Source organism: Streptomyces sp. NPDC047315 (assembly GCF_040643215.1).
Classification (GTDB): domain Bacteria; phylum Actinomycetota; class Actinomycetes; order Streptomycetales; family Streptomycetaceae; genus Streptomyces.
Map to the genome: position 1 here is coordinate 172231 of NZ_JBEYTZ010000004.1, position 57671 is coordinate 229901.

At 67.4% G+C, this 57671-nt stretch carries 53 protein-coding genes and 2 tRNA genes (1 of these 55 running past the window's edge); 7 read left to right on the forward strand and 48 right to left on the reverse strand.

The window, feature by feature from the left end:
- Nucleotides 1-18: 18 nt before the first annotated feature.
- From ndk to ABZ842_RS05840, 5 genes are all read right to left on the reverse strand, one after another.
- Nucleotides 19-432 carry a nucleoside-diphosphate kinase gene (gene ndk, locus ABZ842_RS05820; protein WP_361532237.1) on the reverse strand — a complete coding sequence of 138 codons (414 nt, stop codon included), beginning with the start codon at nt 430-432 and terminating at the stop codon, nt 19-21.
- Nucleotides 433-534: 102 nt separating this feature from the next.
- Nucleotides 535-888: a DUF4233 domain-containing protein gene (locus ABZ842_RS05825; protein WP_361532240.1), complete on the reverse strand. Its 354-nt coding sequence runs from the start codon at nt 886-888 to the stop codon at nt 535-537.
- A complete protein-coding gene (locus ABZ842_RS05830; RefSeq protein ID WP_361532243.1) occupies nt 888-2432 on the reverse strand; it encodes a folylpolyglutamate synthase/dihydrofolate synthase family protein in 1545 nt (514 codons plus the stop codon). The genes ABZ842_RS05825 and ABZ842_RS05830 overlap by 1 nt, the downstream gene beginning before the upstream one ends.
- 42 nt (nt 2433-2474) lie before the next feature.
- Nucleotides 2475-3641 (reverse strand): ATP-binding protein, encoded by a 1167-nt coding sequence (locus ABZ842_RS05835; protein ID WP_361532246.1) that lies wholly within the window; start codon nt 3639-3641, stop codon nt 2475-2477.
- Between the two features lie 547 nt (nt 3642-4188).
- On the reverse strand, nt 4189-6810 hold the full coding sequence (locus tag ABZ842_RS05840) for a valine--tRNA ligase (protein WP_361532249.1): 2622 nt from the start codon (nt 6808-6810) through the stop codon (nt 4189-4191).
- A gap of 138 nt (nt 6811-6948) precedes the next feature.
- On the opposite strand from ABZ842_RS05840, the gene ABZ842_RS05845 reads away from it, so the two are divergent.
- The gene (locus ABZ842_RS05845; protein ID WP_361532252.1) at nt 6949-8058 is read left to right on the forward strand and encodes a hypothetical protein; all 1110 of its coding nucleotides are present in this window, start codon (nt 6949-6951) and stop codon (nt 8056-8058) included.
- Between the two features lie 89 nt (nt 8059-8147).
- On the opposite strand, the gene clpX is transcribed toward ABZ842_RS05845, so the two are convergent.
- From clpX to ABZ842_RS05870, 5 genes are all read right to left on the reverse strand, one after another.
- Nucleotides 8148-9431 (reverse strand): ATP-dependent Clp protease ATP-binding subunit ClpX, encoded by a 1284-nt coding sequence (gene clpX / locus ABZ842_RS05850; RefSeq protein WP_361532255.1) that lies wholly within the window; start codon nt 9429-9431, stop codon nt 8148-8150.
- A 146-nt stretch (nt 9432-9577) separates the two neighbouring features.
- Entirely contained in the window at nt 9578-10252 is a 675-nt protein-coding gene (locus ABZ842_RS05855; protein WP_361532258.1) for an ATP-dependent Clp protease proteolytic subunit, read from the reverse strand.
- Between the two features lie 79 nt (nt 10253-10331).
- Complete coding sequence (locus ABZ842_RS05860) at nt 10332-10946, reverse strand: ATP-dependent Clp protease proteolytic subunit (protein ID WP_361532261.1); 615 nt, start codon at nt 10944-10946, stop codon at nt 10332-10334.
- A gap of 248 nt (nt 10947-11194) precedes the next feature.
- The gene (gene tig, locus ABZ842_RS05865; RefSeq protein WP_361532264.1) at nt 11195-12604 is read right to left on the reverse strand and encodes a trigger factor; all 1410 of its coding nucleotides are present in this window, start codon (nt 12602-12604) and stop codon (nt 11195-11197) included.
- 210 nt (nt 12605-12814) lie between these two features.
- Nucleotides 12815-12891: transfer RNA gene (locus ABZ842_RS05870), tRNA-Pro, on the reverse strand.
- A 182-nt stretch (nt 12892-13073) separates the two neighbouring features.
- Here ABZ842_RS05870 and ABZ842_RS05875 point away from each other — a divergent pair.
- Nucleotides 13074-13147 (forward strand) — tRNA-Gly (locus tag ABZ842_RS05875).
- A 92-nt stretch (nt 13148-13239) separates the two neighbouring features.
- On the opposite strand, the gene ABZ842_RS05880 is transcribed toward ABZ842_RS05875, so the two are convergent.
- Both ABZ842_RS05880 and ABZ842_RS05885 read right to left on the reverse strand, forming a co-directional pair.
- Entirely contained in the window at nt 13240-13434 is a 195-nt protein-coding gene (locus tag ABZ842_RS05880; protein WP_361532267.1) for a hypothetical protein, read from the reverse strand.
- A 151-nt stretch (nt 13435-13585) separates the two neighbouring features.
- A complete protein-coding gene (locus tag ABZ842_RS05885) occupies nt 13586-14293 on the reverse strand; it encodes a TetR family transcriptional regulator (protein WP_361532270.1) in 708 nt (235 codons plus the stop codon).
- A gap of 88 nt (nt 14294-14381) precedes the next feature.
- Between ABZ842_RS05885 and ABZ842_RS05890 the strand changes: the two genes are divergently transcribed.
- The gene (locus ABZ842_RS05890) at nt 14382-14819 is read left to right on the forward strand and encodes a nuclear transport factor 2 family protein (RefSeq protein WP_361532273.1); all 438 of its coding nucleotides are present in this window, start codon (nt 14382-14384) and stop codon (nt 14817-14819) included.
- Here ABZ842_RS05890 and ABZ842_RS05895 read toward each other — a convergent pair.
- Both ABZ842_RS05895 and ABZ842_RS05900 read right to left on the reverse strand, forming a co-directional pair.
- The gene (locus ABZ842_RS05895) at nt 14761-17292 is read right to left on the reverse strand and encodes an FtsX-like permease family protein (protein WP_361532275.1); all 2532 of its coding nucleotides are present in this window, start codon (nt 17290-17292) and stop codon (nt 14761-14763) included. The genes ABZ842_RS05890 and ABZ842_RS05895 overlap by 59 nt on opposite strands.
- Entirely contained in the window at nt 17292-18074 is a 783-nt protein-coding gene (locus ABZ842_RS05900) for an ABC transporter ATP-binding protein (protein WP_361532278.1), read from the reverse strand. The genes ABZ842_RS05895 and ABZ842_RS05900 overlap by 1 nt, the downstream gene beginning before the upstream one ends.
- Nucleotides 18075-18390: 316 nt before the next feature.
- Between ABZ842_RS05900 and ABZ842_RS05905 the strand changes: the two genes are divergently transcribed.
- The 3 genes from ABZ842_RS05905 to ABZ842_RS05915 all read left to right on the forward strand — a co-directional run bounded on the left by ABZ842_RS05905 (nt 18391) and on the right by ABZ842_RS05915 (nt 20744).
- Entirely contained in the window at nt 18391-19545 is a 1155-nt protein-coding gene (locus ABZ842_RS05905) for a cation:proton antiporter (RefSeq protein WP_361532281.1), read from the forward strand.
- A gap of 205 nt (nt 19546-19750) precedes the next feature.
- A complete protein-coding gene (locus ABZ842_RS05910; protein WP_361532284.1) occupies nt 19751-20158 on the forward strand; it encodes a peptidase inhibitor family I36 protein in 408 nt (135 codons plus the stop codon).
- Between the two features lie 91 nt (nt 20159-20249).
- A complete protein-coding gene (locus ABZ842_RS05915) occupies nt 20250-20744 on the forward strand; it encodes a GNAT family N-acetyltransferase (protein ID WP_361532287.1) in 495 nt (164 codons plus the stop codon).
- Nucleotides 20745-20748: 4 nt separating this feature from the next.
- Here ABZ842_RS05915 and ABZ842_RS05920 read toward each other — a convergent pair whose 3' ends face one another.
- The 4 genes from ABZ842_RS05920 to ABZ842_RS05935 all read right to left on the reverse strand — a co-directional run bounded on the left by ABZ842_RS05920 (nt 20749) and on the right by ABZ842_RS05935 (nt 24589).
- Complete coding sequence (locus tag ABZ842_RS05920; RefSeq protein WP_361532290.1) at nt 20749-22788, reverse strand: sigma-70 family RNA polymerase sigma factor; 2040 nt, start codon at nt 22786-22788, stop codon at nt 20749-20751.
- A gap of 385 nt (nt 22789-23173) precedes the next feature.
- Entirely contained in the window at nt 23174-23611 is a 438-nt protein-coding gene (locus tag ABZ842_RS05925) for a DUF732 domain-containing protein (RefSeq protein ID WP_361532293.1), read from the reverse strand.
- A 126-nt stretch (nt 23612-23737) separates the two neighbouring features.
- The gene (locus ABZ842_RS05930; protein WP_361532296.1) at nt 23738-23983 is read right to left on the reverse strand and encodes a hypothetical protein; all 246 of its coding nucleotides are present in this window, start codon (nt 23981-23983) and stop codon (nt 23738-23740) included.
- A gap of 294 nt (nt 23984-24277) precedes the next feature.
- On the reverse strand, nt 24278-24589 hold the full coding sequence (locus tag ABZ842_RS05935) for a hypothetical protein (protein ID WP_361532299.1): 312 nt from the start codon (nt 24587-24589) through the stop codon (nt 24278-24280).
- Between the two features lie 172 nt (nt 24590-24761).
- Here ABZ842_RS05935 and ABZ842_RS05940 point away from each other — a divergent pair, with 172 nt between their 5' ends.
- Complete coding sequence (locus ABZ842_RS05940) at nt 24762-25007, forward strand: winged helix-turn-helix domain-containing protein (protein ID WP_361532302.1); 246 nt, start codon at nt 24762-24764, stop codon at nt 25005-25007.
- A gap of 250 nt (nt 25008-25257) precedes the next feature.
- On the opposite strand, the gene ABZ842_RS05945 is transcribed toward ABZ842_RS05940, so the two are convergent.
- The 30 genes from ABZ842_RS05945 to ABZ842_RS06090 all read right to left on the reverse strand — a co-directional run.
- Nucleotides 25258-26400 (reverse strand): methyltransferase domain-containing protein, encoded by a 1143-nt coding sequence (locus ABZ842_RS05945; protein WP_361532304.1) that lies wholly within the window; start codon nt 26398-26400, stop codon nt 25258-25260.
- Between the two features lie 10 nt (nt 26401-26410).
- Nucleotides 26411-27277: a radical SAM protein gene (locus ABZ842_RS05950; RefSeq protein WP_361532307.1), complete on the reverse strand. Its 867-nt coding sequence runs from the start codon at nt 27275-27277 to the stop codon at nt 26411-26413.
- A 36-nt stretch (nt 27278-27313) separates the two neighbouring features.
- A complete protein-coding gene (locus tag ABZ842_RS05955; protein WP_361532310.1) occupies nt 27314-27478 on the reverse strand; it encodes a hypothetical protein in 165 nt (54 codons plus the stop codon).
- 1601 nt (nt 27479-29079) lie between these two features.
- Nucleotides 29080-29514 (reverse strand): hypothetical protein, encoded by a 435-nt coding sequence (locus ABZ842_RS05960; protein ID WP_361532313.1) that lies wholly within the window; start codon nt 29512-29514, stop codon nt 29080-29082.
- Entirely contained in the window at nt 29511-29819 is a 309-nt protein-coding gene (locus ABZ842_RS05965) for a hypothetical protein (RefSeq protein ID WP_361532316.1), read from the reverse strand. The genes ABZ842_RS05960 and ABZ842_RS05965 overlap by 4 nt, the downstream gene beginning before the upstream one ends.
- A gap of 124 nt (nt 29820-29943) precedes the next feature.
- Entirely contained in the window at nt 29944-31197 is a 1254-nt protein-coding gene (locus tag ABZ842_RS05970) for a helix-turn-helix transcriptional regulator (protein WP_361532318.1), read from the reverse strand.
- 102 nt (nt 31198-31299) lie between these two features.
- Nucleotides 31300-31548, reverse strand: a complete 249-nt coding sequence (locus ABZ842_RS05975) for a hypothetical protein (protein WP_361532321.1) — start codon at nt 31546-31548, stop codon at nt 31300-31302.
- Between the two features lie 740 nt (nt 31549-32288).
- Nucleotides 32289-33101 (reverse strand): sigma factor, encoded by an 813-nt coding sequence (locus ABZ842_RS05980; RefSeq protein ID WP_361532324.1) that lies wholly within the window; start codon nt 33099-33101, stop codon nt 32289-32291.
- Nucleotides 33102-33536: 435 nt separating this feature from the next.
- A complete protein-coding gene (locus ABZ842_RS05985) occupies nt 33537-35381 on the reverse strand; it encodes a DNA polymerase (RefSeq protein WP_361532327.1) in 1845 nt (614 codons plus the stop codon).
- Between the two features lie 69 nt (nt 35382-35450).
- Entirely contained in the window at nt 35451-37886 is a 2436-nt protein-coding gene (locus ABZ842_RS05990) for a phage/plasmid primase, P4 family (protein ID WP_361532330.1), read from the reverse strand.
- A 582-nt stretch (nt 37887-38468) separates the two neighbouring features.
- Nucleotides 38469-38756, reverse strand: a complete 288-nt coding sequence (locus ABZ842_RS05995) for a hypothetical protein (protein WP_361532333.1) — start codon at nt 38754-38756, stop codon at nt 38469-38471.
- 11 nt (nt 38757-38767) lie between these two features.
- The gene (locus tag ABZ842_RS06000; RefSeq protein WP_361532336.1) at nt 38768-39442 is read right to left on the reverse strand and encodes a hypothetical protein; all 675 of its coding nucleotides are present in this window, start codon (nt 39440-39442) and stop codon (nt 38768-38770) included.
- 83 nt (nt 39443-39525) lie between these two features.
- Entirely contained in the window at nt 39526-40278 is a 753-nt protein-coding gene (locus ABZ842_RS06005; protein WP_361532339.1) for a hypothetical protein, read from the reverse strand.
- A 146-nt stretch (nt 40279-40424) separates the two neighbouring features.
- Nucleotides 40425-41009: a hypothetical protein gene (locus ABZ842_RS06010; RefSeq protein WP_361532342.1), complete on the reverse strand. Its 585-nt coding sequence runs from the start codon at nt 41007-41009 to the stop codon at nt 40425-40427.
- The gene (locus ABZ842_RS06015) at nt 41006-41215 is read right to left on the reverse strand and encodes a hypothetical protein (RefSeq protein WP_361532345.1); all 210 of its coding nucleotides are present in this window, start codon (nt 41213-41215) and stop codon (nt 41006-41008) included. Before ABZ842_RS06015 ends, ABZ842_RS06010 begins: the two co-directional genes overlap by 4 nt.
- A gap of 95 nt (nt 41216-41310) precedes the next feature.
- On the reverse strand, nt 41311-42081 hold the full coding sequence (locus ABZ842_RS06020; protein ID WP_361532348.1) for a peptidoglycan-binding protein: 771 nt from the start codon (nt 42079-42081) through the stop codon (nt 41311-41313).
- A 359-nt stretch (nt 42082-42440) separates the two neighbouring features.
- Complete coding sequence (locus ABZ842_RS06025; RefSeq protein ID WP_361532351.1) at nt 42441-43841, reverse strand: hypothetical protein; 1401 nt, start codon at nt 43839-43841, stop codon at nt 42441-42443.
- 844 nt (nt 43842-44685) lie between these two features.
- Nucleotides 44686-45522, reverse strand: a complete 837-nt coding sequence (locus tag ABZ842_RS06030) for a hypothetical protein (protein WP_361532354.1) — start codon at nt 45520-45522, stop codon at nt 44686-44688.
- Between the two features lie 4 nt (nt 45523-45526).
- Entirely contained in the window at nt 45527-47923 is a 2397-nt protein-coding gene (locus tag ABZ842_RS06035; protein WP_361532357.1) for a phage tail tape measure protein, read from the reverse strand.
- Between the two features lie 385 nt (nt 47924-48308).
- Nucleotides 48309-48620, reverse strand: coding sequence for a hypothetical protein (locus ABZ842_RS06040; protein ID WP_361532360.1), 312 nt, complete (start codon nt 48618-48620; stop codon nt 48309-48311).
- 39 nt (nt 48621-48659) lie between these two features.
- Entirely contained in the window at nt 48660-49217 is a 558-nt protein-coding gene (locus ABZ842_RS06045) for a hypothetical protein (protein ID WP_361532363.1), read from the reverse strand.
- 976 nt (nt 49218-50193) lie between these two features.
- Nucleotides 50194-50433 carry a hypothetical protein gene (locus ABZ842_RS06050; RefSeq protein ID WP_361532366.1) on the reverse strand — a complete coding sequence of 80 codons (240 nt, stop codon included), beginning with the start codon at nt 50431-50433 and terminating at the stop codon, nt 50194-50196.
- Entirely contained in the window at nt 50433-50771 is a 339-nt protein-coding gene (locus tag ABZ842_RS06055) for a hypothetical protein (RefSeq protein ID WP_361532369.1), read from the reverse strand. Before ABZ842_RS06055 ends, ABZ842_RS06050 begins: the two co-directional genes overlap by 1 nt.
- Complete coding sequence (locus ABZ842_RS06060; RefSeq protein ID WP_361532372.1) at nt 50768-51313, reverse strand: hypothetical protein; 546 nt, start codon at nt 51311-51313, stop codon at nt 50768-50770. The genes ABZ842_RS06055 and ABZ842_RS06060 overlap by 4 nt, the downstream gene beginning before the upstream one ends.
- Before the next feature lie 188 nt (nt 51314-51501).
- On the reverse strand, nt 51502-52458 hold the full coding sequence (locus tag ABZ842_RS06065; protein ID WP_361532375.1) for a major capsid protein: 957 nt from the start codon (nt 52456-52458) through the stop codon (nt 51502-51504).
- A gap of 103 nt (nt 52459-52561) precedes the next feature.
- Complete coding sequence (locus ABZ842_RS06070; RefSeq protein ID WP_361532378.1) at nt 52562-53218, reverse strand: hypothetical protein; 657 nt, start codon at nt 53216-53218, stop codon at nt 52562-52564.
- 8 nt (nt 53219-53226) lie between these two features.
- Nucleotides 53227-54081, reverse strand: a complete 855-nt coding sequence (locus ABZ842_RS06075; protein ID WP_361532381.1) for a hypothetical protein — start codon at nt 54079-54081, stop codon at nt 53227-53229.
- Nucleotides 54082-54203: 122 nt separating this feature from the next.
- A complete protein-coding gene (locus tag ABZ842_RS06080) occupies nt 54204-55628 on the reverse strand; it encodes a phage portal protein (protein ID WP_361532384.1) in 1425 nt (474 codons plus the stop codon).
- Nucleotides 55629-55640: 12 nt separating this feature from the next.
- Entirely contained in the window at nt 55641-57344 is a 1704-nt protein-coding gene (locus ABZ842_RS06085; RefSeq protein ID WP_361532387.1) for a terminase TerL endonuclease subunit, read from the reverse strand.
- A protein-coding gene (locus ABZ842_RS06090; protein WP_361532390.1) for a phage terminase small subunit P27 family crosses the window boundary here: on the reverse strand, nt 57322-57671 show its 3' portion. The gene runs 148 nt beyond the window's last position; only the last 350 of its 498 coding nucleotides appear in the window; the start codon falls outside the window, past its right edge; its stop codon occupies nt 57322-57324. Before ABZ842_RS06090 ends, ABZ842_RS06085 begins: the two co-directional genes overlap by 23 nt.

Sequence of the window (57671 nt, forward strand, 5' to 3'; positions counted from 1 at the left end):
TGATTGGCTGACGACAGGTCAGGAAAGACCGGGGAAGAAAATCTTCAGCTCTCGAATGGCGGACTCCTCGGAGTCCGAGGCGTGAATCAGGTTCTCCCGGACGATGGTGCCGAAGTCCCCCCGGATGGAGCCCGGCTCCGCGGCGATCGGGTCGGTGGGACCCGCCAGTCGGCGTACGCCTTCGATGACCCGCTCGCCGTCGACCACGAGCGCGACGACCGGCCCGGAGAGCATGAACTCCACCAGCGGCTCGTAGAACGGCTTGCCCACGTGCTCGGCGTAGTGCTGCTCCAGGGTCTCCCGGTCGAGCTGCCGCAGCTCCAGCGCCGAGATGGTCCAGCCCGCCTTGGCCTCGATGCGGCCGACGATCTCGCCGACCAGCTTGCGGCGGACCGCGTCCGGCTTCAAGAGAACGAGCGTGCGCTGGGTCATGTGTACGGCTCCTTGCAAGGCATTCGAATGCGGTGGTGTGAGGTTACAGGCCGTCACCCGCACGGCGGCACCCGGACCGGCCGGGTGCCGCGCGTGCCCGCGCTACGAGGGCTCGGGCTCGGCCTCCGCCTGCGCCGCCCAGCGGGCCTTGGCCTCGTCGATCTTGCGCCCGTAGTGGATCGACGCCCACCACAGGCCGGCGAAGCAGGCGCCCAGGAAGAACATCATCGGGACGAAGAAGCCGCTGATGACCAGCCCGATCTGGAGCGCCCAGCCCAGCTGGACGCCGCCGGGCCGGGAGAGCATGCCGCACAGCAGCAGGGACAGCACCATCGCGACCCCGCAGACCGTCCAGACGGTGCCCACCGTCAGGGAGTCGTCCTTCATCGCCACCAGACCGGCGAAGCCGATGACGAAGAACTCACCGATCAGGGTGGAAGCCGCGAGCGTACGCATCAGTTCTGGCCTTTCCTCAACAGCAGGCGGGCGTCGCCGACGGTGAACACCGAGCCCGTCACCAGGACACCGGCGCCCGCGTACTCGGCCTCCTCCTCCGCGAGGGTGACCGCCGCCTCCAGCGCGCCGTCCAGCCGCGGCTCGACCACCACGCGGTCGTCGCCGAAGACCTCCACCGCGAGCGCGGCGAGCGCGTCGACGTCCATCGCGCGGGGCTGCGAGTTCTGGGTGACGACGATCTCCGCAAAGACCGGCTCGAACGCCTCCAGCACCCCGCGCACGTCCTTGTCGGCGCTGGTGCTCACCACCCCGATCAACCGGGTGAAGCCGAACGCCTCCGTGACCGCCTCCGCGGTCGCCCGCGCGCCGGCCGGGTTGTGCGCCGCGTCCAGCACGATCGTCGGGCTGCGGCGGACCACTTCCAGCCGTCCCGGGGTGGTGACCGCGGCGAACGCCGAACGGATCGCGTCCACGTCCAGCACGCGCGCGTGCTCCGCGCCGACGCCGAAGAACGCCTCCACCGCGGCCAGCGCCACGGCCGCGTTGTGCGCCTGGTGGGCGCCGTGCAGCGGGAGGAAGACGTCCGGGTACTCGCCGCCGAGTCCGCGCAGGGTCACCATCTGGCCGCCGACCGCGACCTCGCGGGAGACGACGCCGAACTCCATGCCCTCGCGGGCCACCGTGGCGTCCACCTCCACGGCCTTCTTCAGCATCACCTGCGCGGCGTCCACCGGCTGCTGGGCCAGGATCACCGTCGCGCCCTGCTTGACGATCCCCGCCTTCTCGGTGGCGATCGCGCCGGGAGTGGTGCCGAGGCGGTCGGTGTGGTCCAGGTCTATCGGGGTGACCACGGCGACGGACGCGTCGATGACGTTCGTCGCGTCCCACTCGCCGCCCATGCCGACCTCGACGACGGCGACGTCCACGGGCGCGTCCGCAAAGGCGGCGTACGCCATGCCCGTCAGCACCTCGAAGAAGGACAGCCGGAACTCCTCGGCCGCGTCCACCATCTCGACGTACGGCTTGACGTCCTCGTACGTCGAGACGAAGCGCTCGGCGGAGATCGGCGCGCCGTCCAGGCTGATGCGCTCGGTGATCGACTGCACGTGCGGCGAGGTGTAGCGGCCGGTGCGCAGCTCGAAGGCGGACAGCAGGGCCTCGATCATGCGGGCCGTGGACGTCTTGCCGTTGGTGCCGGTGATGTGGATGGAAGGGTACGCCCGCTGGGGCTCGCCCAACACGTCCATCAGCGCGGCGATGCGCCGCACCGAGGGCTCCAGTTTGGTCTCGCCCCACCTCGTCGCCAGGTCCTCCTCCACCGCGCGCAGCGCCGCGTCGACCTCGGGGTCGGCGGGGCGGGCGGGCAGGGAGTCGGCCTGCGGCGGGCCGCCCTGGGTGCGCAGCGTACGGCTCCCGGCCTCGATCACCGCCAGGTCGGGGTCGCGGTCGGTCTCGGCGTCGACGATCTCGTGGAACTCGTCAACGACGTCACGCTCGTGCGGCTCGGGTTCGGGCCCGTTCGGCTCGGCGGGGTGCTCACTCACGGAGACAGTCTAGAGTCCGGGCCGCGGTGGGCGCCCGGGGGCTCACGGTCGGGTCGGGAGGCGGCCTGCGGGGAGGTGGGCGACGACCTCGTACGCGCCCTCGTGCGCGCCGGCGGTCAGCGTGCCGCCCATGGCGGTGACCCGCTCCCGCATCGAGGAGGTGCCGGTGCCGCTGGAGACCGGTTCCGTCACCGGGGCCGCGGCGGGCAGCGCGTTGCGGACGGCCACCCGCAGCCGGGCGCCGTCGAGGCCGATCGCGACGGTGACGCGCTCGCCCGGGGCGTGCTTGGCGGCGTTCGTCAGGCACTCCTGCACCACCCGGTACACCGCGGTCTGCCGCAGCGGCGAGAGGTGGTGCGCGGCCGGGCAGATCTCCAGCGTCACCGGGCTGCCCATCCGCTCGCTCTCGGCGGCGAGCGCGGTCAGCCCTTCGAGGCCCGGGGTCGCGGTGCGCTCGTCGGCGCGGTGCACGATGGTGTCGTTCAGCATCAGATGGGCCCGGCGGGCGGTGTCCGCGAGCTCCTCGAAGTCCTTGAGGTGGGGGCCGCCGCGGGCCCTCGCGGCGAGCACCTCCGCGCGGACCGCGAGCACGGTCAGCTCCCGCCCGACGAGGTCGTGCACGTCGCGCGCCACCGAGATCCGCTCCTCCTGCACGGCCTGGAACACGGCGGCGCGGGCGCGCTGCGCGGCGAGTTCGCGCACCAGGTCCTGGCGGTAGGCGGCGATGCCGACGGCGGCGGCGAGCACCCCGATGGGGACGATCAGCCCCAGGAAGCTGCTGAGGTTGTCGGCGCGGTGCTCGGGCCAGCCCGGCAGGTGGAACATCGCGTACGACCAGGCGACGTACCCGACGGTCGCGACGACACCGGCCGCGCGTCCGCGGAAGCGGCCCAGGGAGTACAGCGCGAACTGGATCAGGGTCAGCTCGTGCAGCCAGCCGAGGAGGACGAGCGCGACGGCGTACGGCACCCAGGGCGCCCGCCGCCGCGCCACGAGCGTGGCCGCGCCGGCGGCGAGCACGAGGGTGGCGGTCAGCCCGGTGAGCGAGTTGTCGGCGTCGGCGAGCCCGGGCACGTCGAGCACCATGAGTGAGAAGCAGCTCAGCGCGGCGATGGCGTCGAGGGCGCGCGGTGAGCCGGGCCAGGTGCGGGTGCGCTGGCGCGCCGCCGTGACGAGGCGGAGTACGGCGTACCGTGCGGGCGCGAGCATCCCCCCATGATGCGGGGGCCCTCCGGGCGGGCCGAGCCGGGGTCGACGCGGACCACCTACTGCGGTGCCCCGCACCCGAGACGCCCTCGCCGTCCCCCTGCGGGTGCGCTTGCCCCTGCGGGTTGCCCGCGTAGTTCCCCCGCGCCCCTGACACACCCGCCGTTCCCCTGCGGGAGCATCGGTCCCTGCGGGTGCGTCGTGGCTTGTCGCGCAGTTCCCCGCGCCCCTGACAATCTCGCCGTGACCCTGCGGGAGCATCGGTCTCCGCGGCCCGGTGGGTGGCTTGTCGCGCAGTTCCCCGCGCCCCTGTTTCGCTGCCCCCAGCCTTTGTCTGCGGGCCGAGGGCGGAGGTTCTAGGGGCGCTGGGGGTCCCCCCACGCCCTCTGGGCGTAGGGGGCGGAACTGCGCGAACAAGCCCCACCGGACCGCAGAGACCAACGCTCCCGCGCGGGAAACGGCGAGTAGGTCCATCACAGCGCAACCCGCAGGGGCCGACGCTGCCCTGGCGCTACGGCGGGTAGGGACTTCGCGGCGCGGCCCGCAGGGGCTACGCCGGCGGCAGGGTCGTCAGCTGGCCCGAGATGCGGGTGATGTCGGACTCCGCCGCGGACAGGCGCGCGCGGATCTTCGCCACCACCGGCTCCGGCGCCTTCGCCAAGAACGCCTCGTTGCCCAGCTTCGCCTCCGCCTGCGCCTTCTCCTTCTCCGCCGCAGCCAGGTCCTTCGCCAGCCTCTTCCGCTCCGCCGCCACGTCGATCGCGCCGGAGAGGTCGAGCGCCACGCTCGCCCCCGCGACCGGCAGCGTCGCCGTCGCCTGGAAGCCGTCGCCCGCCGGCTGGAGCCGCAGGAGCTGACGGATCGCCGGCTCGTGCGGCGCCAGGGCCGTACCCGTCAGGTCGAGGCGCGCCGGGACCTTCTGGCCCGGCTGGAGCCCCTGGTCGGAGCGGAACCGACGGACCTCGGTGACGACCCGCTGGACCAGCTCGATCTCGCGCTCCGCCGCCTCGTCGCGGAAGCCGCTGTCCGCGGGCCACTCGGTGACGACCACGGACTCGCGCCCGGTGAGCGTCGTCCACAGCTCCTCGGTGACGAACGGCATCACCGGGTGCAGCAGCCGCAGGGTCACGTCCAGCACCTCACCGAGGACGCGCGCGGAGACCTTCGCCTGCTCGCCGCCGGCGAAGTACGTCGTCTTGGACAGCTCGACGTACCAGTCGAAGACCTCGTCCCACGCGAAGTGGTACAGCGCGTCCGAGAGCTTCGCGAACTGGTAGTCGTCGTAGTGCGCGTCGACCTCGGCCACGGTCTTGTTCAGCCGGGACAGGATCCACCGGTCCGCCGCCGTGAGCTGCTCGGGCGCCGGCAGCTCGCCCGCCACCGTCGCGCCGTTCATCAGCGCGAAGCGGGTGGCGTTCCAGATCTTGTTGGCGAAGTTGCGGGACGCCTGGACCCAGTCCTCGCCGATCGGCACGTCCGTGCCCGGGTTGGCGCCGCGCGCCAGGGTGAAGCGGACGGCGTCGGAGCCGTACGCGTCCATCCAGTCGAGCGGGTTGACGGTGTTGCCGGCCGACTTCGACATCTTCTTGCCGAACTCGTCGCGGACCATGCCGTGGAAGGCGACCGTGCGGAACGGCGGCTGGCCGTCCATGGTGTAGAGGCCGAACATCATCATCCGGGCGACCCAGAAGAACATCAGGTCGTAGCCGGTGACGAGGGCGTCCGTGGAGTAGAACTTCGCCAGGTCCGGGGTCTGCTCGGGCCAGCCGAGGGTGGAGAAGGGCCACAGGCCGGAGGAGAACCAGGTGTCGAGGACGTCGGGGTCCTGCGACCAGCCGTCGCCGCTCGGGGGCTCCTCGTCCGGGCCGACGGCGACCATCTCGCCGTTCGGGCCGTGCCAGACCGGGATGCGGTGGCCCCACCACAGCTGCCGCGAGATGCACCAGTCGTGCATGTTGTCGACCCAGTCGTAGTAGCGCTGGGTCATGTCGGCGGGGTGGATGGCGACCCGCCCGTCGCGGACCGCGTCGCCCGCCGCCTTCGCCAGCGGGGCGACCTTCACCCACCACTGGAGCGACACGCGCGGCTCCAGCGTGGTGCGGCAGCGCGAGCAGTGGCCGACGGAGTGGGTGTACGGACGCTTCTCGGCGACGATGCGGCCCTCGGCGCGCAGCGCGGCGACGATCGCGGAGCGCGCCTCGAAGCGGTCCAGGCCCTCGAAGGGGCCGTGCACGGTGATGATGCCGCGCTCGTTCAGGACCTCGATCGACTCCAGGCCGTGGCGCTGGCCGATGGCGAAGTCGTTCGGGTCGTGGGCGGGGGTCACCTTGACCGCGCCGGTGCCGAACTCGGGGTCGACGTGGGTGTCGGCGACGACCGGGATGGAACGGTCCGTCAGCGGGAGCTTGATCCGCTTGCCGATCAGGTGCGCGTACCGCTCGTCGTCGGGGTGGACCGCGACCGCGGTGTCACCGAGCATCGTCTCGGCGCGGGTGGTGGCCACGACCAGGGTCTCGTCGCCGTCGCCGTACTTCAGCGAGACGAGCTCGCCCTCGTCGTCCTGGTAGTCGACCTCGATGTCCGAGATGGCGGTCAGACAGCGCGGGCACCAGTTGATGATGCGCTCGGCGCGGTAGATCAGCCCCTCGTCGTACATCCGCTTGAAGACGGTCTGCACGGCGCGGGACAGGCCCTCGTCCATGGTGAAGCGGTCGCGGTTCCACGCGACGCCCTCGCCCAGGCGCCGCATCTGGCCCTGGATCTGGCCGCCGGACTCCGCCTTCCACTGCCACACGCGCTCGACGAACGCCTCGCGCCCGAGGTCGTGGCGGGACTTGCCCTCCTTGGCGAGTTCGCGCTCGACGACGTTCTGGGTGGCGATGCCGGCGTGGTCCATGCCGGGCTGCCACAGCGTCTCGAAGCCCTGCATGCGCTTGCGGCGGGTGAGGGCGTCGATCAGGGTGTGCTCGAAGGCGTGGCCCATGTGGAGCGAGCCCGTGACGTTCGGCGGCGGGATGACGACGGTGTACGCCGGCTTCTCGCTCTTCGCGTCCGCCTCGAAGTAACCGCGCTCTACCCAGCGCTCGTACAGCTTCCCCTCTACCTCGGCCGGCGCGTACTGGGTCGGCAGTTCGGGGGTGGTGGCTGTCTGCTGCTGAGTGTTCTCGGTCACGCGCCTCAGTTTAGGGGTGTCACGGGCCCGCACTGAAACGGGAAGGTTCGGTAACGGTGTGACCCCCGTCGCCCCGCCGCGCGGGGGCGTGGGTGAGGATGTCAGAGCCAGATAAAGCCTTCAAGGGGGAACTGAGGAATGAGCCACAACCAGCCGGGCCCGTACGACGGGCAGCCCCAGCAGCCCGGACCGTACGGACAGCAGCCGGGTCCTTACGGGCAGCCGCCGCAGCCTGGTCAGCAGCCGCAGCCCGGCTACGGCTTCCCGCAGCAGCCGCCCGGACAGCCCGGACAGCAGGGTGCCCCGGGTTACGGGTACCCGCAGGCGGACCCCCAGGGAGCCCCCGGGTACGGCTTCCCGCAGCAGGGACAGCCGGGCCAGCAGCCCGGTCCGTACGGCCAGCCGCCGCAGCCCGGGCAGCCGCCGCAGCCCGGGCAGCAGCCGGGCTACCCCCCGGCCGGTCAGCCGCAGCAGCCGGGCCAGTGGGGACAGCCCCAGCAGCCGGGCCCGTACGGCCAGCAGCCGTCCTACCCCGGCCAGGTGCCGCCCCCGCCGCCCGGCGGGTCGAAGAAGAAGACGGGCCTGATCATCGGTGCCGCGGTGGTCGCCCTCGCGGTCATAGCCACCGGCGGCTACCTGCTGCTCGGCAGCGACGACGACAGCTCCGGCGTCGCCGACAGCACCAAGGGCTACAAGCTGACGCCGCCCGCCTCCGTGGGCGACTTCAAGCGCATGGGCGGCGAGTCGGACTCCAAGGACATGAAGGAGAGCGACAAGAAGGACGCCGAGGCCATGGGGATCAAGAACCCCAACCAGGCCGGCGCCGCCTACCGCAGCGGGGACGACCCGAGCACCGGCAAGACGCTCGTGATGACCGGCTTCTGGGGCGAGGTCGAGAACCCGGAGAAGGCCGTCGACGGCTTCTTCGACATCGTGCGCAAGGAAGCCAGCAACGGCGGCGAGGACGACGTGCAGCTGCTGGGCAGCGCCAAGTCGTACAAGCCCGCGGGCTTCAAGGGCGCGGTCATGAAGTGTCAGAACGCCAAGGACACCTCGGAGAAGGAGCCCTTCGAGGTCCCGATGTGCGTGTGGGCCGACTACAGCACCCTGGTGGTCGTGATGCACATGGACATGGCCGCGATCTCGCAGTTGGAGGGCGGCGAGAAGCCCGGCGCGCCGCTGGCCCAGGACAAGGTCGCCGACCTGGCCGCGAAGCTCTACAACACCTCGCGCACCAAGGTGTCCTGACCCCGGGTGCACAAGAGAAGGAGGGGGCGCCCCGTGCGGGGCGCCCCCTCCTTCTTGCCGTAACGGCCGTACGGCCGACCGGCGTCGTCCTACGCCGACTTCTCGTGCCGGCCGTCGTTCTTCACGATCCGGGGCACCAGGGTCGGGTTCACGTTGTCGCGGACCACGTCCGCGGTGATGACGACGCGGGCCACGTCCTTGCGGGACGGGACCTCGTACATCACCGACTGGAGGACCTCCTCCATGATGGCGCGCAGCCCGCGCGCGCCGGTCCCGCGCAGGATCGCCTGGTCGGCGATGGCCTCCAGGGCGGGGCGGTCGAAGTCCAGCTCCACGCCGTCGAGTTCGAACAGCCGCTGGTACTGCTTGACCAGGGCGTTGCGCGGCTCGACCAGGATCTTCAGCAGCGCCTCGCGGTCGAGGTTGTGCACGGAGGTGATGACCGGGAGCCGACCGATGAACTCGGGGATCATCCCGAACTTCACCAGGTCCTCCGGCATGACCTCCTGGAACTGGTCGCTCGCCTCGATCTCCCGCTTGGAGCGGATCGTGGCCCCGAAGCCGATGCCCTTGGCGCCGGCGCGGGACTCGATGATCTTCTCCAGGCCGGCGAACGCACCGCCCACGATGAACAGCACGTTCGTCGTGTCGATCTGGATGAACTCCTGGTGCGGGTGCTTGCGTCCGCCCTGCGGCGGCACCGACGCGGTGGTGCCCTCCAGGATCTTCAACAGCGCCTGCTGGACGCCCTCGCCGCTGACGTCACGGGTGATCGACGGGTTTTCGCTCTTACGGGCGACCTTGTCGATCTCGTCGATGTAGATGATCCCGGTCTCGGCCTTCTTGACGTCGTAGTCGGCCGCCTGAATCAGCTTCAGCAGGATGTTCTCGACGTCCTCGCCGACGTACCCGGCCTCGGTCAGCGCCGTGGCGTCGGCGATCGCGAACGGGACGTTCAGCATCCGGGCGAGGGTCTGCGCGAGCAGGGTCTTGCCGGAGCCGGTCGGGCCGAGCAGGAGGATGTTCGACTTCGCCAGCTCGATGGCGTCGTCCCGGCCCTGCGCCCCGCCGTTCTCGCCGGCCTGGACGCGCTTGTAGTGGTTGTAGACCGCGACGGAGAGGGCCTTCTTCGCGGGCTCCTGCCCGACGACGTAGCCCTCCAGGAACTCGTAGATCTCGCGGGGCTTGGGAAGTTCTTCCCAGCGCACCTCGGAGGTCTCCGCGAGCTCCTCCTCGATGATCTCGTTACAGAGCTCGATGCACTCGTCGCAGATGTACACACCGGGGCCTGCGATGAGCTTCTTCACCTGCTTCTGGCTCTTTCCGCAGAACGAGCACTTGAGCAGATCGCCGCCATCACCGATGCGTGCCACGAGGTGCTTCCCCTTCGCCTGGGAGCGGCTTGGTGCAGCTGCTCCTGGTGCCTCATATCCGACGGTACCTTGCCGGAGCCCTCGTTCGGGCCCCTCTTGGCGCGGTTCACATTGTCGTGGACCGCGCCAAGTCGGGCGGCACCGGGTCAGGCGGCAGCTGCCGCCGTGCTCTTGCGGGTGGAAACGATCTGGTCGATCAGACCGTACTGCAGGGCGTCTTCCGCGGTGAGGATCTTGTCGCGCTCGATGTCGTCGCGGACCTTGTCCAGCGGAGTGGTGGAGTGCTTGGCCAGCATCTCCTCAAGCTGCTGGCGCATGCGCAGGATCTCGTTGGCCGCGATCTCCAGGTCCGACAGCTGCTCGCGGCCGGTCTGCGAGGAGGGCTGGTGGATCAGGACGCGGGCGTGCGGCAGGGCCATCCGCTTGCCGGGGGTGCCGGCGGCGAGCAGCACGGCGGCGGCGGAGGCCGCCTGGCCCATGCAGACCGTCTGGATGTCGGGCTTCACGAACTGCATCGTGTCGTAGATCGCGGTCAGCGCCGTGAAGGAGCCGCCGGGGCTGTTGATGTAGATCGAGATGTCCCGGTCGGGGTCCATCGACTCCAGGCACAGCAGCTGCGCCATGACGTCGTTGGCCGAGGCGTCGTCGATCTGCACGCCGAGGAAGATCACGCGCTCCTCGAAGAGCTTGGCGTACGGGTCGTACTCGCGCACGCCCTGGGAGGTGCGCTCGACGAAGCGCGGGACGACGTAGCGGTTGTCCGGCTGCGGGCCCGTGTAGAGGCCGCTGGCGGAGAAGTCGGTCATTGGGGTGTTCACCATCCTGGTGGCGTACTGCACAACGGTTCGCTGTCGGGGTGGGCCGTCTCGGGGCCCTGCGGGCCGGGGAGCTCGGGGGAGCTCAGGCGCCGGTGCCGCCGCCGCCGGGGACGTGCGACGCGGACGACATGATGTCGTCGATGAGGCCGTAGTCCTTGGCCTCCTCCGCGGTGAACCAGCGGTCGCGGTCGCCGTCGCGGAGGATCGCCTCGACGGACTGGCCGGAGTGGCGGGCGGTGATCTCCGCCATGCGCTGCTTGGTGCGGAGCAGGTACTCGGCCTGGATCTTGATGTCGGACGCGGTGCCGCCGAGGCCGGCGGAGCCCTGGTGCATGAGGATGTCGGTGTTCGGCAGGGCGAAGCGCTTGCCGGCGGTGCCGCCGGTGAGCAGGAACTGGCCCATCGAGGCGGCCATGCCCATGCCGATGGTGACGACGTCGTTCGGGATGAACTGCATCGTGTCGTACACCGCCATGCCGGCGGTCACCGAGCCGCCGGGGCTGTTGATGTAGAGGTAGATGTCCTTCTCCGGGTCGGCGGCGAGAAGCAGCATCTGCGCGGTGATCTTGTTGGCGATGTCATCGTCGACCTGCTGGCCGAGGTAGATGATCCGCTCACCGAGCAGCCGGTTGTAGACATGGTCACCAAGGCCACCGAGGGACGGCTCACTGGCGGCTTGAGGCATCAGATTCGTCACGTGTCCACCTGCTCGTCTCTGACGGCTGCCCGCCGTCTCAGCGTCTTCGTAGCCGGGGGTGGGTACTCCCCTGCCCTCGTACTCATGGACCCTAACGCGCAGGTCGGACAACGCCATCCCGGTTCCCGAACTGTTCGCTCGGAGCGCAAGGTCACGACGGGTGTTCGGGTACGGCGAAGGCCCGGACGCGGGTGCGTCCGGGCCTTCGCGGGCGTGGGTCGGGCCGGCCCGGGGCCGGCCTCGGTGCCTTACGCCTCGGGCTTCTCGTCGGCCTTGTCGGCGGCCTTCTCGTCAGCCTTGTCCTCGGCGGCGGCCTCGACGGTCTCGCCCTCGGCGGCCTCGTCGTCGGCGTCGTCGAGGTCGACGACCTCACCGTTGGTGTCGAGGACCTTCGCGGCCTCGACGACCAGGGCCAGCGCCTTGCCGCGGGCGACCTCGCCGACCAGCATCGGGACCTGGTTGCCCTCGACGACGGCCTTCGCGAACTGGTCCGGGCTCATGCCGGAGGAGGCGGCGCGCCGCATGAGGTGCTCGGTGAGCTCCTCCTGGTTGACGTTCAGCTTCTCCTTGTTGACCAGCTCGTCGAGGACGAACTGGGTCTTGATGCCCTTGACCGCCTGCTCGCGGGTCTCGGCGTCGAACTCCTCCTCGGTCTTGCCCTGGATCTCCAGGTACTTCGCGAGGTCGAGGCCCATCTGGCCGAGCTGGTGGTGCTCCAGGTTGTGCTTGCGGGTGTTGACCTCGTCCTCGAGGAGCTTCTCGGGGATCGGGATCTCGACCAGCTTCAGCAGCTCCTCCAGGACGCGCTCCTGCGCCTGGGTCGCCTGGTCGTACGACTTCATGTTCTCCAGGCGCTTGCGGCTGTCGGCGCGCAGCTCCTCGAAGGTGTCGAACTCGCTGGCGAGCTGTGCGAAGTCGTCGTCCAGCTCGGGGAGCTCGCGGGCGGCGACCGCGGTGACCTTCACGGTGACCTCGGCGTCCTTGCCCGCGGCGGAGCCGCCCTTGAGCTGGGAGGTGAAGGTGGCCTCGCCACCGGCCTCCAGGCCCTTCACGGCCTCGTCGATGCCGTCGAGCAGCTCGCCGGAGCCGATGGTGTAGGAGACGCCGTCGGCGACGCCGTCCTCCAGGACCTCGCCCTCGACCTTGGCCTCCAGGTCGACGGTGACGACGTCGCCGTCTTCGGCGGCGCGCTCGACCGGGCTGGTGGTGACGAACCGCTCACGCAGCTGCTCGACCGACTTGTCGACGTCCTCGTCGCTGACCGTGACCGCGTCGACCTCGACCTCGATGCCGGAGTAGTCCGGGATCTCGATCTCGGGGCGGACGTCGACCTCGGCGGTGAAGTTCAGCGTCTCGCCGTCCTTCAGCTCCGTGATGTCGACCTCGGGCTGACCGAGCGGGTTGATCTCCGCCTCGTTGATCGCCTCGGTGTAGAACTTCGGCAGCGCGTCGTTGACGGCCTCCTCCAGCACCGCACCACGGCCGAACCGCTGGTCGATCACGCGGGCCGGGATCTTGCCCTTGCGGAAGCCCTTGACCGTGACCTGCTGGTTGATCTTCTTGTACGCCGCGTCGAGGCTGTCCTTGAGCTCCTCGAAGGGCACCTCGACAGTGAGCCGAACCCGGGTCGGGTTCAGGGTCTCCACGGCGCTCTTCACGGTTCGGTCTCCTTGGTGGCTGAATACTGGGGTCATGCTGCGTTCCCGCACGCAGGCGCGGGCCGGCCGATCGGCCCGCTTCACGTCCTGCCCCGTCGGCTAGGGCGCCTAGGCCGCTCTTCTGTGCGCGGACACGCGGGCACGCAGCTTGCATAGTAGCTGTAAGCAGGATGCGCCCCACAACGCGATCTTGTGGGGCGATGAGGACGGTGGTCGGGGTGGCCGGATTCGAACCGACGACCTTCCGCTCCCAAAGCGGACGCGCTACCAAGCTGCGCCACACCCCGTCGGTGCGACACGTAGGGTACATGTTCGCAGGCAGTACGGCTGCCGGTTAACGGGCACACGGGGCGGGCGCACGGATGGGCGCTCGGGTGTACGGGAATCGGGTGTGCGTCCGCCGGCTGCGACCCGCTACGATGCTCTTCGTGCCGCGGACCTGCGGCACCTCGCACCGTGCGCGGTGCTTGCGGGCGTAGCTCAATGGTAGAGCCCTAGTCTTCCAAACTAGCTACGCGGGTTCGATTCCCGTCGCCCGCTCCATGGAAGAACGGCCCGGGGCCCGGCTCGCAGATCGCGAGCCGGGCCCCGGGCCGTTCTGCGTGCTCTCTCCGCGCCCTCGGCGCCGTCGGTGCTCAGAACTGGATTCCGTTGATGCTGTTCGCCAGGGAGTCCAGGAAGCGCTGTATCGACGGGGCCATGCCGGTGGAGGCGAGGAAGAAGCCGAAGAGGACCGCGGTGACGGCCGGTCCCGCCCGCAGGGCGCCCGACTTCATCAGCACCACCAGCACGATGCCCAACAGGAGCACCACGGACAGCGAAATGGCCACAACTGATCACACCCTCGGTCGGTCCGCCTTGCCGGCTCGGGCCGTACCGGAACGCACGCCTCCGCCTCAGGGACATCGTGCCACCAACGGCGCCGTGTATGCCGCCTGCTGAGATCTGAGCGGAAGCGGAATCAAGCCATCCGATTACCTTTCAGGCAGGGTTGGGCCGCTTGCTCGACGAAGAAGGGGAACGGGGTGGGGAGTTGTGTCCTGCGCCGAGGGCGCGGAGCACCGTGGTGTGCAGGGCGGCGTTCGCCTCGTCCGCCGACATCCCGCCGCCCTCCGCTTCCCCGTGGGCGGCGTGGGCCACGGCGACCACGACGGTGGTGAGCCATTCGGCCGGCAGGTCGGCGGTGAACTCCCCGCCGTCCTGTCCGCGCTTGACGACCCGGGCGATCCGGTCGACGACGGGGACGTGCCGACCGCGGTCCTCCTCGGGGCTCGCCGGCAGGGAGTTGATCACGCGGACCAGCTCCGGGTGGCGTCCGGTGGCGCGGGCTGCGGCGTCCAGCAGCCGCAGCAGCGCGTCGGCGGCCGGCCCCGCGTCGAGGTCGACGGCGTCCATGGCGGCGACGGCCCGGTCGGTGATGTGGTCGACGACGGCGGTGAGCAGGCCGTCGCGCGAGGCGAAGTGGGCGTAGATCGTCTGCCGGGTGACCCCCGCGGCGGCGGCGACGGCCCCGAGGCCGGCCTCGGGGCGCTCGCCGAGCACCCGCACCGCCGCGTCCAGTACGGCCGCCCTGCTGCGCCGGGCGTCCGCGCGCCGGGGCCGAACACCCGCGGGCGCCGCGGCGCGCGCCGTGGTGCGCACGGCGCCCTGCATCGGTGGGCGGTGTGCCGCCCGGGGGGATTCCGTCATCTCTTACAGCCTTGTCAAAGTTCTGGCGGGCTGCCTACCTTACCCCCGCCGCGGGACCACCGGCGTCCCCGTGACGACAGGAGCCGTGATGCCCCCCTTCCGAAACGTCCAAGACCTCCAGGACGACCCGAAGAAGTTCATCGCCGACTTCTACACCTCCTTCACGGAGGAGATCCTGCACAGCGGGGACGACCCGGGCGCCATCGTCGATCGCTTCCACGAGCCCGGCTTCGTCCAGGTCGCCGACGGCAACGTCATCGACAGGGAGAAGCTGACCGCGCATCTGCGGCCGGTGCGCAAGAACGCCCTCGCCAGCCGGATGGAGGTGCACGACGCCCTGGTGGACGGCGACCTGCTCGCCGCGCGCTACACCCTGCACGTGACCGGCCGGAAGGCGGACACCGTGAGCGACGTGCACTTCTTCGGGCGCTTCGCGCCGGACGGACGGATGCGGGAGGCGCACGTCTTCAGTCGTACGCACCGCGTCGACGCAGCGGACGGAGGACAGCCGGCCGACGGGGGCTGACGGCGCCCGGGCCGCGGGGCAGGGCGGCGCGGGCGGGCAGCCCGGTGGCCGCCAGGCCCAGCAGCACCGCGCCGGCCACGAAGGAGCCGTACACCAGGGGCGGGACGTGCGGGGACTCGCCGGTCAATCCCCTGACCATGGGTATCAGCGTGACCAGGGCGATGGCGGTGCCCAGGGCGATGCCGATGCCGGTTACCAGCAGGGCCTCCCAGCGGATCATCCGCAGCACCTGGCTGCGGGTGGAGCCGATCAGCTGGAGCATCCGCAGCTCGCGGCGGCGGTCCAGCACGGTCATCACCAGGGTGTTCGCGGCGGCCACCGCGGCGAACCCGCCGAGGACGGCGGCCATCGTGGTGTTCGCCCAGGCGTTCAGCTCGCGGTCGAGGTCCTGCGCGGTGGCGTAGCCGGCGCGGTCCCGGACGGCGCCGAGGGCCCCGAGGGGGCCGGCCGCGCCCGACTCGGCGCGCACCAACAGCTCCGAAGGGTACGCGGTGGGGGCGTGCGCCCGCAGGGCGGCGGCGGGCAGCGTCACCTGCGAGAGGCCGAGCCCGCGTTCGTAGACGGCGACGATCCGGGCGGTGGCCGGGGTGCCGTCGGGCAGGCGGTACGCCAACTCCTCACCGAGGCCGCGCCGCGCCGAGTCGGCCAGCATGGCGTCCACGGCGACGGTGCCGGGGGCGAGGGCGGCGAGCGAGCCCTCCCGTACCCCGAGGTCCTGCACCCGGCTCAGGTCGGCGGGGCTGCCGTCGACGCCCTGCGCGGTCGCGCTGGACAGGTACGGGCCGTCGGAGTGGAGCGGCACCAGCACGGAGGTGCGCAGCAGGGACACGGCGGCGGAGACACCGGGGACGGCGGCGGCGCGCTCCGTGGCGTCGGCGGGGAGCACTCCCCCGTCGCCGCCGGTGACGACGAAGTCGGCCAGGACGCCGGCGCGTTGTTGGTTCTCCGTGGCCCGGTCGGTGCTGCTGTGCAGGAAGACCAGGACGGAGGAGAAGGCGATCGCGAGCGTGATGGGGGTGATGGCGGAGGCCATGCGCCGGGCGTTGGCGAGGGCGTTGGCGGCGGCCAGGGACGCGGCGGCGCCGCCGGCGCGCAGCGGCAGGCCGACCAGGGCGGCGCAGCCCTTGGCCAGGTGGGGGCCGAGGAAGGCGACCGCGAGCAGGAAGAGCATCACGACGCCGAGTGCGGCGTTCGCCGCGTTCTCGCCGGACTCGCGGGCGGCCACGGAGGAGAGGGCCACACCGCCGGCGAGCACGCCGAGGCCCAGTGGCGTACGGATCCAGCCGAAGCCCAGGCGCTCCACGGAGGCGTCGGCGAGCGCCTGCCCGGGGGCGATCTTCGAGGGGCGGCGGGCGGCGGCGTACCCGGCGATCAGGGCGGTGACGACGGCGGTGCCGGCGGCGATGCCGAGCGGCACGGCGGAGACGGTCAGCTCCAGGCCGCCGGGGACGGCGCCCCGGTCGCGGAGCTGGCCGAACCACCAGGTGGCGAGGGCGACTCCGGGCAGGCAGCCGAGGGCGCCGGCGAGCGGGGCGACGAGCATGGCCTCGGTGGCGATGCTGCGCCGGATCTGCCGCGGGGTGGCGCCGATCGCGCGGAGCAGGGCGAACTCCCGGCGGCGCAGCCCGACGGAGAGGGCGACCGTCGCGGAGGCGGTGAAGACGGCGACGAGGGTGGCGACGCCGCCGAAGGAGGCACCGATGCCTTCGAGCACCTCACGGGCATCGGCGATCGAGGCGTCCTCGGCGGTGCGCCGGGCGTCGCCGGTGAGGACCCGGGGCGCGCCGTCGCCCTTTCCGTACACCGCGGCGAGCTGCTTCTTGAGCTGGGCGGCGGTGGTGCCGGGGGCGGGCTGGACGGCGATCGCGTCGACCTGCTCGGGGTGGCCCGACAGGGCGACGGCGGTGGGGTCGGCGAGCCAGGCGCCGGGGGTGTCGGTGCGTCCGGAGACGGTGAGGGCGCGCGGTCCTGCGGGGGTTTCGAGGGTGATCCGCTCGCCGGGGCGCGGCAGGGCGCCGGGGCCGCCGACGACCACGCCGTCGGCGCCGGGCGCCCGGCCGGCGGTGAGCGTGACCCCGGTGAACCGGGCCGCGCCGTAGCCCTGGGCGGTCAGCGTGGCGCCGTCGAGGCGTACGGGATAGCTGACGTCGCCGACGGCGGACGCGACGCCCGGCACGGCCGCGGTGCGCTCGACGAAGGAGCGGTCCAGGCGCGGGGTGCCGGGGACCTGGCTGCCGCTGTCGTAGCTCTCGTCTCCGCTGCCGACGGTGAGCCGGGCGAGCGGGTCGGGCGCCACGACGACGGGCGCGCCCGCGTACCGCTGCGCGGGCAGGGAGATCCGCAGACCGGTCTCCAGCATGATGCCGCAGGCGGACACGATCGCGGCGGTGAACAGCAGGGCGACGAAGGTGCCGGCGAAGGCGGAGGGGCGGAAGCGGACGGCGGCGCGGGCGAGGCCGTTGGGGGCGAACATCAGGCCGCCGCCGTCGCACGGCCGGGGCGCGGGCCGTCGGTGCGCGCGGTGCCCCGGGTGAGGGACGCCATGCGGGCGGCGATCGTGACGGCGTCGGCGCCGGCGAGGCTGGTGCTGATCGCGCCGTCGGCGAGGAAGAGGACCTGGTCCGCGTGGACGGCGGCGGCGGGGTCGTGGGTGACCATGACGACGGTGGCGCCGAGGTCGTCCACGGCGGAGCGCAGCAGGGCGAGCACTTCGCCCGCCGTGGTGGTGTCCAGGGCGCCCGTCGGCTCGTCGGCGAAGACCACGTCGGGCCGGGTGACCAGGGCGCGGGCGAGGGCGACGCGCTGCTGCTGGCCGCCGGAGAGCTCGGTGGGGCGACGGCGCGCCTTGTCGGCGAGGCCGACGCGGGCCAGGACGTCCGCGGCGCGGGCGCGGTCCGGGCGGCGCCCGGCGAGCCGCAGCGGCAGCAGCACGTTCTGCTCGACGGTGAGGGACGGCAGCAGGTTGAACGCCTGGAAGACGAAGCCGAGCCGGGTGCGGCGCAGCACGGTCAGCTTCTGCTCGTTCAGCCCGGTGATCTCGGTGCCGGCGAGGCGTACGGACCCCTCGGTGGGGCGGTCCAGTCCGGCGGCGCACTGGAGGAAGGTGGACTTGCCGGAGCCGGACGGGCCCATCACGGCGGTGAAGGTGCCGTGCGGCAGGGTCAGGTCGATGCCGCGCAGGGCGTGCACCGCGCTCGCGCCGCGTCCGTACCGGCGTCGTACGCCGCGGAGTTCCACCGCTGCGACGTCCTTCATCTTCTCCGCCACCCCATTCACGTCCGTGCAGGTCAACACTGTTGACGCTACGGATCGCGGGGGCGGGGTGACCATGGCGGCTGCTGGCGGATCGGGGGTGGGGAGAACCCCACCACGGGCCGGCGGCCCCCCGATCACATAGTTGCGGACATCAATCATTTGGTAAACTAATTACTGACGGTTCCTTGACGCCCTTTTGACTCAGCAAGACCCTTTTGACTCGTCCCCAGTCGTCCGCAGTCCTGCACGGGACGCCGCCCGGTCGACCCAACAGCCGAAGGATTGAGCCATCGGACACGCAGACACCCTCATAGCCATGGGCGGCGCCTTCCTGGCAGCCGCCTTTCTCGCCCGGGTCGGCGGACGCATAGGTCTGCCCACGATCCCCCTCTTCATCCTGGCCGGCATCCTGCTGGGGCCGCACACCCCCGGCTTCGTGCTCGTCTCGGACCCGCACGAGTTGGAGATGCTCTCCGCCCTCGGCCTGGTCCTGCTCCTGTTCTACCTGGGTCTCGAATTCCACCTCGACGACCTCAAAGCCGGTGGCCGCCGCATGGCCATCGCCGGCGGCGTCTACCTGCTGCTGAACGTCGGCGCCGGCCTCGGCTTCGGCTTCGCGCTCGGCTGGGGCACCTCCGAGGCGCTGGTGCTCGCCGGTGTGCTCGGCATCTCGTCGTCCGCGATCGTGACGAAGGTCCTCGTCGACCTCAACCGGATCGGCAACGCCGAGACCAAGCCGATCCTCGGCATCATCGTCGTCGAGGACATCTTCCTCGCGCTCTACCTGGCCGCCCTGCAGCCCATCCTCTCCGGCGCGGACAGCCTGGCAGCCGCGGTGATGGACGCCGGCAAGGCGTTCGGCTTCCTGCTGGCGCTGGCGCTGGTCGCCCGGTTCGGCACCAAGGTCATCGGCCGGCTCATCAACACCCGCGACGACGAGCTCCTCGTCATCTCCTTCCTCGGCGCCGCCGTCTTCCTCGCCGGCGTCTCCGAGTGGTTCGGAGTCGCCGACGCCATCGGCGCGTTCATGGTCGGCCTGATGCTCGGCTCCACCGCCTCCGGCGACCGGATCCGCAAGCTGGTCCACCCCCTGCGGGACGCCTTCGGCGCGATCTTCTTCTTCGCCTTCGGGCTCTCCATCGACCCGGGCGACCTGCCGACCGTCCTGTGGCCGGTGCTCGCCGCCGTCGCCGTGACCCTGGCGATGAACGTACTGGCCGGCCTCGCCGCCGCGCGGCTGTACGACTTCGGCTCCGAGCCCGCCGCGAACATCTCCACCACCCTGTTGGCGCGCGGCGAGTTCGCCCTGATCCTCGCGACGATGGCCGCGTCCGCCGGACTGGACGACCGGCTCTCCCCCTTCATCGCGGGATACGTGCTGATCCTGGCGGTCCTCGGTCCGCTGGCGGCCGGGCGCTCCCATCTGCTCGCCCGGGTGCTGCCGCAGAAACAGACGGTCGGCGCCGGCTGAGCCGGCTTCCCCAACAGCGCTTCGGGGCACGGCAGTTCCGACCACGGGACCGCCGCGCCCCGTCGTCGTCGCGCGCTGCCGCCCGCACCACCGTGCGCCCTGGCCATCCGGGTGAGGGGCCGGATTGGGGGCATCCGGGCGTGGACAACCTCCCCACTACACCGGGATAACCCGGTGCATCCACCCCAAACCAGGAGGTTCCACCATGCGTCGGATCGCTCTGCTCGCCGCCGCTGCCGCCCTAACCGCCGGTCTCGCCGCCGCGCCGTCCGCCGCCACGCCCGCGGCGCCCGCGGCGCCCACAGCCACCGAGCGTGCCGCGGCAGCCGTCACCCACTTCTCCGGGTCGAACTGCCCATCCAACAGTCTCTGCCTCTACCGGGACTACAACTTCACCGGTGGGGGCGTCGCCATCAAGGCCGGTGATTACGTCGGCTTCCTCGGCGACTACGGCTTCAACGACCAGATGTCGTCGTGGTCCAACGACACCGGCGTGACCTGTTGGTGGTGGACGCACGCCTACCGGGGCGGCGACTCCCACGTCATGTACAACCGCTACCGGGTCAACGTGCTCGCGAGCGAGAACGACACCGCGTCGTCCGTACAGTGCTGACGGCCCGGCGCTGAAGCAGGAGGGGCCGGCCGCCGTTGGCGCCGGCCCCGGGGCGTGCTCGGCACCGGGCGGGCGCTGCGAGACTGGCCGGATGACGATCCGACTCGCGAACGAGCACGACGTGTCCGGCCTCCTCGACCTCGCGGCCGAGGTCGAGCACTGGTTCGGCCCGATGGTCGAGGAGCCGGGGTTCCACGGGGCGCTCGCGGAGCACGTCCGCCGCGGCACGGCGCTCGTGTTCGAAGACCCCGCCTCCGAAGGGACGTTGCTGGGCGGTCTCCTCTTCGACCACGCCCACGCACCGCTGCACCACGTCGACTGGCTCGTGGTCGCGCAGCGGGCCCGGGGCCGGGGAGTCGGCCGGGCGCTGATGGCCGAAGCCGTCGACCGGTACGTGCGCGGCCCCGGCACCATCGAGGTGGTCACCTTCGGCGCGGACCACCCCGGCGCCGTCACCAGCGGGGCACGGACCTTCTACGAAGGACTCGGCTTCGCCCCCGGCGAGCCCACCGAACCCGGCCCCGAGGGCGGCTCCCGCCAGATATACCGCCGTACGGTCCCGGCGCCGGCGCTCCGCCGCGCCTGATGCGTCACCCTGCCCTGAGCTGCCGCAGCGTCCACCCCGCGCCGTCCGCGTCCAGCGGCTTCGTCGACTGCTTGAAGAGGTGTTCGGCCCGTTCGTAACTCAGCCGGGCGCGGCCCGAGTCGGGGCAGACGTCGGCGGCCGACGCACGGCGGCGGGCCGGGCCCGGGCGGCGGTCGGTGAGGAAGAGGGGCCCGCCCCGGCGGCCCGCGATCAGCTCCGGCAGCAGTCGGGCGGTGCCCGCGCGCCAGGTGATCCAGCGCTCCCCCGCCCGGACCCTGCGGTCCTCCAGGGCCGCCGCGTCCAGGTCCGTCACGTTCAGCGCGAGCACGGCCGTCACCGGTGCGCCCGACTCGTGGAGCAGCCGCCACAGGGCGCGTTCCCGCAGCGGTACGTCGTCCCGGGCGAAGAGGGCGTCGAGGTCCGCCGGGGCGAGCGGGCGGGTGGGCGCCGACGCCCCGGCCCTCCGCTCGGGGCCCGCGGCCACCGACGCGTCGAGCCCGGCCCAGGAGGCGAAGGAGCGGAACGCCGAGCGGTGGCGGTTCCAGGTGGCGGGCGCGGCCCGCGACCACGCCGTGGTGAACACCCGGTCGACGGTCTGCGCGGTGAGCGCCGACAGCGGGAAGGCGTCCCCGAGGGAGCGGCGCAGCCGCCCCAACGTCTGGCCGTACGAGCGGACGCTGGCGGCGTCCAGGTCGTCGCGGGCGAGGAATTCGGCCGCGGCGGCGCCGAGCGCGACCCCGTCCGGGCGCTGCGCCGACGGCTCGGTGTGCGCGGACGCGAGGGCTGCGGCGTCCGCCCTGCGGCGCAGGAACGCCCGCTCGGCCGCGTTCGCCGTCAGCCCGGCGGCCCGTTCGAAGTCCCTACGGGCCTCTTCGTACCGGCCGATCCGGACGAGCAGGTCGCCGCGGACGCCGGGCAGCAGGTGGTAGTCGCGCAGGGCGGGGTCGGCGTCGAGGTCGGCCACGAGGGCGAGGCCGGCCTCCGGGCCGAGCGCGTGGCCGACGGCCACGGCCCGGTTGAGCCGTACGACCGGGGTGGGCACCAGCCGCTCCAGCGCCTCGTACAGCCCCGCGATGCCCGCCCAGTCGGTGTCGGCCGCGGAGGGCGCCTGGGCATGGGTGATCGCGATGGCGGCCTGGAGGACGTACGGTCCCGGCGGCGCGCCGCCCGCGGCCCGGGCGGCGTCGCGGGCGCGCAGCATGGCGGCGACGCCGCGGCGGATCAGCAGGCGGTCCCAACGTCCGCGGTTCTGCTCGTGGAGCGGGACCGGCTCTCCGGCGGGGCCCGTGCGGGCGGCCGAGCGGGACTCCTGGATCTCCATCAGGGCGACCAGGCCGTGGACTTCGGGCTCGGCGGGGGCCAGTCGGGCGAGCAGCCGGCCGAGCCGGAGCGCTTCGAGGGTGAGGCCGGGGCGCATCAGGTCGTCGCCGCTGGTGGCCGAGTACCCCTCGTTGAAGATCAGGTACACGACCTCCAGGACTGCGGACAGCCGGTCGGCGAGGGCTGCGGCGTCGGGCAGTTCGAAGGGGACGCGCTCGCCGGCGAGGGTGCGCTTGGCGTCGGCGATGCGGCGGGCGATCGTCGTCTCGGTGGTGAGGAAGGCGCGGGCGATCTCGGCGGCCGTCAGCCCGCCGAGCAGGCGCAGGGTGAGGGCGGCGCGGGCGTCGGTGGACAGGACGGGGTGGCAGGAGACGAACATCAGCCGCAGGACGTCGTCTTGGCCGTCGCCGTCGCCGTCGCCGTCGGCGTCGGCTTGCTGCCGGGCCTCCTCGCGGGCCTCGTGCGCCAGCACGTCCGCGGCCCGCTCCCGGGTCCGCGCGCGCCGGATCTCGTCGACCGCGCGCCGCTTGGCGACGGCAGTCAGCCAGGCGCCCGGGTTCTCCGGGACGCCCGACTGCGGCCACTGTTCCAGGGCTGACACGAGTGCGTCCTGGGCCAACTCCTCGGCGAGGCCGACGTCGCGGACCAGTCGCGTGAGCCCGGCGACGATCCGGGCGGACTCCTGCTTCCAGACTGCGTCGACGGTGCGGCGGACGTCGAGCACGGTGCGTGTCCTTGTGGGCTCGGGGGTGGTTGGGGTGCGCCCGTGCCCTGCGGCCGGGCGCGCTGACGGCTTCCCGCCACGGGGTGCTGCGCTTGCGTGCCGCCCGCGCCCCGTCCGTGGCTTGTCGCGCAGTTCCTCGCGCCCCTGACATTCCCGCCGTAGCCCTGCGGGCAGGTTTGGTCTCTGCGGGTGCGTCGTGGTTGTTCGCGCAGTTCCCCGCGCCCCTGTTTCGCTGCCCCCGTCACTTGTCTGCAGGCCGAGGGCAGAGGTTTTAGGGGCGCGGGGAACTGCGCAGACCCTACACCCTTACAACTCGAAAAGCACCAGGTCAGACGCAGAAAAGCCCCGTCCGGCGCGTGGCCGAACGGGGCGTTCTGTTGCAGGGTCAGACGCAGAACGACGACTTCACCGCGGACACGATGCGCCCCGCCTGGTCGTCGTTGAGGCTCGGCACCGTTCCACCCTCGAACCGTTGCTTCGCATTGCTTTGAACCGTCGCTGCGTCCTTGCCTTCCTTGACGTCCAGACACACGGAGCGGGCTCTACTGACCGCGCGCTCCTCCTTGGTAGCCAAGCCTGCGTCTACGGCTGCCAGAGCCTGTATGAGGGCTGCACGCTGCTGCGCGTCCGGTGTTGGTACGCCGCTTCCTGCGACGGGCGCTGACGGCTCCGCAGCGGACTTGCCTGGCTCTGATGACGCTACGGCGGACGACTTGGCTGTGGGCTTGTCGTCAGTCTTCTTGTCGTCGTCCTCGAACAGTGACAAGACGGCTCCGAGCGCCAGCACCGCGCCCCCCACGACGAACCATGTCTTCCGCTCCACGTGCGTCCCCTCCCTGATCACTTAACTGCACGTGCTCATTACACACTGATCACGTCGACTGCACCGCAGATACACGAGAGCCCCATCCGGCACGTGGTCGAACGGGGCGTCGTGTCTGCGGGGTGGTCAGTCGTCGTACGCCTCGCCAGAGAGAATGTCGCGTGCCATCTCGGCGACCACATCCCGCCTGCTCTGGTTCCCCGTGGTGGGGCTGGGGTAGTCGTCGGGAAGCTCGTCCTCGACCCGTTGCACGATGTCGTCAATCTTGAACGTGATCCCGGTATCAACGGCCAAGTGGGCAACGGCTTCTACGGCTGCTTCAGTACGGCGGAGGAGGTCAACGGCGAGCGCGCCGTAGTCGATGGTGGTCATGCGCAGCACGGTAGCCAGATGGGCGCCCGGTCGACGTGGGAACGCAGAAAGCCCCGTCCGGCACGTGGCCGAACGGGGCTGGCACTGCCTACCTGGTGCGCTACCTGATCACGTCGTCTGGGCTCGGTCCGGCGCCATACTGCGTTGCGTCCTCGGGGCATGCGTACTGGAGCGCCGGTGCTCCGCTCGCACGCTCTATGAAGCCAACGACGACAGGTGCGGAGGTTTCGCGTTCGCAGTGGACGCACCACGCGGTGAACGGCTCGGCGGTCTCCGTGCGCAGCCAGTCGCGGGTCATGCGACCACCGCCGTGATGCCCTCGGGCACGTAGGCGTAATCGATGCCCGCGAGGGCCAGAGCGACCGCTATACGGCGCTGCGCCTGCTGTTGCCTCTCGATCCACGGGCCCATGTACGGGGGGATGCGGAACGTTCGGGGTGGGGCCGGCATGGTCCGGGCGAGGACGTGCACGGGGATAGGCGTGCGGGGCGCGCAGATGACGACCGGGGCGGGGCGAGTCGTCGTGGAGGGGGCGCGGTGACGACCCCGGGCGGGGACGAGTAGGCGCAGCAGCCACGTAAGGACGTGGACGATAGGGTCTCGCATGTCGCTTCAGCTCCTCAGAAAGCTGATCGGCGGAGCCCCGATAGACCGGTCCTACGCGGTCTGTCGGGGCGCTTTCAGTTGAGAACCTAGGCAACCTGTCCACCCCTGTCCACCCCGATGGGTGGACGTGGATGGAAGTGCGCCACGGTGGCCCCCTCGGTAGCGTCAAGGTGTGGAGTTCGACCCAACGCGCCCGAAGTGGCAGCAGATCGCGGAAGAGATCACGCGACGGATCAAGAGCGGGCAGTACCCGGAGCGCTTCCAGCTCTCAGAGGTGAGGCTTGCGGCTGAGTTCGGCGTGAACCGAGACACAATTCGTAAGGCCACAGCAGCGTTGAGGGATGCTGGGCTGATCTTGACGGTGCCGAACCTTGGGACCTTCGTTCGGTCTACCGAGGACGACCAGGGCGACGCGTAGCCGGCTGCACACTAGGCAGTTGGAGCCCCGCCCATGCGCCACGGGGGCAGCACACGGACGGGGCCTTGGTGGCACTCTCACCGCTCCGTGGAGCGGCACCCCGCGTACGGGGGCGGATCGGGGCGAGAGCCTGAGCCCGTCGGCTCAGATCGGGCACGTCTACCCGTGCTCGGGGCTGGTCCGATCGGGAGTGCCACGGTCCGGCACGGTGAGCTTTCGAACGGTCATGCCGTTCGCCGTGCCGGGGCTTTCATGCCCCCATGGTCGCCTTCCACCGGCCACGGGACAGATGAACGACACCATCCGGTGTGATGCGTGCCTGAGCGCCGTACAGGGGTAACCCGCCCTCGGCATTGAGCCGATTCCGGATGCGCTCCAGTTCGGACCAGAGACGTTGCGGCCCGTTCTGGTGGACTTCCGGCGGGGCGGTCCACTCGGCTGAAGCGCGGGCCCATGAACCGTCCGGGTGGACGAGATAGGCGGTGCGCGTCCGTCCGCTGGTCTCATACCCGGTTTCCACACCGGGCGTGGTGACTTCCAGCATGGAGCGCACTTCCCACGCTGCGGACACGTCCACCACGGGATATCGCCCCGTGCTGATCTCGTCCCCGTCCGCTTCCCGAGCGAGGGCGAACACCTCGGCAAGCTCGGACGGGTAGTCGTCGCCGGACCGGGTGAGCATGAACCCGGCCATGTCCCGCTCAACCACGCCGACCACGTCCCCGTTGGCGCGCTTCCACCCGGTGAGGATCAGGGACGTGCGGCCGAGGGTTGTTGCGAGCCGTCCGCCCTCGCGGAGCGCGCCGAGCACGGGTCGAAGTCCCGGACCGGGTGGCAATCCCACGGTGGCAACGATCCGGTCATACGTCCCCGGAATCTCGACTGTGGCATCCAGCGCAAGGAACCGGGGCCGGAACCCCATCGGGGCCAGACGTTCGGCTGCCGCACTGGTCAGATACGGGTCCACGTCCACGCTGGTCACGTGGTCGCTGCCGAGCCGGCACGCGGCGTACGCAGTGAGCCCGCCTGCCCCGGTCCCGAGGTCAAGCAGACTGAGCCCGGCCCCGAGCCGTCCATGGCGCAGCATCCGAACGACCAAACTTGGCAGCGTTGCCGAGGACGTAGGCAACCCCTCGGCCTGGTCGCCCGGCTCGGCGTGGTCTGCGTGCAGCGCTCCGACTCGGGTAATCAGCGACCGATCCGAGTAGGCCGCATCCATCCACGCGGTGAGGTCCGACGCACCGTCGCGCAGAGTCCATCCGCCCGCGGGTTCCCTTTCCCACCAACGTGGGACCAACTCGTGCCGGGGCACTCTTGCGACCGGCGCGAGCCACCGCGAGTCAGGGTCGGTCACCTTGTCGGCGAGTGCTTCCGCTCTTGCTTCCCAATCCATGGCGGCCCTTTCAGTAAGCGGGATCACAAGCTTCCGTGTTGGCAGGGTCGCAGTCGCCCGAGTCGTCGGGCGGGCACGCACCAACGCGGGGGGGCGGGATGCTCGCGCTGAGGGATGACCACTCCTTCCCGTTGAACAGCTCGGCGAGCCTGGTTTCCCGGACGTTGCCACACGGGAAGTTCCGGGCGAGCACGCAGCCGGCGAGATCCCCGTTCGGGAGTACGGCAGCACGTCCACGGGTGCACCGGCCGCACATTTCATCCAGCGTCGGAGACTGCCCGGGGAGCATCGCACGGCCAACGGCGCGTACCCGGTCGGTGTTGATGTGCGTTACGCCGATGCGGTTCAGCTCGGCACGCGCTTCCGTGACGCGCTGCCCGTCGAGCACGTCCACGATGCCGACGTATAGCGGGATTCCGCGGCGTAACGCCTCCTCGATGTTGCCGCGGGTGCGGAGGTACGACCCGGGCTTGCCCGTGATCTCGTCGTGTTCGGCGGGGGTATCGCTGTAGTAGCTGGTTGCGAGAGTCACCCCGTCCCGCTCGAACGTCTCCCACCAGGACCATGCGACGTTGAACAGGTTCGAATACACCTGAACGCCGAGCCCGAGCGAGAGCGCGTGATCGGTGAAGCTGCGCCACTGCGGGTGAACGGTCGGCTCGCCCCCAATGAGCTGAACACGCGGGATGCCGAGTGCGGCAGCGTCAGTGATCACCTGTCGCCAGTCGGCGGGGGTCATCGTGCCGTGCGTCGCCTGCGGGCTCGACGCGGACAGGCAGTGAGAGCACGTGAGTTGGCACTTGCCGGTGATCTCCAGTTCAAGGGTCTGGATACCGGCAACCGGGAAGTGGGTGGGTGGGTCTACGAGCGTGGTCATGCGTCGGTCCTTTCCGCGTGCTGTTGAGGAGTAGGGCTAGTCCCTGCGGTGTTCGTCAGCCAGCTTGTTCGCCGCGATCGTGGCGGAGTTTTTCGCTACCGCCCGGATTTCCGGGGGCAGAGTGGTGTCACGTGCTGCTGCGGCGGCTGCTCCCATGGCTGCGATCGTGTTTACCGCCTCGTCGCGCGGTTCCTCGGACATCACATGCTCCTACTCGGTTGGTGTTGAGCCCTTTGGCTGTCGTCCATCTCCGCCGTTCGGAGTGACAGCAGACCGAGGGACGGATTTAGGCGGGGCCGCAGAGGCGAGACGGACCCGGTTCGCTTCGACGTAGCCGCGTCGAGCAATGCCCCAACCGTCAAGCCGCGCAGCGAGCCAGCCCCAGGACACTCCGTACTCGCTGGCAAGCCTGGTGAGTACGGCTCCCATCAAGTACCGCTCCACGATGCGTTCTTGATCGGCTAGGGCCCTCTTCATGGCTGGGGTGAGGCTGGATCGACGCGGCTGCGGAGACTTCCGAACGTCCGTTCCGCGCGGTTCCTGCCGTGCCTGCGGTACCTGCTTTCGTCGGCCCGGATGCGCCCGGTTTTCGTGGAGCGCACGGAGTTCCCGAGCGCGGTAGACACCCGTGATGTCTGCGGCCTGTGCCCGTTCGTTCATCAGCCCACGGAGCAGAAAGCACCAGTCGCACCGGTCGGGGGCGGGCGGGCCGGGTTGCTCTGCGGTGAGCTGATCAATGGTGAACATGGCCTCTCCAAGGGGGTGCGGCTCCGGCCGTCCTGCGGGGGACGGGGACGACCGAAGCCGGGGGCGGGGCACCTTAACCCCGCCCCTTGCCCGCGTTCGCGCGTCTCCTTCACAGCGCTTGATAGCGAGCGCTGTCGCGCGAAGCGGGTGTGTGGTCCGCCCTCGGCTGGAACATCCCGCGGCGCAATACGGGGCCGTTGCCGAGGGCGGCGTTTACGAAGTCGAGTTACCCGGTGAGGGGGTCCGGAGCGTTCCAGCCGATCAGGATCCCAACCGGACGTAGCACGTTGATAGCTTGCGCTGCGTCGGAGACCACCTGTGCGGGGTCGTCTCCGTCGGCGACACGGCGCAGCGCTTCCACGCGCCATGCTTCGGGCAGCCGCGCAAGGCGGGACACCAGCTCGGGGGACGCGCCAGCTCGGTTGTCGAACGGGGGCGCCGCGGGGGGTTCCGTGCCTCGCTCGGCTTTCGCAGCAGCGAGGGCAAGAGCCGTTGTGAGGGTGGGCCGCTCGGGTTCGGGCTCGGGTGCCCGCCCGGGAAGCGTCAGCACCGGTTCCGGTGCCGCGCACTGCCGCAGGACACACGCTTGCCACGGTTCGGGCAGCCCCTCGAACGCGCGCCAAAGAAATACGGCGCTCCGCCCCCTGACCGTGCGCGCGGGGCTGGTCTCGGGCCACCGCTCGGCCTGTGTCGGCTCGCACTTGAAGGCGAAGTACGCAGCTTCCGCGGCGAACCGGTGGAGCACTTTTCCGTACTCGGAAGAGTTCCCACCCGTCCACCTGTGGTGGATGCGACGACTGTCCGCCATGGTCCAGTGCGCGGCGGCCTGGTCGTGCGCCGTGAACTGATCCCACAGACCGTGAACCGCTACGGCATCGAGTACCAGGGGGCCGACTCGGCGCGCGATCATCGCCACATCGGGCCACGGGTACGACTCCCACACGGCCAACGTGTCCAGGGAGTTCCGAAGATCGGTCAGAAGGGAAGCAGGGTGAGGCTCGGGCATAGCGGGTCCAAGGTGAGTGCGTGTGGTGGACAAACGGAGAACACACGCGTCACGGACTCGCGCGGGACATGCCGGCCGTGCTCGACTCGGGACGGTGGTCCGCGTGGAACGTCCCGCCCAACACGGGCCATATCGCAAAGGTGTAACTACACCCGTCGTCGGTCACCGTGCGCATGACGGGATACCCGGAGGCGAGGGCCGATAAGGCGTCCGCTTGAGCTTTCTCGTCCGCACACCATCGCCGTAGGTCGGTGGGCGCGTCGTTGCCCGGCTCGGGCAACTGGAACAGTGCGCCCGGGGTGGCCCGGAACCACGGGGCAGCCGGGTCCGGGTCCATGCCATCGGCGAGGCTGCGCGCTCGATCTCGTAACCAGCGCAGCGCAAGGCGGGGTGAGGGGGCCGAGGTCGATCCGAGTTTGACGCAGACCAGCTTGCCATTTGCGGGCCCCTCGGCGGTCACCTCGGCCAGGTACGGCCCGTTCATCGGCGGTACGCCCGACGAGTGATCTCGTCAGCCCGAGTACGGGCCCGGAGCTGCGCGACGGTATCGGCGGGCTCGGTGTGTTCAGGGAGGACGGACCAGTTCTCTCCCCCGCCCGAGGGGCGGAGCGTCCAACGGTCGTTGGAGACTCCCCGGAACTCGCCCACCAGGTCCCGCGCCGTGTCGTGCAGCAGCGTGCCGAGCACGGGCGGGTTGGCAGGCGGGGGCGCCGGCGAGGTGAGCAGTCCGGCCGATGCGTCATGCAGAGTGCGGCGACGTGTCCGGTCCGCTTCGGTTCGTTGTGTCATGGCTGCCTCCGGGGGGTGTGAGGCCAGACACAGGAACCGTAGATAGGGGCACTCCACCGGACCACGGGCGCTGTTGCGCCGATCACACTCCGTGCCGCTATCGAACTAGTACGTAGCGTGAGACTTAGCCGGAGATTCCGAGGTGGGCAGCCATGTCCCGCATCTCAACCGTGAGAGTTCGCTTGCGGGTCCGAAGGATGTCGCTCATGGTCCGGCGCGCCATGGGCTGGTGCTTGATCCACTCAGGTTGGGCTGTCTTGACGGCTGTAAGCACCTCCATCCCGGCTTGATGCGCCCCAAGCAGTACATGAGCGTGCGCTACGTCTAGACGATGTCTGCCCCAGTTGACAGCGGTGGTATTCCCCGACCGCTTACGGGCATCGCGGCGGAGAACCCCGCGCTCCGACAACCGGAGCACTGCGCGCGCCTCTGCGCGTCCGTCCCCCCTAATCAAGTAATCCTCTACGGACTTGACAGACGCGGTGACCGGACCGAACCCGCCCCATGTCATCGGGAAGGCGGCCCCCTCTACTGAGAGCCCCGCCGCCGCACGCGCAACCATCCGGCGAGCCGCTTTAGCCTCCTGCGGACGGTTGTCCCGCACTGCGGCTGCTGCCGCTCGCATCCAGAGCTCACCCCACATACCGACCCGAGCAGGGTCGGTGTCTGAGATTCGGGGTTCCATCTCTTCCGCTGCGCGCACGGCGAGGTTGTAGCAGTCGGTAAAACGATCTTGACGCAGGAGCAGCCAGCCCAGCCCGATAACGCCGACTGCTGCGGCCCTTCGGTCTTCCGCTGACTGTGCTGTACGAATTGCCTTGGTCAGAGCAGCGTAAGCAAGGTCGTACTGCCTTACTTGAGTCAAGAACTTGCCGCTTACCAGAAGAGTCAAGGCACGCACCCGCTCTGCCGCTTGCCGCGCTCCGTCGTCCTCGGCGAGAGCTACCGTCGCTTCCGCGTCGCGTAGAAGTTGCGGTAGGGCCCGAGCCACCGCACCAAAGTCGTCGGCCGCGTAGAGCTCGTGAGTGGCAAGCACACTCCTGCGCAGTTCAGCCAAGCCCCCGGGTGTGTGAACCGGGATCATGGCCACTCCGTCGACACCCACCGGAGGCATGAGCGCCGCGCGAATCGGCATCAGACTGCGCTTGGTGGCGTCGTCGCCCACCACGGGGTCAGGTGCGTCTGCCGCGAACAGCTTGGACGTGGTGACACCAAGCCCCCGCGCGATGGCGTGCAGGGTCTCGGTGCGCACCGTGCGTCCCCGTTCGGCCTTCTGCACCGTGCTGACGGACAGTAGGGATGCCTCTGCTAGGTCTTCCTGGGACTGCCCTGCGATGCGCCTAAGACGCTTGATGTTGTCGCCTACTTCTCGGGACATCGACTCCACCTCTCTCGGGGGCCCGCGGTACGTCGCGCCCAACCTACGGCCCTGCCAGAGGATGTACCCGGGTTCAGGCGAGCGGCACCCTGCCCGCGGCGATCAGCCAGCGAGGGCGAGGCACATCAAGGCTCGCTCCCAAGGCCCCGGGGCCGGCGCCGCAGGGGTCCGGTCGACCAGGTAGACCGCCCATCGCAGGGGGCCGGAGTACCGCTCGACGTAAAGCCCGTACCGGTCGGCGAGGCCGCTCGCGCGGAGCACTGCGGCGAGCTGGTGCATGACGTCGTTCGCTGCGTGCTCGGTCCCGCGGGCGACGACGAACCGACGCTCGTACTTGACCACCGTCCTCATGCGACCAGCCCCATGCGTCTTGGTACGTGCTGCCCGTAGGTACATGCGGTCAGGGGGTCGTCGAGCGGCGCCCAGAGGCCGCAGGTGTGACGGCTCCATTCGACGGAGCCGACCAATGAGCGGTTCGCGTGGTCACGTGACACCAGGCGGAAGCGAGTCACCGTTGGCACGGTGAGTAGGTGGCTCACGGCGTTCCCTAGAGTCACCAGGGCGCGCGTTAGGTCTGTGCAGGAACGGATTTGGTCCTCCCCCAGGACGGTCGGTAGCGAGGAGCACGCTCCCCACGTGCCGTTGCTACCGGGAATCTCGACTGTCGTCTGTGCGGTGTACTCCTGACTGTGCGTGACCATTTCCTCACCGTAGTACGTGCGTTCGATTAAAGGAAGGATCCGTTCCGGACAACTGGACGGTAAAGCCATCTCCATTTAGCGCCCTCCTGACCTGCAACGGAACCGGTATGCGCCACGATTGGCTGATAGTTGCCGTTCCGCGAAACCTCACTGAAGGGCGCCTAAGTCGCCACGCATCGTCACTTCGCAGCAAACGTCGAGCAACTGAATGCAAAGAGCTGCGAGTGCCCAACCGCCCGAGCAGTAGCGCGAGTTGGAGTCAGATGCACCAGGCATATTCGCGAGTGCAGCGACAGGCCAACGGCGCCCCCGGCGCCCCTGGTCTGTACCTACCTAGTGGTACGCAGACGTGCGCGTTAGGTGCCGATGGATGGCTATCTGGCGCAATCGTCACCATGCGCGGGCACCAGCTCGGTACAGCTCGGCGAACCGCCTTTGCCCCTTGGTTCGAGCCTGCTGAACCTGGTACGGGGTTACGTCCATGTCCGCGGCCAACTCGGCATCGTCCTCGCCTGCTCGGTACAGCGGAACGGGCGTGATGCCGTGGGCAGCCTTGACGACGTGCCGTTGCCGGTCGGACAGATGCCCCAACGCGCGGTGCACCTGGTCGCCGATGACGCGTCGGCGGTGCGCGGCGATATCGCGGGAGTCGACCAAGTCTGAGGGGCCTTCCATTTCCTTAGCGATCACGTCCCCCAACGTGATGTGTTTGCCGGTTATGGCGACGTTGAAGGGGCGATCCAGCGAGTCCAACCCCATCCACGAAAGGCGTGCGGCGCGGGCAAGTTCGGGGGTCAGTTTCTCGTCTCCCCGATCCTCGGACGCTGCGATCCGTTCTGCTTCGTAGGGGTCACCACCCGCGAGGCTTATTGCGGCCTCAAAGCGCTTGGCCGTGAACACACTTACCCCGGGACGAGTTACTTCCCGTCGCGTGTCTTCCATGGCTCGCTTAATACTCCGATCGGCATGCGCGACAAAGTGGGCAGGGTCGTCTCCGGCGAAAGCGCTGATTGCTTCCCAAACGGCTATGCGGCCCACCTGCGCGAGGTCTTCCATAAGGTCGGAATCCGTGTATCCACCCGTCGTGGCGAACCTGCGAGCTCGGCCGATCACCAGGTCTTCTGTTTCCCGAATGACCGCGGAGACCGCGTCAAGTTCGTTGTTTTTGGCGTTGGCAATTTGGGTGTGCGTGAGCGTCGTCAAGGGGCACCGTTCCGGGTGTGGGTGGTTGGCCCCTGATAGGGACCGAGGGATTCCCGGAACGGCGCGAGAGGGCGGGCAAAGGCACCTCTGGCGCTTCAACAATGCGCATGCAAAAGGGCATGAAAATGCCCCGTCCCAGGGGTGCAGGGACGGGGCTTGCGCATTGCCTTATCGCTGCGTGGCAGCAAATCTAGGAACGCGAATGCGGAGCAACAATGCGGACGAAGCGGGTAAAAGTATGGATATAGGTATGAGTTGTTAGTATTGAGGCGCTAGATGCAACCTTTGGCGACTCACGGCGAATTCGTTACCGAAATTGACTACTGTCCGGATTCAATATGTGAAGAGATCATGAAACTCGTGATGTTCCTGTTATGAAGTGATGTGCAACCAAGCGGCATGCCATTAGTCCAAGTTCCGCTTGACCAAACGTCTTTACTCTGCTGCGCCGTAGAGGCTTCCCCAAGACCGTCCTCCGACCTCTGCGTCTGCCGTGATCGGTACCCCGTAGAGGTTCATCGTCATGCAGCGTTCAAACTCGCGGGCTATCTCCTCAGAGTCTTCCCGCGGAGCTGACGCGAGGATTTCGTCATGAATGGGGAGTCGCATGTATTCGAGCATCCCGGATTCCTCGGCAGTAATGAGGGCTTGCCCCAACAGGTCCCGCGCCGCGCTTTGACAGGCGTAATTAACGACGGAATACGATCGATCCCGGTCCAGCGGAAGCCTGCGACCGGTAGCGGAGATAAAAACCATGCCGTTTTGGAAAGCCTGCCTCTGCCACCGCGAGGACGCGCGCCGAATCTCTGGATAAAGATGGTCGTACGCCTTCAGAGTTCGCTGCACGTCCTCGATGGGGGCGCCAGTTTGGCGGGCAATAGTGATAGCTCCGCCACCGTAGATTTTCCCGAGGCCGGTCCCTTTGGCAAGCTTCCGATGCCCCGGAGTAAAGTCCTTTCCGAAAAGAAGTTCGGCGGTGAAGCTGTGCAAGTCCTCGCCTGCTGAAAGAGCTTCAATCATCCGGCGGACCTTAGCGAGGGCCGCGAGGACCCGCATTTCAACAGCCTGGAAGTCGGTCGAGATCACGACGTGCCCGGGCTCGGCGATGATCGCGCGCCGAATGACGTGGTCCGAGGACGGTAGCTGATGCAGTCCCGCCGTGACACTCATCCTGCCCGTGCGTGCGGCGAGCGGCGATATCGTCGGGTGAATGCGACTGTCGGCATCAGCATTCGACAGAAAGGCCGCGGCATAGGTCGTGCCCCACTTCCCCGCGCGCTTGGCCCGTAGTACCGCGTCGGCGAGGACGTTGGGGTCCCGGGCCCCGATGCGCTGCCAATCCCGGTCAAGGTCCGCCATCGGCAACAGGACAGCTTTGTCTACCTTGAACGCCCCGGAGTCGGTCCGCTCCGTCAGCCGCTCGCCCATACCCGCGAGCGCTTCCGCCACCTGCGCGGGGCTGCCGACGGATGCGACTCCGTACCGAGCTGCCACCGCCCCGTACCGCTCGGCGTCCTCGGCGAGCCGGCCCGCGAGGGGAACGGCATAGTCCTGGTCGACCAGCAACCCGCGGCGCTGCATCGTGGCGCAGATGCGCGCGAGGGTGTGTTCGTACGGGACCAGGGCGGGACGCACGTCGAGCCGGACCAGCTCGGCGCGGAGCGCGGGGGCGAGTCGAGCCGTCAGCAGCACGTCCAGCCCTGCGTACAGCAAATAGGTTTTGTGCGTAAGGGGTATTAGGGCCCATCCGGTTTCTTTCGTGAAACCCAACGCGTTGAAAACCTTTGTAAGGCCGTTCTGAGTGTCGGGGGCCGCGGGGTCCACCCACTTCGCCGAAAGGGGCTTGAGTCCCGTTCCTATCCCGCCCCCTGCGGGTGCACGGGGGTCAATCAGCGTGGCGAGGATCCGGGTATCTGTCGTGATGGGTGCGAGGGTTTCCATTGGAATACCCGCGTGCCGATCCAATACGAGCCAATCGAATGCGGCATTGTGGATCAGGATTTCCCGGCATCGGCGGAGCGCTTCCCGTGCATATTCCGCATGGTGTCCGCCCCGCTCGTACAGCAGGACCCAAGCGTCATTGGCGTCGCCGAATTGGACCGTGCGGAGCCTGTACCCGGGGCTGTATATCTGGAGACCGGTGGTCTCTGTATCGACTGCTATTGGTCCACGGGCGTTCGCTCTTTCGAACCATTCCCGGAATGCGTCTAGGTCTGCGTCAGTCTCCGGAGCATGGACCCGGACAGGGTCGCCGGCTAGAACGTACTGCAACTCGATCATGCGTCCCCCTGAAAGCAAAAATAGGGGGGCCGCCCACCTGTGATAGGTGAACGGCCCCCGCGGGTGCTGCTACTGGCCGAAGATCCCCGGTCCGGTCTCGTCGGGGCTTTCTGCGGCGAGGCGGATACCGCCGATGGAGATCCCCCGCTTGGTCCGCTTTTTCACGGCTCCGCGCTCCTCCATAGCGGCATAGAAAGCCTGCCGGGTCCAGCGCTCTCGACCGGGAAGGTTCTCCGCCTCGCACCAGTCAAGATAGGAGTTGAAGACCTCATTTCCGCTCATAGATTCGGCGTCATCCGCGAATTCGAGAACCCCCGGCAGGAATCCCGCGAGCGGGTCCGACGTTGCGCGGTACTCGGTGCTAGCAACCGTGATGACCTGGGGGTCTTGCAGTCCGGTCCGGTACCAGTCGACCGCCCCGCGTACTGCCCACGCTGCGATTCCCTCGGACTCGGCGAGCAGCTTCCTATCTAGGTCGGGGTCCCGTTCATGAGGAGCGAACCACCTTTTGAACGGGACCAGTTTGACTCTGCGCCAAAGGCCTTCATCCTGTGACTTGAATTTCGGCTTATGGTTGGTCGCCAGCAACAGCAGGAACGACGGGCGGAACTCGAAATACTCGCGGTGAAGGAACCTCGCCGAGATCATGTCTTTGCCGGTGATCCGCTTAAGGATGGATTCCGACATTGCCTTGCCCGATTCCCCCTCGGACGCCATGACCAAGCGCGCTCCCCTCAGTGCCGCAATGTCATTCGGGATGCTACTACTCTTGCTTTCTTCAAATGTGGCAAAAGGCGTCGTCCTGGCAATTGCCCGGAACACGGCGGACACGGTCTCGATGAGCACGCTCTTACCGTTGGCTCCCTTGCCCCAAAGGACAGAGAACACCTGCTCCGAGACATGTCCGGTAATCCCGTACCCAATGAGTCGCTGAATGTACGCGGGCATCTCTGGCATTCCCGCGAAGATCTCCGCGAGGAACGATTCCCATCGGGGGCAGGCAGCATCGGGCCGATAGTCGATACCGAGCCCGTACGTCAGTAGGTCACCCTGGTCATGCGGCCGGAGCCTGCCCGTGCGTAGGTCGACGGTCCCATTGCGGAAGGTCAACAGGTCGGGGCGCGCGTCAAAGTCCGTCGCTGAAATGCTGACGCTAGGAATGGACCTGAGTTCAGTCATCAAAGCGTCAATGCGCGTCGTCATCGTGAAACCCCGGGCCGGCTGTGTCTGCCCCGCGAGAACCAGCGCGGCCCCCATGCGGTGGATTTCCTGCCGGACCCGCGTATCACTGCGGACCCATATTCGCCCGTCCCACGTATAGAAACCGAGCCCCGTTGCATAGCGAATGCGACCCGCGCACCACGCAACCAACGCGTGCGCGTTCATCGCGTCTGACTCTCCGAGGGTGCCGACCAGCCGGGACAGGATGTCCGCGGCTTCCTGCCCCTGGTCCCGGGTCACCAGGTTGGCTCCGGTCCGGCCGGCAAGCTCGGCCGTACGCGCCGCGTCGTCCAGCTCGGCGGAGTCCCGGACCGGTCGAGCCGACTTCACCGCGCGGTGCAGCTCGGCCGCGAACGCTGCGGGGTTCGCCTCGCGCCACTCGGTTATGTCTCCGTGCTGCGGGGGCACATCGAGCACCAGGGCCGGAACGCCATGCTTGGCGAGTCCAGCCGCGAGCCGTGCCGTGAACCCGTTGCCCGCAGGATCGTTGTCGCCGGCGAGTACGACCAGTTGACCGCGTAGCCCCTCGGCCAACTCGGCTATCAGGGCGGGAGAGTTGGCGAGGCTCGCGCCCCGCACGAACACCACGTCGTACCCGCACGCGACGACAGACAGAGCATCGGACGGGCCCTCGGTCACCAGGACCGTGCCGTACCCGCCACCGCCCCGCAGCACTCCGAAGGTGGTCCAGCGGTGACCACGGGGGTTGATCAGCGAGAGCCACCGTGCGGGACAGTCCCCGCTGATGTCCCGCCCCTGTAGTCCGCGGGCAACCCCGTCGAACCCGTACAGGGGCACGGTCAAGCGCGGGTGGCTCCTGTACTGCCGAGAGAGGTACGGGACGCCGTCGCCCTGGTCGCCCTGGTCGACGCCGATGCGGAGTTCCGCGGCGGTCTCCAGGTCGAGCCCGAACCGGTCGGCAAGGTATCGCCGAGCCCGATTGGCCCAATCGGATCCGTAGTCGCCGAGTGCCGCCGACGTGCGGTCGACGTACTGAGCGAGACCGGCGACCAGACGCACGGGCACGAGCTCGGGGCGTCCCGCGGGTACCACGGAGCCGGGGCCGCTTGCGTCGAACAGTGCGGACCAGTCGAGCCGTACGGTCCTGATCACGTCTTCGGTCCGGCAGCCGGCCCGGCAGCTCATCCGTACCTTGTTGTCCTCGCCCCGCCAGATGCGCAGGCTCGGCCGTGAGTCCTGGTGCCCGGGGCACCGTGCGATGTAACCCCCGTCCGGTTGCCCTTCGACCCGATCGAACCGGGCGAGGATGTCAGCGAACTGCACGAGTACACACCGCCTCCCACCGCAAATCCGCGAGCAGGATGGAGAACTCCCGAAGGGGGATAGTCAGGTACCACCTCGATGTGTCGAGCCCTCGCGCGGTCACTACAAACCCGCCGTACGCGGTGACCATGTTCCGCGAGGACCAGCCGAGGGCGAGCCGTACCCGCGTCCACGTCCGTACGGACATGTGCACGCGCCCCGCAGCAACTCCGGACCCGCGCACTCGGGTGACCACCACCCCGTACGGGAACCCTGCGTGCACCGCCTCGATGTGCGCTTGCCGGAGCCATGTCGGTACGGCCGGACTCCGCACGTCCTTACATTCCAGAACGAACGGGGCTGCGTGCACGTCGCCAACGTCCCGCGAACCTTCCTGCGCCGCTCGACGGACATTCATTGGGTCGAATGGGTCCCGGAACATTCCCTCGGCGTCGACCAGCCCGTGAGCCTTGTTCAGATAGTCCCGTACCGCGGATTCCCATGCGGTCCCGCGCGCCTTGTTCGGGTTAGCCACTTCGTTTCCCCCATAGAAGAGGGCCGGGCGACCCAAACTGCGGCTACCCGGCCCTCTTGTTGATATTTCTACTGGCCGTATCGCTCGCCCGTAATATCAGGAATGATCAGCCGCACATGCTCGGCAGAGATCCATTCTCGGCGCAGCGATCGACGCCGTACGAAACCGCTCTCCGTCCCGGTCGGCCTAACTCGCAGCATCGGCCGAAGCCTGCCGTCGACAATCCGGGCTGTCACCTTCTCCACGATTGCGTCAGACATCCTCACGCGGTTTCCCTGCCGTGCCGCATAGGCGATCAGGTCACCCGGGTAAAGCTCCTCCGAGCCGTAGTCTGTGACAATCCCGCGCTTGCCCATGCTGCCCCCTTTTACTTGGTCCACGGCTTCAGAACCTTGATTACAGGCTTGAGGTAACTCACATCTCGACCCCGCGTAGTGGTGTATTCGACCAGCTCAATTGACAGTTCGGCCTCTGCTTCACCGCCCACCTTGTCGAGCGCATTGCCAATCTCATGCAGGACTTCTGCCAACTTCCAAGATCCGGTCTGGAATCGGAAAATGCCAAGGTTGTAATTCTCGGCGAGACGGAAACACACTGAAATGCTCGGAGCCGGGCCGCGCTTGGTCTTGGCGTCTGCCTTTCGGTCCTCCATCAGGGGCGGGCAGCCACACGCCTTGCCCTTGTCCTCTTCCGGCGACAGGTAGTCGACCCCGTCGCAGTGGTGAATAAGGTTGCTGCCGTTCCACAACTTCATATCCGCGCTGATAGCGTCCGGCCCGGACAGGACCACCCGAACCCGCTTGGTGGTGGTCAGAACCTCAATGAAGTTTTCCGAGGTGGAGTCGGTCATTTCCGGGGTCCCACCCATGAGAGCGGCGATTACCTCGGCAACGTCCGGGTCACCGGTCGTCACCTTCCATTCGGCGAGAGCTTCCGGAACGTTGTTGACGGATCGGCCGGAATGGAAACGGCCCACCGTGTCATCGGAGAAAGTGCCCTTCGGCATGGCGTCCGGGTCGGTCTCAAAGATTCGAATACCCATGGTTCCCCCTGGTTTTGGGCATGAAAAAGGGCGGGCCGTGTGCTACGGCGTCGCCCTCGAAAGAGTTCGGTGGTGCTATTCAGCTATGCACGTCGCTGCGTTCCCGTCACCAGCCGGCGCACCCCGGACGCGATAGCACGCCCAAGCACCGTCTTGGATATCTCGCGGTCCCATCGGAACACCTTCCGCAGCGTCAGAAAGATGTCGAAAACCTCGGCGTCGATACGCACAGGCAGGAATTCCCAGCCGTCCGGAGTGATGTGGAGAACGGCGGCCCCATCGAATTCGGGCATCGGCTCGGTGGTCCCGTCCGGGGCAATGAGCTTGTCGGCGTGAGCGTAGGCGGCCATCTGCAAGGCAACATCGGGATACGTGGACTTAGAAGTCTTCCAATCCACAATCAGTGTGTGCCACTCGCCGGACACGTGGTCCGGTTTTCCGTCCTCGCCGAGCCGAACCCGCAGGATCGCGTCAAAGCTTCCCGCGTATTCGTGGGTGTCCGACCATGCAATGTCTTCGGCGCGCACCAGCTCTGGGCGCACCACGTCAAGGAATTCGGCGAACCCCTCGCGGTACGGCTCTAGGTCCGGGTGCACACGGCCGATAGTCTCGGCACGCATCATCCGCTCAAAAAGATCGTGTGCCTCGCTGCCCACCTTCGCGCGGGACTTGGTGTATCGGGCGTGTGCGTGCCGGAGATAGTCAACGGCCCCGGTCGCGTCCCGCTCGGCAATGGCTGTCACGGCAGCCAGATTCCCAACGGCGGTTTCCGCGGCCATCCTTGCAGCCCACCAGACAAGAAACGGCTTGGGCAGCATGTCAACGATGCTGGTCACACCCGGGTATTTGATTGCCGTCTGTGGGTCCACATACCACCGTGAACCCCCGCGCTTGATAGTCCGGATTACTCCGGCCATAGGTCCCCCTGTAAGAAGTGCAATGGGCGAGGGGGTAGGACTGAGCCTGCCCCGTCGCCCGTTGGTCATCGCCTCACGGCGAGCTGATCCGCGAGGGCGTGCAACTCGGCGACAGTGCCCCCGTTGGTCAGCACCGCATCGGTAGGAATGCCGGCTAGCTCGGTCTCGGACCGGTGTGCTCGCGCATCCTGGTCGGCCTGGTGGTCGTGGTCCCCGGGTCGCACGATGCGCACCAGCAGTGCCCCGCGGGCTCGGAGCGCGTGAGCCTCATTGCGGTACCGCACGTCCGTGATCACCATGGGCAGCGACCACCGGTCGGCAACGCTGAGCTTGTCGAGCGCGGGCCGAACCCACACTTCGGGATCCCGGTCCCTCAGTGACTGGCCGACCCGTTGCAGGGTCCGGCGCACCTCGGCACGCTGCTTCGCTTGGTCCCATCCCTCGATGCGGACGACGTGGGAGAGCCGGAGCGGGATCGGGCCGTACATCCCGGGCACCGTCGAAACGATCGGGTCCAGGTCGAGCGCAAGCGTCCGCACCGGATCGGCGAACGCCACCCGCACGAACTGGTACCGGGCGACCAGCCGAGCCCCCACGGTGTCCTTACCGGAGCCCGCGGCCCCGATGAGCGCTACGTGTCGATAGGTCATGCGTGGCCCTGGTGCTCGATGCCGGAGCCAGCTCGGGCGGTCTTGCCGTCCTCGATGCGCTGGACCGATTCGCCTACGCCAAGCACGGCGCCGACCAGGCCGAGCACCAGGGCGGACGGAAGCGACGGGATGTAATGCACGACTAGAGCGAGGGCCGCAGCAGCTACGGCATAGATGCGGGCGGGATGAGCGGATACGAACGGCATGGGTGTCCCCTTGAAAGTTGCTGAGTGTGAACGGACCGGTGTTTGCGATTCCGAGCTGGTCCGCGCGGGCCCGGATACGGTGACGGACCGTGTTGTCAGGGCTTGGGGACCTTGAGGGCGTCCCACGTAGTCCGTCCGGGCCACCCGTCCGCGTCGGAGCCGACGAACCCCCGCTTCCGCTGCCACGCCGCGTACGACTTCCGGTCCGCGTCGGTCCACTGCGGCCCCGGGCCCTCGACGTACCGGCCGCACCCCTCGGCGACCAGCCGGCGCCCCATCGCGGTGACCAGCTCGGAGCGGGGCGAGGACCGGAAGAACCGGTCACCGGGGAACGGCGCGTACTGAGTCGCGGGGGGCTTGGGCTTGACGTCGACCAGGGCCCGTGCGCGCTGAACGATCGTCGGAAGCTGGGCGACAATCCGCGGCCCCGGGCAGTCGGGGTGACTGCCCCATGCCTTGCCGCCCATGCCGTGCCACCCGAGCCCGCGCCCGGTTGGGCTGGTCGCCACCGTCAGCGGCACGCCGTACTTCCGATGGGCCCATGCAAGGATTTCGGCACAGCGGGTGAGCTGGTTTTCCGAGAGCTTGTCCCCGCCCTTTCCCTCGTTTTCGATGCTGAGCCACGACGAATTGCCGCCAGCCTGTGCCCAAGCCCGATCAGCAGTGTCGACCCACTGATAGACCGCGCCATTCTTGCCGGTACCGAAGTGGCTGGAAGCCTTGGCGCGAGGGTTGCGGAACCATGAATCGGTACCGGCGAGGGTGCCCGCCATGATGTGAATCACGACCCCGCGAACTTCGCGCTGTCCGCTCCGGGTGTAGTTGACGGTTATGGGGTGCCACTGCGCACCCGAATACTTGGCCATGCTGCCTCCTGTGTGGGCATGAGAAAGCCCCGTCCGGTCGACCCGGTACGGGGCTGGTGTCTTCTTTGGTTGGAGCCGTTACGGGCCGCCTGCAACCTTTGCGACGGCAAGACCCGCAGCAACGACGGTCGCCACGGCGGTAATTAGTGCTGCGGGCAGAACGAACCGTCCGCGTTCGGATTCGAGCCCGCGGATACGGGTCTCGTGATCCTCTAGCGTCTCTTCAACGGACTCGCCTTGCTGGCCGAGGGTTCTCACATCAGACCGGAGTCCGACCACTTCGTCATATATTTCGCGGGCTCCGATGTGGACCACGCCTAGTGGGTCGTCCTCTGGGCGGCCCTCATTTTCTCGGGGACTCATGCGGATTCAACTCCCGGTCGGACTGGCGGATCGGGAGTCAGCCCCGCATCCATGGGAAGTCCATTTGTGCGCGTTCCGCGCAGGGTCAGAGTTTGAGTAATCTCACCGTTGGCCCCGCTGATGTTGATCCCGACGACCCATGCGAGGGTGTCCAATGTGGCGCCTGTGGTGTCGACTACCCGCACGACGTCCCCCAATTCAATCCGAGGATCGGCGAGGACCTGAACATCTTGTAGCAGCGGAGGCGGGAAGGCTCCTACGGTGGCGAGGGATTTGGCTAGGGCGTCGGCGGATCCGTGATCCTGTACCCATCCGTCGGGGTCGTGATCGTAGGATTGCACCCCGTATTTCTCTTGACTGAGACCGGTGTAGTAGGTGGCCCAGCAATGGGCCGGGGTGGCGCCGCTGGTGATGCTGGGCGTCGTCATCGAGACCGAGGGTCCGCCGCCCCGCCCGCGCAGCCACACGGTTTGATAGCCGCGGTTATACATGGTCAACAACAGCTTGCCGTCCTTACGTTCGGTGCTGACGTCGACCATGCCATGAATCGTTGCGGAGCCCTCGGTGTCCTCGATGGTGAAACGGATTCCGTCCGGCCCGGTTATGTCGCTCACTGTCGGTGGGGGCGCGGTATCCAATTCGTCATCGGATATTGGCCATTCGATGGTGTATGACCGCAGCGAGTCGATACGGGCCACGTTCCACGCTCGTTTTACTGTGGACTTGTCCGCCTTGACGCGTTTCCAGTCGTGCCACTTGGCCGAGCATACGTTTCGGCACGCGTCGATTTCCTCGCGCACGGTCAGTGAGGACAACTCCCGAGCTGACGTGACTGTGAGATCTGGCGTAGTGGGCTCCACCTCCCAACGGTGCCGGCTCTTCCAGCGAAATAGCCCGTCAGCGTTAAACTCCGCGGTCGACAGGCTGGCCTTTGCGATTTGAGTGATGGCATCCCACGAAGTTCCGTTGACGACAGGGATCATCCGCAGCGGAATATCCGGAGGGTCGAGAGCAGCCGATTTCACCCACGTTCCGGTTTGTGTGATTTCCTGGTGGGTCACTGGCTTTCCCGTGCGCGCTGACACCTGGAAAGATTCCGCACGGACACTCCCAATTCGGATGCCGACGTCCCCAAGGGTGGCACCACTGACAGGTGCGTTAATAGTTCCGGGCGGCAGTTTGTGAATTCCACCATCCGGGTAGAGAATGCTGCCCTCCGCTCGGGGGGCACCCGCGGGGGTAAAGTCGAGCCACATCGCGAACTGCCAACGACCAAAGGTCGTGCTCAACCCGGGAGCAGACCATACGAGGGACGCATTTTGGGTAGGGGTGCTACTGGTGCCCGCATAGAAGATGACTTGATTCTTTGCGTAATCGATCCGTGCGGTGGTGTACACCTGTGATCCGTCGGTTAGCACCCATGGCAGGGTAATATCTGTCGACCGATCCCCCGTAGTCACGTTGGTGTTGTCTAGCCATACCTCGCACAAGAACCCACCATCATGCAAATTCATAGTTACGGGCCGGCTCCGGGGTGAATACGTAGCGCGCGTAGTGCCCGCACTAGAGCCCTTTACCGCGCATTCCCAGGGGGCGCGCGTCTTGGTCCAGGTCGACCAGTCACCCGAAAGTGACTGGAGATACCCGATATTGGCTGCGGCACCACCGTGCATGCTCGCGTACACAAGGCATCCGTAGCGTGGGGGCGGACACGTGTGGATTTCTGCGTTACGCAAGAGGTGATCCACACACCATGTCGTGCTCGACACCCAATTCGTTGCGGACCCGAATGGTGTGCTTGCGTCGATCCCCCCGGACGGGCGGGGCAACCTTGCGGGCATTCGTAGCCGCTCGGCACCATCCAGCGCGGAAATCCGTACGGTGTCCGTCCCGGACTCGGCAGCACGCGCCCGTACCGTGCCGCGGATCGCTGGCAAGGTGTCTGCGCCGAGCCCCCACGCGTGTACAACGGACTGACCTGGTCGGGCAATGTCCCCTGTCGTCCTCGATGCCCACGGGCCGTAGAGGGCTGGTGCGGACTGGCCCCCCGTGCCGGTCACCACCAGGTCCAGGGCTGCCGCGGACGTGCCGCTGAATGCTCGCATCGCGTCCGGCAGATCAGTGCCGTACGAGCGGTCAAGGGACCACGACAGGACCTGTGCGCCGAGTTCGCGTCCGCCCAGCCGCACAGTGTGCGCGGCGGAGCGTTCGCCGCTCTTCAACGCAGCCGTCAGCGCGGGGCTAGCCTGCCGCATTGGTCACCTCCACCAGCTCTAGCGCGACGTCCCGCCAACGCCCGTCACCCGCCGATGCTGCGTGGCTGTACGCCGTGATGCTGTATGCGGGGGTGCCCTCGCCGTGCGGGCCGTCTCCGGCGACCAGGGCGGCGGACACGTCGCCGAGGGCACACACGGCGCGTCCGATCGGCCATGTGCCGAGGGCAGCAAACCGCACGACTGGACGTGCGTATGCGACGCCCGTAGGCACGGTCCGCACCAGGGGTGCACTTGTCGCGGCATTGGCGGTTCCAGTGACCGTCCCCGCGCTGTCCATCCACTGGATGCGCAGTTGCCCGATGGCGGCCCCTGCGGCGATCAGCCCCGGCGCCCACCACGTCACTGTCATGCCGGGGGCAACCGGGTACCCCGCCCACGTCGGGTGCTGCCAGAACAGATCAGGGCCAAGCGTGGCGGGCACGTTGACCACTGCCACCGTGGCGGGGGCCCCGGGGCCGGCGCCGGTTGCGAGCCGGATGTCAGAGTTCGACCACGACCAGGCCGTGAGCGATCCGGTGCCGTCGCCCTGGTGCCCGCCGAGCATCGAGCCGGCGAGCGGGTCCACCACTGCCACCGGGCCCGGACCGTCAAGGCGCCGAGCAAGCCGGTCCAGGTGCCGGTAATCGGCAGGCTCCATCGAGTTCCACGCGACTTTGAGCCGGCGCGGCTGATGCGGGGGCGCCCACGTTGTGACACCCCCGCCGAGCCCGGCGAACTCTTTGACTCCAAGATCCGGCGACCGGTCGAACGACGCGGCCCCGTCCTGAATTTCCCGGAGCGCTCCGGGGCGACCGATCCACATTGCTTTACCTCCTTGCGAGTTGACGTTGTCCAGCGGCGACCGCGCGAGCGATTTCGGTTTCGCCGACGCGGACGACGATGTCCCCCCGGTCCGCCTCGATCGCGCGCAGCAGCTCGACAACGACATTCCGGGTCGTGTCGACCGTCGGGGACCGCAGCACTCCCGGAGCCCTCGCGGGTCGGATGTCGGGCACGGTGACCATGGCCCGTAGACGCGCATCTAGCTCGGGCTGCGCCGCGTCGACACCTTCGGCCACACCAGCGGGCAGCCAACGGCCGATCTGATCGCGCATCACTTTGGATGGGCTGCTGATGCCGAGTGCCTTCGCGATCGGCCCCGGGATGGTGGATTTCGCCCACCCCATCAGCTTGTCGCTAAGCCATCGACCCATGCCTCGGATACCGTCCCAGATGCCCCGGGCAAGGTCCGCCCCCTGGTCGCGCAGGAGCGTCCCCAAGTCGCCTACCGCAGAATCAATGCGACCCGGAAGCCCCTTCATCCAACCCGTGAAATCTCCGAGCTGCCGTCTGGCCCCTGAAGCGAAAGACCCCACCCACCGGCCAGCGCTCACAAAGGCTTGCCCGAGTCGACCAGCGGCCCCAACAACGTTTGCGATCCAGCCAATAGCCGTACCGATGGCAGAGACCAGCAAAGAGAAGATGGGGCCGGCGAGGCGAATCAACACGGGGATCACGACACCGCCCACCCGGGACGCCAGAGTGACCGACCACGTAACCAGCGTCGCCAACGTGGATATGAGCGGCTGCGCCTTCTGCACTAGGTCAGTGAGCTTGCCGCTCATCATTTGAAGCGCAGGTGCCGCACGGGTCGATATGAAGTCCGAAACCTGAGCTAGGACGGGTGCCAGGTTCGCCATGAACTCGGCGTGTATCCGCACAAGCGCCGGATACAAAGTCTCAGTAATGATCCGAGCAACTGCAGAGAACACCGGCCCAAGCGCGGATCCCATTGCGGACGTCAATTGGCCCACGAGGGGAAGAAATTGACCTCCGATGACGGCCCAGGTTTCCCGGAAAGCAGGCAGCAACTGTGCCCGCATTCCTGTGGCCACCTCCCCAAGGCTCGGAGCTAGCGCGGCCCGAATATCGCCGCCGACGCCGACGGCTGTATCTCGGAACGCCGTCAATGCCTCCTGCCCGCCCCCAGTCCTGAACGCGTTCGCGACGTCGCCGACTGCGGACCGGGCCACCTGGAAACCAGGGGCCAAGTAATCGGCAGCCGCACGACCGGTCGACATCATCACCGGGATGACGTGGTCGCCAAAGAACGTCGTCAGCGCCATTTCCGCGGTGCGCTTCAGTTGCTCAATTCGCGCACCGGCACCGCTATGCAAGGCGTCGCCCATTTTTGTTGCCGCGCCTGCTGTATCGCCGAGCGCCTTTACGGCCGTACGCGGATCCATGGCATAGAGGGAAAGGCCCAAGTCTTCAGCCTTCGTACCGAAGAGCCCGACCGCAACGGCACTCCTTTCCGCGGGATCTTTGATGGCCTTTATCCCGTCCAGGACTTGTTGCAGTCCCTCACGGGCACCAGCACCACCGGCCGCAATCTTCCGCGTCATCGCCTCGGCGTTGAGGCCGATGGCCTCGTACGCTTCCTTGCTGGATTCCGCACCGTCCGTTGCGCGGATTTGAAATTCCTTCAAAGCATCCGCGATGGTGTCTGTATCCCGAGCACCGGAAGCCATACCCTGAGCCATAAGGCCCATAGCTTCAGCACCAGAAAGACCAAGGTCTCTAAATTTGGTGCTGTACTCATTCATCGTGTCGGCTAGGTCATCGGCGCGCGGCCCCATTTTTTGCATTGCGACCGTCATAAGGTCGAGCGCTTCGGTGCCGTTCTTCGCCAATCCGGTTTTTAGTATCTGCCCGGTAGCATTGGCGGTCTGCGCTAGGTCCAGCTCGAAAGTACTGGAGAGGTTCGAGACCTTGCCGGTGATATCTTCAATCTGTTTATTCGTCGCGCCAACCGGCATAATGCCAGACCGCATCACAGCCGAAACGGCCTGTGCAGCATCCTCTACCGAGTTAGTTATCCCATGCGCGTACAGGCTGCCTGCAACCTTGCCGTATCGCTTCGCTACGGCAGGAGTGGACCCTAGTTGCGCCTGAATCTTGCCCGGTATTCCGGACTGCTCCAGCGCCTTTGTGAATCCGGCAACGACTACCGCAGCAGCAGCAACAGCGACGGCCGCGAGCCCACCTTTCAACACCGAGCCCATGCGGCCCGTGAAGTTTTCTCCAGCCTGTTGCCCCGCCTGATTGCCCGCTTCCTGCCCCGCTGCGTCCGCAGGACCGGTTATCTGCTGCTGTAGCTCGGCGGAAAATCCCCTGACCTCGGGCATGATCGAGACGTAGCCCATTCCGACTTCAACGGCCATCAGTGACCACCCCCGGCCGGCTGGAATCGAATCAGGTATTCGGCGACTTCTTGCGGACTCCGGTCCGTACGACCGATCCGACCCGCCCCGACCCCGGGTCGCGGTATTGGTGATGGTCGCCGGCTCGGACTCTTCACCCCCGCGTTCCCGCGCTGCCAATTGCCCTCGGCGAGCCGGTCATGTACCGCCGCGAGTAGTTGTGTTTCTAGCGTCCACACCGAATCAGCACCGGCTATAGAGCGCCCGAGCGCTGATTCAGCAGGAAGGTGCATGACCAGGGCTCGGAGTCGACGCCACGTGAGCCCCGTATCGGGCTCGAAGAGGTCTCGGATATCGACCTGGTAATAGCGCTGTAGATCCGCCTCTATGGCCTCTCCGTGCTCACTTAGGAGGCGGAAGAGGCCGGAGATTCCCCCAACGGAACCCCCTCATGCTTCTGCCATTGGCGGAAAAGCTCACCCAATGCAGCGAGGGGTACGGGAACATCATCGAATCGCGACCACTGGTCGCCAAGACCCGCCTTCAGCAGGGTCTCAATATCGGTCGCGCTCGGCGCATCAAGATTCACCGACTTGAGTAGCGTCTTATCCAGCTCACCGGCAGGCGGCAACGTAAAGAGGCTGCCAGAAAGCGTGAAACGGAAAGGGGTGCGACGTGCTTCATTAACCCAAGTGTCAAGGTCAAACGGAGTGCTCATGAAAGTTCCTTTACGGCGTAGGCGATACGTTCCTGCGAATTACTTGGCCAGCGGTGCACCGCTCGCAGGGGTCGCCCAAGCCGGGTCGTCGCTGTACTTGATCGCTACCGTGCCATCAGGGCCCGGATATGCGGTAATGGTGATCTCGTACGAGATCGCCTCATCACCCTTGTATGCAATATCCCCGGTCTCAGTGACCTCGCCATCCGGGATCGCAATGCGAAGATGGGAGCCACCGTCGACTACGTCGAATCCGAAAAGTCTGCGGTCCGGCCCCGGAGCCTTGATAGCAAGCACTGACTTGCCGGTGGTCGTCACCACCTTGGAACCCTTGTGGTAAAGCTCCAAGACGGTCTTACTGGTTTCGATGGCTGTAAAAGTGAACGTCATCTCGCTGGAACTGATGACCTTCCGAACCGTCTGCCCACCCTGCCAGCCTTTGATTTCGCTGGTGTCCGCGCTGTTGGACTCGGAGATTCCGTCATCGGAAATCCAGCCGATATCCCGCACGGCAGCCGGCCAAGGCGTCGTAGCATCCGTGGGCGGAGTCGTCCCACGCGGGCCGACGTAGGCAGCGCCAGTGATGGCGATGCGCACGGCATTTGCATCCAGAGTCATTACATCCCCCAATTCAAGTAAGTGCATGGTTCGCGACAGGCGGACCATGGGTATAGATCAATCATGAATACGGCTCTAGCGGCGGCGCTTGGTGCGATATCCGGATCCCTCGTTACGTTTACGGCATTAGCGGGCGGGAGGCACTTGCGCCGCACTAGGCCCCAGGAGTCACGCCAAGCTCACCAAGAACAAGAGAGGGACCCCGCGTATTACCCACTCGACACCTACGGAGAGATTGCAGACGTCGGGCGCCGGATCGAAGAGCTAGCGAGGGAAATTGTTAAGTATCGAGGCCCCAGTCCGTATGATCCCTACAGTGATTTGGACGCACTCCATGAGGCGACGACAGCGCTTGCCAAAGCAGTGATCAAAGTGCAAATAAATGACACATCCGAACTAGGTGCCTTGGCGAAAGGAATGAATGACCTATTGCTGGGAGTAGTAGTTAACCCATACTGGACTTCAGAATGGATTGATCACTTTGCACGCGCCCGTGATCACTTTGCCCGGATGGCACTCTTGTCGCTGAAGCAAGGAGATGGCACTTAAAATCACTACAGCGTGCGTCCCCGCATGTGAATCTCAACGGCAATCGCATAGCGTGGCGAGGACGATTCAGTATCGGGCATCCAAACTGGGCCCCCGACTTCCGCCACCCGGTAAACCGAAACTCCGTCGCGCACTCCGGGCATCGCTCCGAGCAGTGCCCGGACCAGGGCGACCAGATCAGCGGCACCCGATTCCGTGTCGGCCCACGCGTGAACATCAAGCCGAGGACGGTCCGAAACCGGAGTTTGCCGGAGCCCCCCGACCCGCTGAACGCGAACAAATCGCGGTGGGCGGGGAGACGGAGTGCGGGAGACGACGGGAACGGGGTCACCCGCTGCCGCGAGGGCGGGGCGGAGATAGCCGACCACCACCGCCACCGCATCCGGCATGACAACAACTGGGCGGGTCATCCCTCGCCCCCGTCCAGACCTCGCAGCAGCTTGGTACGAGTGCCCTCGGCGTCCCGGTGCTTCAGATAGTTGCCGATCACAGCCGCACGCCAACGGCGACGGCCGAGGGCGGAATCCGTACGGAATCCATCGCCAGCGGATGCAGCGATCCGGTCGGCTGCTCGGCGCACGGCAGCCCCGGAACCGTCCAGCCGCATCAGCTTGTTGATCCCGTTGCGGTTCGGGCGGAAACGCATCACCCGGTCACCTCCCTTAGCCGTACCTCGGTGTGGTGGTGTCGACCAGCGAGGACGAACCGCGCGGGGTGCCCGTCGACATCGAGCAGCCGGCCCGCGAACTCCACCCGGTCCCCGGATGCAACGTCGATATCGATCCCGCGCCGAGTCGTGAGCCGGAGCCCGGACACGATGACCGGTCGGTCCCCGGTGGCCTCGGTGCTGCCGTCCGGCTGGACCGACACCCCGCCGACCGTGGTTTTGGTCGCCCTGGTCCAGTCGCGGACATCGTTGCCGTACCGGTCGACGACCAGGGCGGCCCGCAGGATCACGACCGTCTGTGAATAGAGGAGAGTCACCGGAGCCTCACCACCGCTGACCGCCGGCGGTACCGGGCGAGTAGGTCCCGATCGGCGGGGGCGAGGGACGCCCCGATGGTCTCCGCGGAGTAGGTCACGGACACCGAACCGACCGTCTCTTGCCGTAGGTCCCGCGGATTGCCGAGGACCCGGGCCGCAAGAGTGAGCACCACGGCAAGCACGTCGCCGGGGACGCTGCTGTACCCGTGCACGTACGTGACGGTGACGGCCTGGTCGTCGTCGACCAGTCCCAGCAGCCGCACTCGGTCCCGGACCAGGCGCCACCGGTCGGCGGGGACCAGCTCGGTCCCGCGCCGAACGGTCTGGACGGAGATCACGGGTCGCTGCGGCAGGGTCACCCAACCCCGATCGGGGGCGAGCCGAGCCGAGCTGGTCCCCCGGGTGAACGACTGCCGAGCCTCACCCCGCACCACCGACGAAGCCACATCGAGCACCAGGGCGGCCCCCGAGGGCAGCTCGGCACGGTCGCGCTGCATCCAACCGGCGAGTTGGTCCAGCGTGGCCAGAGGGGGCAGCACCATAATCCCGCCCCCTCTCTATTCCTTGATTTCCTGCGCTCCGCACTCCACACACCGCAGCACGGTCCGCGCGTCCTCGCCGGAGTCCGGAGCCGGAAAGCTCTCGGTCCTCGGCGAGGACGGACAGGAATCGGTGTGCGGGAGTTTCGGGGCGGACGCAGCACGCTTACGCGGTGGCATCCCTGCCCCCTTTACTTCGCGAGAACGCCGTTAAGGCGGGCAGCAGCCTTGCCACCGAACACCGCAAGACCACAATAGAATTCGATCCGGGTCCGGTAAGCGGGCTTGGTCTCAAGCTGTCCGAGGTCATCGACCATGACCCCGCCATTGGTGAGACCGGTCACGGCGCGGTCATCCTCGGTCTGTCCGAAACGCACGGCATAGATGGAACTCGCATCGGTCGCCGTACCCTGGGTCTCGGTCTGCGGGAGAATATCCGCGCCAGCCGCATTCTGGCCCGGGTCGAGCAGCGGAATACCGTTGTAGGTCGGTACCCACTTACCCGTAAGAGCCTCGCGGACCATCTCGTATCCGCCGATCCGGCGAGCGGCGGACTTGATACGGGCGATCACCTGCCGGTTGGCGTACAGCGCACCATTCGAGCTGGTCAGACCCGGTACGGACGCAACCAAGTTGTCCAGCAGATCGAAGAACAGATGCGAGTCGGCTGCCCCCGCACCGACGATCGGTGCGCCGTTCGTGCCGGCCGAAATTACCTGGGTTCCGATCAGCCGCTTACGCAGACCATCGAACGACTTAGGGTCGCTCGCGGTGTCACCGTTGAAAAAGGTGTCCTGAAACTTAAAGGCCGCGGCCTTTACCTTCATGCGAGTCTGTACGGCACGCTGGTCATTCAGGTTGCCGCGGGTCTGGACGATGAAACGGTCGACATCCGCGTCCCCTCCGAGAATGACCAGGCTTTCCGACTTCTGGTTTACCGTGCCGGTGCTCTCGGCGTAAGACTCGTTGACACTACGGAAAGCCACACCGGGCAGGGTGCTTTCCTCGTTGTACGCATAGCTGTTGCCTTCAATCGGCAGCAGCGGAATGCGGTCCAGGATGCTGGACTCTTGCACAAAGGTCTCAACTACGCCGCGCTGAAGTTCGGTCGTGCTGAGCTTTGCAGATTCGGCGAGCGAAAGCGCCATGAATTCCCCCTGGTTTTGGGCATGAAAAAAGGGGCTACGCTCGATGTGAGCGCATCCCCTCGGAAGTGACGAAATGATTCAGCAGCTATTTTGACTAAGCGGGTCAGTCCTCGCCGTACGCACTCCGGAGCCGGTCCAGCGGCGTTGCGGGCTCATCCTTCGGCCCCGTGCCCCCGCGCGGTCCCGCGCCCACGTCGCCCCACGGAGCCGGACCGGTCGGGGTCGAGCTGGTGCCCTCGGCATCCGCCGCAAGGTACGGCTTGGTCGTCACCAACTCGGCAACGGCAGCAGCCACCGCCGCCGCGTCGATGTCACCCCCGGAGCCGGCGAGCGTCGACACGTCCAGCAGTGCAAGAGCGTCCGCAGGGTCACGGAGCTTGCCCGCGGCAGCCGCTCGGATCTCCGCGCGCACGAGTGCTTCTGTGAACTCTGCGCGGATCTCTGTCCGCATGCCCTCGATGTCCGTGCCCCGCTGCGCGGCGTTCGATCGGCGGAGCCGTGCAACCTCCGCTTCGGCCTCGCTCGCCCTCTTCTCGGCAGCCACACGGGCGGTCTCGGCCGCCTTGACCGCGTCGGCCTGGTCGTCGGCCTGGCGTTCGGTCCCGGTCGACGGAGCAGGGTTCGGGTCCCCCTGCGGTCCGTTCGTCGGCGGGGTCGGAGCCGGGTTCCCCTGCGGGTCGGTACCGGTCGGGCCCGGAGTCGGGTTCCCCTGCGGGTCGGTACCGGTCGGGCCCGGAGTCGGGTTCGGGTCGTCAGCCATAGGGCTCCCTAGGTGATGTAGCCATGCTTTTTGAGCATGGCGATTTGGTGTTCGCGGTCATCTCCCGCGAGGTTGAAAATGGTTTCGGGCATAAGTCGAGCATTTGTCCGCTCGTAGCGCTGCCCGGAAACCTTCTGGAAAGCGGAGTTCATGGCCTTAGCGCCGATACCCCGTTTCGTGGTGCCCTCGGTCGTGACCGCCATGGGTCCTCGCCCGGTGACCGCCGTAGCCATTCCTCGGCGCGCATTCACGATCTGCCCCAAGTCCGCCCCTGCCTCTAGGGCTTTTACCCCCGCGGCTCCGAGCCGCTTGTGTTGTTCCTCCGGGGTCATCTCCCGTATGAGGTCTGTCGGGCTCTTGCTGGCTTTCCACTCCCGGTCCGTCATCGGCTCCATCCCGCAATCACAGCGAGGGTGCCGACGAAACCCGGTGGAATAGGAATACTGGCGCCCCGCGAGGATGATGCATCGTGCGCACGCGGGCAGGCGCACAACGCGCACGTAGTAGCGGCATTGGGGCTCGGCTGCCATGGACACTTGCGTTGCCGTACGGGCCGTGTCAGAGAGCGTCGTCCCCACCAGCGTGGCCATTTGGTTCAGCCCGGTGAGCGAGGCGACGTCCGGGGCCGCGCCGAGGGCGAGAGCCTGTGCGGTCCGAATCGCTGGGAGTTGCAGCAGTGTTGCGAGGGGTCGACCGTCCGCGGCAATTCCGGTGAAGCGTTCGGGAGCGAGCATCCCGACCGGGCCGGCGGCTGCCCCCTGCGCGAGCATCGTGGCCGTGACGAAAGCCTGAGCCCCTGCGGTGACGCTCATCTGTCCCGCTATCACGGCAGCGAGAATCTGACGTCCGGTCTCACCAGCCATCGCGGAGAGAATCCGGTCCGGGGCCACGTCCCGCCAAAGCGCTTGAACAGCCTCTAGAACGCCCCTCGTTGTCGACTGCACTTCCATGTACCGGGCGAGCGCGAGACTCCCAGAGTCGACCATTACGCGACTTCCGGAATGGACTCCGCGGGGCCCTGCTCACCCTCGGTCAGTTTGGGTCCGTACAGCGAGGCGAGGTCCCCGCCGAGGATTGCGGCAGCCTGGTCGGTCCGCATCCGTCGCCACCGTTCGATTTCCTCCGGGGTCACGTTTGGAATCCGCTCCCAAAGGGCTTCATCCGGGACGCCGATGGCTTTCCACTTGACTAGCGCATCGGCGTACTGTGCGTCCGTTCTGAATTGCGGATCCCTCCACACAACGGAGCCGAGGGCGAGCGCTTCCGCCCGACCCGGTTCACCGGCCGCGAGCGCTTCCAGTCGCATGACTTCCTGTAGCCCTGCGCCGAAGTGGTCGTGCCTCTCCTGCGCTTTGGCCACCAACCCCGCTTCATCGGCAGCAACCGCCGATTCCGGGATATTGATCAGCTTCTTATTCAGGTAGATAGCAGGGGTCCGGGTCTGTGCCGCGATGTGCTCAACTGCCTGAGTGATCAGATCCAGGAAGCCCCGGAGATCAGCAGCCGAGAATTCCGCGATGCTCGCACCCTGGCGCTCCAGCCAAAGCAGTCTGTCCGAACGGAACTTCGCTAGCGGTTCGTCCTCTTCGCCGACCACTTCGCCCGTGTCAGGGTCGACAATCTCTCGTACCGGTCGGTCCATTCCGAGAACCACACGGGCAGGAAGTGCCCGTTCGTCGGACGCTGTCATGGTGTGCAACCACAACGTATTGATCGAGTTCTGAAGTGGGATGACCGGAGCCAACTCGGAGATCGGCGACGTGTCCAAGCGGGTCTGATTCGGGAGTTCCACCAGCGGTACCGAACCCAAGGGATTCGGAATATGGCTCGGCTCACCACGGGAAAGCCCCGCAGTACGCCCGGTCCACTGACCACCGGCACGCCGAGGACGCTGCCACCTATAAACCATCTTCGATGTGAAGAGAGTGGCGAACTCCAAATCGTGGTCCTGCCATACCTTAAGCCCAGCGGCGCGAAGCCGGCGACGCCCCGGAACATACTCCACTATCGCCGCGGATGGCTTCTCAAAAGTGATCTCGGTACGGACTCCATCAGGTTTCCACACCAGCGCGTAAGAACGCCCTGAGATCAGTGCTTCCAGCAAGGCTAGGTTAACCTCAACATGGCACCCGGAGCGCTTCCAAGCCTGCCCCGCAATCTTATCTATGGACCCGTCTTCCAAGCGGAATGCGAGGGGCCGCAGACGTTCCGCCGTTGCTTGGGTGACGGTCCTGCACCAGTTGTCAGAGAAGTCGTCAAACAAATCCCCCGTCTGCGTGCTGAACTCCGGCGAAGCGAAAAGCAACGGGTGCTTACCCTCGTAGTAGTTCGACCAGCGCCGTACCCTGTGACCTCGCCGTTTCAGCTTCCGGTACAGCCGCTGCGTCATCTGTAGCGGTGTCTCTGACATGCCCCTCCATTGCTATGCGCTTGCGGCGCGAGGACGCTTCAGAGGGCGACGAACATAACCGTCAAGAGCCATCACTGCTGCAACGATCCCGTCAATACGGGCCGAGGACTTATCCCGATCCGGCTTCACGGGCCGCAGGTTGTCGTTACCGTCCCGATAGACCTCAACAACGCTGGCATTCCAGCGGAGCACCGGTTGTCCCCCGTGCTGTATACGCCCCTCGCGCAGCAGCCGTTCAAGTTCCTTGCATCCGGGCGACATGCCCAAGTAGGTCTGCGCCACGGGGACGATATCGACCCCGCGGGTTTTCTTCTCGATGCGCTGGACCAGTTGCCCCGCAAACATCCTGTCGTAACTGATGCGCTGCACGTCGAGTCGACGGCAGTCCTCAACGATCTGCCGTTCAATGGTGTCATAGTCGATTGCGTCGCCCTCGGTCAATGTCAGCAGACCATCGGCAGCCCATTGCCTGATCGGGACTTGTAGCTGCTGCTCTAGTTCGTCGGCCCGTTCCTCCGGCAGCCAAAAGCGCGCGACTAGCTCTAGCTCGACTCCGGGCACCCGGGATTCAACAGCGAGGACCCAAGCGGAAAGATCTGACACCGCGGACAGGTCGACCCCGCCCCAAGCGCGCCGGTACCTGAACTTGTCGTAATCAACAGTCCCTGCACATTCGTCCCAAAGGGTAAGCGTCAGCCACCGCGAGGCGGAGCGCATACGACGGTTGAGGGACAGTCGGCAAAAGGTGGCGAAGTAACTTGGTGTCGAGCGCGCCTTGTTCGCCTCGCGGCGCATGTAGGCGAGACTCGGCGATACCCCTAGACCAGGGTTGGCCTTGTGCCAAGTTTCCTCGGCGTACGGGTCGTCTTTCTCATCAGCAGCCCAAATGACCCCGTAGTGCGCGGAGTCCGTGACGATATCCTCGGCACACCTTCGGGTGTACGTGTGTTTCTCATCGTAAATGCTGCCCTCGGTACCCTCATCGGCCGTCGTAATGAAGATGATGAGCGGCTGATCGCGGGCACCCGTACCGGTCTCGATGGCGTCGATAAGGTCCCTGCGCTTATGCACGTGGACTTCATCGACTATCGCGCCGCTGACATTCAGGCCATGTGCGGTCTCGGCGATTTTACTAAGGGCCCGGAATACGCCACCGGTCCTCGGAACCCGGATGAGCCCGCGGAGAACTTCAACGCGGCCACGAACTGCACGACTTGTCAGCGCCATGCGCTTAGCGTCATCAAAGACGCGTTCAGCCTGCGGAAGCGAGCCGGCTGCCGCGTAAACCTCGGCCCCAATCTCCCGATCAGCGAGCAGCAACACCAGGCCAATGCCCGACGAAAGAGTTGACTTGCCGTTTTTCCGAGGGACTTCGACCCACGCAGAACGAATCACGCGGACCGCTCGACCTAGCTCCGGATCATAAGCAAGCCATCCGAAGATGGGAGCCACGACCCAAACGACTTGCCAGGGGGCGAGCTTCAAACGAGAACGGCCCCAACGGCCCTTCGTATGCTTGAACTTCTCAATCGCCCGGATAGCGCGCCGAGCGGCAGCAACATCAAAATATGCGCCCGGAGCCTGCGCGGCTTGTGCCGCAACCACCAGGGGCCGCGAGCGGCGCGCAGTAGCTATGTCGTCCTCGGTCAGTCCGAGTTTCCGCAGTGCGTCGAGCGGGACCGGCAGATCATCGTCAGTCGAACACGTCGTCGTCATCGTCTCCGTAGTCCTCGGGCGATATCAACCGGCCCCGGGCAGACGGAGACAACCCAAGCTCGCCGATGTAGCGGGCAAGCTGCGTGCGGTACTGCCCCACAATCGTGGTCGCGCCGTTCTTCTGCCACCCTCGCTCGCCGAGCATCAAGATTCCGTTGACCGAGATCTCCCGTTCGCACTGGTCGATACGCGCGATGCAGATGCAGTAGTCCGTCAAAGTGCTGGTGTCCACGGTGCCGATACCGGCTGTGAGTTCCAGCACGGGGACGACCCTGCGCCATTCACGGGAAGCGACGTTCCGACATCGCTCGTTCACGGCCCCTTGGT

What these genes read in the sequence shown, in the direction of transcription:
- ndk (WP_361532237.1), bottom strand. Translation starts at nt 432, where the DNA reads ATGACCCAGCGCACGCTCGTTCTCTTGAAGCCGGACGCGGTCCGCCGC.
- ABZ842_RS05825 (WP_361532240.1), bottom strand. Translation starts at nt 888, where the DNA reads ATGCGTACGCTCGCGGCTTCCACCCTGATCGGTGAGTTCTTCGTCATC.
- ABZ842_RS05835 (WP_361532246.1), bottom strand. Translation starts at nt 3,641, where the DNA reads ATGCTCGCGCCCGCACGGTACGCCGTACTCCGCCTCGTCACGGCGGCG.
- ABZ842_RS05845 (WP_361532252.1), top strand. Translation starts at nt 6,949, where the DNA reads ATGAGCCACAACCAGCCGGGCCCGTACGACGGGCAGCCCCAGCAGCCC.
- ABZ842_RS05855 (WP_361532258.1), bottom strand. Translation starts at nt 10,252, where the DNA reads ATGGTGAACACCCCAATGACCGACTTCTCCGCCAGCGGCCTCTACACG.
- ABZ842_RS05885 (WP_361532270.1), bottom strand. Translation starts at nt 14,293, where the DNA reads ATGACGGAATCCCCCCGGGCGGCACACCGCCCACCGATGCAGGGCGCC.
- ABZ842_RS05890 (WP_361532273.1), top strand. Translation starts at nt 14,382, where the DNA reads ATGCCCCCCTTCCGAAACGTCCAAGACCTCCAGGACGACCCGAAGAAG.
- ABZ842_RS05895 (WP_361532275.1), bottom strand. Translation starts at nt 17,292, where the DNA reads ATGTTCGCCCCCAACGGCCTCGCCCGCGCCGCCGTCCGCTTCCGCCCC.
- ABZ842_RS05900 (WP_361532278.1), bottom strand. Translation starts at nt 18,074, where the DNA reads ATGAAGGACGTCGCAGCGGTGGAACTCCGCGGCGTACGACGCCGGTAC.
- ABZ842_RS05905 (WP_361532281.1), top strand. Translation starts at nt 18,391, where the DNA reads ATGGGCGGCGCCTTCCTGGCAGCCGCCTTTCTCGCCCGGGTCGGCGGA.
- ABZ842_RS05910 (WP_361532284.1), top strand. Translation starts at nt 19,751, where the DNA reads ATGCGTCGGATCGCTCTGCTCGCCGCCGCTGCCGCCCTAACCGCCGGT.
- ABZ842_RS05915 (WP_361532287.1), top strand. Translation starts at nt 20,250, where the DNA reads ATGACGATCCGACTCGCGAACGAGCACGACGTGTCCGGCCTCCTCGAC.
- ABZ842_RS05930 (WP_361532296.1), bottom strand. Translation starts at nt 23,983, where the DNA reads ATGACCACCATCGACTACGGCGCGCTCGCCGTTGACCTCCTCCGCCGT.
- ABZ842_RS05935 (WP_361532299.1), bottom strand. Translation starts at nt 24,589, where the DNA reads ATGCGAGACCCTATCGTCCACGTCCTTACGTGGCTGCTGCGCCTACTC.
- ABZ842_RS05945 (WP_361532304.1), bottom strand. Translation starts at nt 26,400, where the DNA reads ATGGATTGGGAAGCAAGAGCGGAAGCACTCGCCGACAAGGTGACCGAC.
- ABZ842_RS05950 (WP_361532307.1), bottom strand. Translation starts at nt 27,277, where the DNA reads ATGACCACGCTCGTAGACCCACCCACCCACTTCCCGGTTGCCGGTATC.
- ABZ842_RS05955 (WP_361532310.1), bottom strand. Translation starts at nt 27,478, where the DNA reads ATGTCCGAGGAACCGCGCGACGAGGCGGTAAACACGATCGCAGCCATG.
- ABZ842_RS05960 (WP_361532313.1), bottom strand. Translation starts at nt 29,514, where the DNA reads ATGAACGGGCCGTACCTGGCCGAGGTGACCGCCGAGGGGCCCGCAAAT.
- ABZ842_RS05965 (WP_361532316.1), bottom strand. Translation starts at nt 29,819, where the DNA reads ATGACACAACGAACCGAAGCGGACCGGACACGTCGCCGCACTCTGCAT.
- ABZ842_RS05970 (WP_361532318.1), bottom strand. Translation starts at nt 31,197, where the DNA reads ATGTCCCGAGAAGTAGGCGACAACATCAAGCGTCTTAGGCGCATCGCA.
- ABZ842_RS05975 (WP_361532321.1), bottom strand. Translation starts at nt 31,548, where the DNA reads ATGAGGACGGTGGTCAAGTACGAGCGTCGGTTCGTCGTCGCCCGCGGG.
- ABZ842_RS05985 (WP_361532327.1), bottom strand. Translation starts at nt 35,381, where the DNA reads ATGATCGAGTTGCAGTACGTTCTAGCCGGCGACCCTGTCCGGGTCCAT.
- ABZ842_RS05995 (WP_361532333.1), bottom strand. Translation starts at nt 38,756, where the DNA reads ATGGGCAAGCGCGGGATTGTCACAGACTACGGCTCGGAGGAGCTTTAC.
- ABZ842_RS06000 (WP_361532336.1), bottom strand. Translation starts at nt 39,442, where the DNA reads ATGGGTATTCGAATCTTTGAGACCGACCCGGACGCCATGCCGAAGGGC.
- ABZ842_RS06010 (WP_361532342.1), bottom strand. Translation starts at nt 41,009, where the DNA reads ATGACCTATCGACACGTAGCGCTCATCGGGGCCGCGGGCTCCGGTAAG.
- ABZ842_RS06015 (WP_361532345.1), bottom strand. Translation starts at nt 41,215, where the DNA reads ATGCCGTTCGTATCCGCTCATCCCGCCCGCATCTATGCCGTAGCTGCT.
- ABZ842_RS06020 (WP_361532348.1), bottom strand. Translation starts at nt 42,081, where the DNA reads ATGGCCAAGTATTCGGGTGCGCAGTGGCACCCCATAACCGTCAACTAC.
- ABZ842_RS06030 (WP_361532354.1), bottom strand. Translation starts at nt 45,522, where the DNA reads ATGTGGATCGGTCGCCCCGGAGCGCTCCGGGAAATTCAGGACGGGGCC.
- ABZ842_RS06035 (WP_361532357.1), bottom strand. Translation starts at nt 47,923, where the DNA reads ATGGCCGTTGAAGTCGGAATGGGCTACGTCTCGATCATGCCCGAGGTC.
- ABZ842_RS06040 (WP_361532360.1), bottom strand. Translation starts at nt 48,620, where the DNA reads ATGAGCACTCCGTTTGACCTTGACACTTGGGTTAATGAAGCACGTCGC.
- ABZ842_RS06050 (WP_361532366.1), bottom strand. Translation starts at nt 50,433, where the DNA reads ATGCGTTTCCGCCCGAACCGCAACGGGATCAACAAGCTGATGCGGCTG.
- ABZ842_RS06060 (WP_361532372.1), bottom strand. Translation starts at nt 51,313, where the DNA reads ATGGTGCTGCCCCCTCTGGCCACGCTGGACCAACTCGCCGGTTGGATG.
- ABZ842_RS06065 (WP_361532375.1), bottom strand. Translation starts at nt 52,458, where the DNA reads ATGGCGCTTTCGCTCGCCGAATCTGCAAAGCTCAGCACGACCGAACTT.
- ABZ842_RS06070 (WP_361532378.1), bottom strand. Translation starts at nt 53,218, where the DNA reads ATGGCTGACGACCCGAACCCGACTCCGGGCCCGACCGGTACCGACCCG.
- ABZ842_RS06075 (WP_361532381.1), bottom strand. Translation starts at nt 54,081, where the DNA reads ATGGCTGGTGAGACCGGACGTCAGATTCTCGCTGCCGTGATAGCGGGA.
- ABZ842_RS06080 (WP_361532384.1), bottom strand. Translation starts at nt 55,628, where the DNA reads ATGTCAGAGACACCGCTACAGATGACGCAGCGGCTGTACCGGAAGCTG.
- ABZ842_RS06085 (WP_361532387.1), bottom strand. Translation starts at nt 57,344, where the DNA reads ATGACGACGACGTGTTCGACTGACGATGATCTGCCGGTCCCGCTCGAC.